Genomic DNA, 57,671 nt, shown 5'->3' on the forward strand with positions numbered 1-57,671 from the left:
CTGCTGCGCGCGGCCTGGACGGCGGAGGAGGAGCAAGCGAAATGACCTGCGACGAAGCAAGGATCCTGCTTCACGCGCTGCTCGACAACGAGCTCGATGCTGGCCACGCGCGCGAGGTCGAAGCCCATATCGCCAGCTGCCCGGACTGCGCGGCGGAGCTTGCCGCACAGCGCGAGATGCAGCGCGTGCTCGCCAATACCAGTCTGCGCTACACCGCGCCGGCAAGCCTGCGCACGCGGATCGAGGCCTCACTGCCCGAGCGGCAACGCCAGCCCAGCCGCCGCTCCGTGCTGCGTGGCTTTGCGATGGGCTCGGCGGTCTCCGCGCTCGCCGCAACCGGAATCGTCGCCATCGTGCTGCGCCAGGACGACCAGCAGCGCATCCTCTCGGAGGTCGTCTCCGCGCATCTGCGCTCGCTGCAGGCTGGCCACCTCACCGACGTGATCTCGACCGACCAGCACACCGTCAAGCCGTGGTTCAATGGCAAGCTCGATGTCGCCCCGCCCGTGATCGATCTCACCGCGCAGGGTTTTACCCTGGTCGGTGGCCGGCTCGACTATATCGACGCCCGCGCCATCGGCGCCGTCGTCTACAAGCGTCGCCAGCACGTGATCAACCTGTTCGTGGCGCAGACCGCGAGCACCGAGCATCGGCCGCCGAAGACCCAGACCATGCAGGGCTTCAACTGCCGCCGCTGGGGCGAGCGCGGTCTGAATTTCTGGGCCGTCAGTGACATCGGCGCCGACGAGCTCGCCGAGTTCGTCGACAAGTTCGAGACAGCGATGAAGGCGAATGTGTAGGGGTAGAACTAACGCACAACGTCATTGCGAGGAGCGCAGCGACGAAGCAATCCAGGCTGTCTCCGCCGAGATAGTTTGGATTGCTTCGCTTCGCTCGCAATGACGATTGCCGGGATAGCTCGGCCGAATTCAGGCCGACCTTCTCACCGCGTTGTCCACCAGCGTCTTGCCGAGCGACCAGATCGCGCCGGGGACCTTGTGGCTGCCGGCGATGACGTCGTCGAACGCCTTTTCGATCCAGCTGCAATCTTCCTCGGTGATGGTGAGCGGCGGCAGCAGCTTGATGGTGTGGCTGCCGTGACCGGCCACTTGCGTGAGGATCTTGTGATCCTTGAACAGCGGCACGGTGATGAGCTGGCAGAACAGGCCCTTGTTGGCTGTCTCCAGCACGTTCCAGGAGGCGCGCAGCCGCAGCGATTTCGGCGGGCCGAACTCGACGCCGATCATCAGGCCCTTGCCGCGCACTTCCTTCATCAGCTCGTAGCCGGGCACCATGCGCGTCAGCGCGAGGCGCAGCTCGGCGCCGCGCTTGGCGGCGGACTCGATCAGCTTCTCGGACTCCATCACGTCCAGCGTGGCGATGCCTGCGGCCATCGCGAGGTCGTTCTTGGAGAAGGTGGAGCCGTGCACGACGGCGCGGTCCATCTGGTTGAAGATCTTGTCGAAGATGGCCTTGCGCGTCAGCACCGCGCCGACCGGCACGTGGCCGCCAGATAGCGACTTCGACAGCAGCACCATGTCGGGCTCGACGTTCCAATGCTCGACCGCGAGGAAGCGGCCGGTGCGGCCCATGCCGGTCTGGATTTCGTCGGCGACGAACAGCGTGCCGTACTTCTTGCAGAGCGCGGCCGCGCCCGGCAGGAACTCGTCGGTGGGCATGTTGACGCCCTTGCCCTGGATCGGCTCGACCACGAACGCCGCGACCTCGCGCGAGGCCAGCGCCTTTTCCAGCGCGGCCAGATCGTTGAACGGGATCGAGGTGCAGCCCGGCAGCAGCGGCTCGAAGCCGGTGCGGAAGTTCGAATCACCCGTCAGCGACAGCGCGCCATAGGTCAGGCCGTGATAGCCGTGGGCGCAGTAGACGATGCCGGGGCGGCCGGTGGCGCCGCGCGCGAACTTGATCGCGGCTTCGACGCATTCGGCGCCGGAATTGGCGAAGAACGCCTTGTCCAGATAGGGGACATATTTCAGCAGCCGCTCGGCGAGCACACCGGCAAGCACGGAGACGTCGAACTGGACGAGGTTGGGCAGGTCGGCATCGAGCACGCTCTTGAGCGCGTCGCGCATGACCGGATGATTGCGCCCGATCGCAAACACGCCAAAGCCGGACAGCAGGTCGAGATAGCGCGCGCCGTCGCGATCGTAGAGATACTGCCCCTGCCCCTTCTGGAAGCCGACATCGTAGCCGATGGTCTTGAGAACCCGAACGAACTGCTCGTTCAGATACCGATTATGCAGGGTGCTGCGCTGGGCCTGACGGTCCGCGAAAAGCTCAGACATGTCTGGATTTGGGCTGTGCATCCGTTACATACTTCGGTTGAGGGCCGTCTCGTCAACTGAAAAGGGACCGTTACTGAAAACGGTCTGTGCGGCCTTTTGCCCTTTTTCGGACCATCTTCGCAAGCACAGCTTTAGCCCATGTTGCACTGCCAAGGAACTATCATGCGTTTAGCCCTTTACACCGGACTAATACTGGTTGGCGGTTACACCTGCCTGACCCCGGCGCTCGCCGCGGATCCCACCGGCGACTGGCGGGTTGCCGACGGCGTCGCCAACATTCGCGTCGCCCAATGCAATGGCAGCATGTGGGGCGCGGTTTCCTGGGAAAAGCAGCCCGGCGGCCGCGACGAGAACAATCCGGATGCCTCGAAAAAGACCAGGCCGACGCTGGGCATGGCGACGCTAATCGACATGAAGAAGAAGCCCGGCGCCGATCAATGGGAAGGGCAGGTCTACAACGCCAAGGACGGCCAGCTCTATAGCGCCACCATCACGCCGGCCGGCGCCGACCAGCTCGAAATCAAGGGCTGCGTGATGGGCTTCCTCTGCGGCGGCGAGACCTGGACCCGGGTTGGGCCGCCGATCCCCTTGAGCACCGCCAATGCCATGGCCAAGGGCGCGCCCAAGTCCACCGGCGCGGCGCCGAAGGCTCAGGGCACGATGGGCGCGACAGCGGCGCCTGCGCCGGCGGCGGCCCAAAAGAGCGCCACCGCCCCTGCAAAGCCGGGTCAGAAAGGTGCCGCCGATCCGGTCGGCGACATCTGCCTACTCCCTGACATTGCGGGGTTTGCCCATTAGGGCCGGCTGGAACAGCAGCACGGCGGCGAGCGTCGTCACCAGCGAGAGTGCCAGCAGCTTGCCCATGCTGGACGTGCCGGGATGGCTCGACAGCCACAGGCTGCCGAACGCGGTCGCCGTCGTCAGCGCGCTGAAAAAGATCGCGCGTGTCAGGCTGGTCTGGAGCAGATTTGTCCTGCCCGAGCGCCAGGCCACGACATAATAGATCTTGAAGGCGACGCCGACGCCGAGCAGCAGCGGGAACGCGACGATGTTGGCGAAGTTGAGCGGCAGGCCGATCAACACGCAGATCTCGAGCGTCACCGCGCCGGCGACCAAGAGCGGCACCAGCGTCATCAGCACGTCGACGAAGCGGCGCAGCGTGATCCACAGCAAGAGGCCGATCACCAGCAGCGCGTAGATGCCGGCGTGGATGAACGCCCGCACCACGGTGTCGCCGGATTTCAGGATCGAGACCGGCCCGCCGATCGCGGTCGGCTCGGCAACGAGCACCGCCGCTGCAAATCTGCGCAGCGTGTCGTTGTCGTTGGGATCGCCCTTGGGCAGCGCCTCGACGCGGATGATGCCGTCCTTGCTCTTCCAGGCACTGACGAGATCGGGCGGCAGTGAGCTCAGGGTGACGGGCCCGGCCTGCATCGCGTTCCTGAGCTGGTCAAACACGATCTTCATCGGCGTGACGAACACGTCCTGCGCCCTGTTGCGCGTGGCCTCGTCGCCGTTGGCGAGCTTTTCGAGCGCGTCTGCCAGACGGCGCGAGGCGATCGAGCCCGGCCCCTTCGCATCGCCCGCGGTCCGGCGCAGATTGTCGACCGAGGATTTCAGCGCCTCGACGTTTTCCTTGTCAGTCGGCGCCGCATCGATCTGATCAGGGTTGAGTGCGGGGTTCAGCACCTTGGCGCCCTGCGCGAGCAGCTTCAGCTTCGGCGGCTGATCCTCCGGCACGAAGCTGTTGAGCGACATCACCCGCAGCACCTCGGGCACCTTTTCGAGCTTCGCCTCGACCTGCTTTGCCTGCTCCTCAGACGTGGTCATCACGTTGATGGCATTGGCGCCGGTGTTGGGATCCTTGCGCAGGTCGAGGAAGGTCGCGATCGATTCGGCCCTCGGGTTGCGCAGGTTCATCGGGTTGAAGTCGAACTTCATGAAATAGAGTAGCGGCAGGCCGGCGAGCGCCAGCATCAGCGTGCCGCCCACGACCAGCACGCGGTGCTTCTCCAGAAAGTGATCGAGCGGCGCCAGGAAGGCGTAACCGACTGGCTCCTTCTCGCCGGGCGGATTCAGCAGCTTCAGCATGGCCGGCAGAACGGTGATCGAGGAAAGGAACGCCACCAGCATGCCGACGCCCGCGATCTGGCCCAGCTCCGCGATGCCCTTGTAGTCGGTCGGCATGAAGCAAAGGAAGCCGGCCGCGGTCGCCATCGCCGCGAGCGACAGCGGCACCGCCGAGCGCTTCGCCGCCAGCACCAGCGCGCCCGTGAGATCGTTGTGCTTGTAGCGCTCGGAGCGGTAGCGGACGCTGTACTGGATGCCGAAATCGACGCCGAGGCCGACGAAAAGCACCGCGAATGCGATCGACAGCAGATTGAACGATCCGACCATCATCAGGCCGGCCGCGGTCGTCAGCGCGAGGCCGACGAAGAGATTGACGAACACCGCGAAGATGATCTTCGACGAGTGCAGCGCAAGCCACAGGATCAGCAGCACGACGAGGACCGTGCCGACGCCGTTGACGACGGCGCCTTCCTGGACGGTCGCATATTCCTCGTTGGCGATCGGGACCGGACCGGTCAGCCGCACCCGCGCCTGGTATTTGGTCGCAAAATCCAGATCCACTGCGGCCTTGCGGATCGCGTCGGTGGCATCCTTGCCGGGCTCCAGCGCGTTGTAGTCGAGGATCGGCTTGAACTCGATGAAGGCGCGCCTGTCCGAATCCTTCAGCGGCTCGTCACTGACGAGCTCGCGCCAGGAGAAGCTCGCATTGCCCTTGTTGAGCACGGTCTCGACCGTCTGCGCGATCAGGTTGAACGGACGCTCGGTGTTATCGAGCTTGACCTGCCCGCGCTTGACGCCGGCGAGTCCCGTCTCCAGCGCGCCGGTCAGGCCGCGGATCGAGGGATCGCCAGCCATGATCTCGATCAGGGGCGCTGCAGATTCGAATTGGCTGGTGATCTTGCCGACCTCTTCGGTCGGCAGGAACAACAGTCCGTTCTTTTCGAAGAACTCGCCGCTGCCGAGCTGCTGCAGGGACTGGAAGTTGGTCTTGTCGTCCTTCAGCCTGGCATAGAGCGCGTCCGCCGCGGCGCTCGTCATCTCCGGGGTCCGGGCCTCGATCACAGCGAGGATCGTTTCGTTTTGATCGAACGCCTTGTCGAACTGCTGGTCACGCTTGCGCCAGTCGAGATTCTGAGAAATCAGCGAATTGATGTCGGTGTTGATGGCGAAGTGGCGCGCAGCGTAATAGCCCGCTCCCACCGACAGCAGGAGCCCGAGAACGACGACGAGGGAGGCAAACCGGGTGCAGGCCCTGACGATGGCAACGACTACGCTTTGCAGCACTTCTTTTCTTTCTGCGGTTAACAGCTTGCCGGAAACGCCCGCTGTTTATCGGAGTTCCCGGGCGAAACCTATTGCTGTTTTGAGAGGCTCTCGCCGCCAGAAGGTTCGAGGTAAACGGCGGCAGACCGTGGCAAAATCATGCGGGGCGGTCGGTATAGCCGGGGAGTTGAGGCGGGAACGTGACGAAGGGCTGGTCACTGATGTCGCTGGCTTGCATACACCCACGTCTCTACTATAATACCGTAAAATTAGCCCGGCGGGGAACCCAGGTCCATTCGACCTTCCCTTGCCGCCGATTTTTTGCCACAAAGTATTGCGCCTCCATGCGCCGGAGCCCCGACGGGGGTGGGCGGCTACCGCGTGCGCGGACCAATGGTGCGGATATTGCAACGCATTGGTCAGTATCGAGGTGCCGCCGGGACTTACGAAGCGGATTGGTGCAACTTGCGTGATGGGCGACCAATGGAAGTTTATCTGGCGCAACCGCGCGGCTTCTGCGCGGGCGTGGTGCGTGCGATCGAGATCGTGGAACGGGCGCTGGAGAAGTACGGCCCGCCCGTCTACGTGCGCCATGAGATCGTGCACAACAAATACGTCGTCGAGAGCCTGAAAAACAAAGGCGCCATCTTCGTCGAGGAGTTGTCCGAGGTGCCGCCGAAAGCGGTGACGGTCTTCAGCGCTCACGGCGTCGCCCGCAGCGTCGAGGAAGAGGCCGCCGCGCGCGACCTTCCCGTGCTCAATGCCACCTGCCCGCTGGTCACGAAAGTTCACAATCAGGGGAAGCGCTACATCACCAAAGGCCGCACGCTGATCCTGATCGGCCATGCCGGCCACCCCGAGGTCGAGGGCACGATGGGCCAGGTTCCCGCCCCCGTGCTGCTTGTCCAAAGCGTTCAAGAGGTTACGGCCCTGACGCTGCCGGCGGATACGCCAGTGGCCTACATCACCCAGACCACCCTGTCGGTCGACGACACCAAGGATATCATCGCGGCCCTTCAGACCCGCTTTACAGATATTCAAGGTCCGGATATCCGGGATATCTGCTATGCGACACAGAACCGCCAATCTGCGGTAAGGGACTTGAGCAAGCTGGTCGACGTGATCTTGGTGGTGGGCGCTGCCAATAGCTCGAATTCGAACCGGCTTCGCGAAATCGGCACCGAAGCCGGCGTTGCGAGTTATTTGATTGCCGACGGCAGCGAGCTCAATCCGGAGTGGTTGAAAAATGCCAGGACCGTCGGCATCACGGCCGGCGCTTCGGCGCCCGAGGTACTCGTGGATGACGTGATCGAAGCGATGCGGCGAATCGGACCGGTCAAGGTCCAGGTGTTGCCGGGCCGCGAGGAAAACATCGAATTCCGGCTTCCGGCCCAACTGGCTGCGAGCTGACCCACCCGAATTGAAAAGCCCAGAAAGAAACTTGTAATGGCCATCCCCTTCTTCAAGGAAATGCGTATCGGCGGCTATTTGCTCAAGCAGAAACTGCTTGGCCGCAAGCGCTATCCGCTCGTGCTGATGCTGGAGCCGCTGTTTCGCTGCAACCTCGCCTGCGTCGGCTGCGGCAAGATCGATTATCCGGATGCGATCCTCAACCGCCGCATGACCGCGCAGGAGTGCTGGGACGCGGCCGACGAGTGCGGCGCGCCGATGGTCGCCATTCCCGGCGGCGAGCCGCTGATCCACAAGGAGATCGGCGAGATCGTGCGCGGCCTCGTTGAGCGCAAGAAGTTCGTCTCGCTCTGCACCAACGCGCTGCTGCTCGAGAAGAAGCTCGATCTGTTCGAGCCCTCCCCGTATCTGTTCTTCTCCGTGCATCTCGACGGCCTGAAGGACCATCACGACAAGGCGGTGTCGCAGAAGGGCGTGTTCGACCGCGCCGTCTCCGCAATCAAGGCGGCCAAGGCGCGCGGCTTCACCGTCAACGTCAACGCCACCATCTTCGACGGCCATCCGGCCGAGGAGATCGCGAAGTTCCTCGACCTCACCGTCGAGCTCGGTGTCGGCGTCTCGATGTCGCCCGGCTACGCCTATGAGCGCGCGCCGGACCAGGAGCACTTCCTCAACCGCACCAAGACCAAGAAGCTGTTCCGCGACGTCTTTGCGATGGGCAAGGGCAAGAAGTGGAATTTCATGCATTCCGGCCTGTTCCTGGACTTCCTCGCCGGCAACCAGGAATACGAGTGCACGCCCTGGGGCATGCCCGCGCGCAACATCTTCGGCTGGCAGAAGCCCTGCTATCTGCTCGGTGAAGGCTACGCCAAGACCTTCAAAGAGCTGATGGACACCACCGACTGGGAGACCTACGGCACCGGCAAGTACGAGAAGTGCGCCGACTGTATGGCCCATTGCGGCTACGAGCCGACGGCGGCGACCGCGGCCCTCAACAACCCGCTGAAGGCGATGTGGGTGTCGCTGCGCGGCATCAGGACCTCTGGTCCCATGGCGCCGGAGATCGACATGTCCAAGCAGCGCCCGGCGCAGTACATCTTCTCGGCGGAAGTGCAGAAGCGCCTGTCGGAGATCCGCAAGGACGAGGCCGAGGCCGCGCAGGCAAAGGCCGCGCAGAAGGCTTCGACGGCGGCGTAAAGCGCCAATCATATCTACAACCGAGAAAGGCCCGATCGCCAACGCGACCGGGCCTTTGTCTTGTGCGCCGTCAGACGAGCGGCCCGTGTCCCGGACGCGCTGCAGCGCTCTTTGCGCTGCTGCGCAGAGCCGGGACCCAGCAGCCGCGTGCTGTATCGATGCATGGGCCCCGGCTCTGCAGCGCACCGCCGAAGAGGCGCTGCGCCGCGTCCGGGGCACGAGTCGCGAGTGTGTTGCCCGCTCTCTCCACGCCGTCATTGCGAGGAGCTCTTGCGACGAAGCAATCCCGACTGCCTCCGCGGAAAGATTCTGGATTGCTTCCGCCTTCGCCGAGGCTTCGGCGGACAAGTCGCTGCGCTCGCAATGACGGAGAGGGCGGCACCAGCTTGCTTTTGCCATGCGCTCTTGCTCGCAGACACGCGTCAACATTCTCGCGGCTTCTTTCGCCCGAGCTTTGCTGTTCGTTTCGCCCTGTGAAAGACCAGAGGGCGCAGGGAAGGCCGGGCGCCGGCGGCACCCGCGGTCCGCGTGCATGGAAAAACGCACACGGGTGGACTACAGGCGTTGCCGGTCGCCCGGCCTTCCCTGCGCGGATGGTTTTAACGGTGTCCTTCGTGCTCTCCTCGGGGAGCGATGCACTGTTGCCCCCGTCGCCTTGCGGATGACCGATGCGCGTGCCCGGTCTGGCCGCCGCATCACCGCTAGGCTTGACGCCAGCCTGCGGGCGTCAGGACCACACGACTTCTCCGTCCGCGGACGGTTTGACCTGATCGCCGAGAGCTAGCGTGTGCTCGCCCCCGACGACGACCAAAACCGCTGTGACCACGCCGTTCGTCCCGCGATGCGCATGACTCAACGGTCGCCCGTCCCTGTCATCGCCTTCCGCGCCGGCGCTGCCGCGTCCACCGCACCCCGACCCGCATCTCGTGACGATCGCGAAGCGCCCCTCTGGGAGGGCCGGGATAAGCGCTCTATGCCACAAATCCGAAATTCGGGAAAGTAGAATGTTTTTGTGGGGAGGGGTTGACGGGTTTGGGGTGCTTTGCCCGACGCCTCTCGCTGGCAACTGCACCCCCGTATGAACAGGTACAGACTACATGATGGAGAAGCGAGCGAATGGTCGCCCGTGACCCGGCGATGGACGCTGACTACGTGTGCCGACACCGCAACGAATTGCCGTGTCTCACTTCAGGGGTGCAGTCCAGCACTGTCACCGTAATTTAGAGAAGCCGCCACTTGAGCCACTCGAAAATAGCCCATGCGAGTAGCAAGAGCCCGATTGGGATACCAACAGTGGTGATCAACGAAGATTCGTGCGGAGAGAACGCCGACGGAATTGGAAGGACGGAGAACACAGCCCCAATCCACAAGGCAATGTAGAAAACGGTCCGGCCACACCAATCTATTAGCGCGCCGTGCTTCGCTCCTTCGAGGACGGAATGAGTTTCTTTCGACGTCATGGTCGATACTCTTCCACCGATAAAAACCACCAGAATTCTCGCACAAATCCGATGAGTATGGAATCGCGCAAGCTGGCGAGCTCTATGCTCGCCGTTCACGAGCTCGCGCGCCGAACTTGACCAGGCCCTTGATGTCCTCGAAGCGGCGATGCCGGCCTTGTGAGCGGAACGCAACGCGCATACTTCGCGACAGCGCGGTCCATCCAGGCGACGGACACGAAAGAAAAGGCCCGGTCGCGCGACCGGGCCTTTCTCTATTCTCAGCTTTCCGCCGCCGCTCAGGCCGCCTTCGACACCATTACCTCGCTCTCGATGAGCTCCGTGCCGATCAGATAGTCGCGGCAGCCGCGCAGCGAGCGCAAAGCGCGGTTGAAGTCGATGCCGGTCGAGACCAGCGCATGCAGCGTTGCCGGATTGCGCACGATGCCGCGCAGGACGGCCGCGAGGTCAATCTGGCCGTTCGGCTTGATCGCGGCACGGGCGAGCGCCGGCAGCGCGCGGTGGGCGGGATCGCTGATGACGCGGACCGCGGCAAAGGGCAGCCCGGCCTCGGCGGCGTAGGCGGCCGCGATGTGGCTTTCCATATCGACGGCCGAAGCGCCCGTCTCCGAGTGCAGCGCCGCCTTACAGGCGCGCTTGGTGACCACTTCCTCGGCACCGGCGAGGCTGCCACGCACCACGCGGCGACGGCCCGAGGTCAGGCGGTCGATCAATTCGTCGCCGAGCGAGAGCCCTGCGGCCCAACGGGTGTCGCCGTCGAGCACCTCGGTCGCCAGCACGACGTCGCCGGAGCGCAAGCTCGGGTCGAGCCCGCCGGCCACGCCGAACGAGATCACGCCGCGAATCGTCTCCGGATCCACCACCGTCAGCAGCGCCCGCAACTGGGTCGGGCTGCTGGACGAACAAATAACCGCCATTCCGGGCCCGGCTGCGATGCGGGCCTCCTGAACCAGTCCGGTCACGATCAGTATCGGCCGCGGGTCGATGGCATTACCCGCGGTAAGATAGTCCCCCGTCCCCAAAGTCACATTCCGACCCCTACCACCCTGCTGTTGGTGTTCCGCAAGTTCCGATACCGCGCCAACGCCCACAGCGGGAAGAACTTCGGGTAACCATGATATCGCAGATAGAATACACGCGGAAAGCCTGTGGCGGTGTACCGTTGCTCGTCCCACAGTCCTTTTTTGTTCTGTGTTGCAATCAGGTACTCCACCCCGCGGGCGACGGCCGGATGATCAACCTCGCCTGCCGCCATCAGGGCAAGCAAGGCCCATGCCGTTTGCGAGGCGGTCGAGGGGGCGGCCTCCCATCCCCGGTAGTCGAGGCGGTAGCTGACGGCGTCCTCGCCCCAGCCGCCGTCCTCGTTCTGGATCGAGGCCAGCCAGCCGGCAGCCTTCCGAATCATGGGGTCCTTGTGGTCGACCCCGGCCATGTTGAGGGCACAGAGCACCGACCAGGTTCCATAGATGAAATTCATGCCCCAGCGGCCGTACCAGGAGCCCTCGGGGTGCTGGGTCTTCCTGAGGTAGGCGACCCCGTCGGCCACGTGCTTGCTGGTCTTCTCGGTCTCGCCAAGCTGGGCCAGCATCGAGATGCAGCGCGCCGTGACGTCCTCGGTCGGCGGGTCGAGCAGCGCGCCATGGTCGGAGAACGGGATGTTGTTGAGATAGTATTCGAGATTGTTGACGTCGAAGGCAGCCCAGCCGCCATCGTCGCTCTGCATGCCCTCGATCCACTCCCGGCCGCGGTCGATCGCGGCGTCGTAGCCGGTCGCACCGTGCTCCCGGCGCATGCGGTCCATCGACATCACCACCACGGCGGTGTCGTCGAGATCGGGGTAATGCGCATTGTTGTACTGGAAGGCCCAGCCGCCCGGACGCACGTCGGGCCGCTTCACGGCCCAGTCGCCCTTCAGCTCTAGCTCCTGCTTCGGGATCAGCCAGTCGAGGCCCTGCTTGGCTGCCGGCACCGCCTTGTCGCCGCCGGCTTCCAGCAGCGCATGCGCCGTCAGCGTCGTGTCCCACACCGGCGAGACGCAGGGCTGGCAATAGGCTTCGTCGTCTTTGATCACGAGCAGCTTGTCGATGCCCCGGCGTGTGATCGCGCGCGGCGGGAAGTTTTCATCCTTGCCGAGCGCGTCGTACATCATGACGATGTTGGCCATGGGCGGGTAGATCGCGCCCATGCCGTCCTCGCCGTTGAGCCGCTCCTCGGTGAAGGCGAGCGCCGCATCGATGGCGCGCTTGCGCAAGGCCTTCGGGAACATCGGCTCGATCACGCGCAAGACGGCGTCGAGCGAGCGAAACAGCACGAACCAGGCCATGCTTTGGTGCGGCGCCTTCGCGGTCATGCCGATCGAGCGCGGATCCTGCAGGAATAATTCGTCGATGCCGACGCCCTTCGGATTCTTGGCGAGCGGCTTCAGCGCTGCGAGCACCATCAACGGCACCATCGTGGTGCGCGCCCAGTATGAGATCTTGTTGAGGTGGAACGGCGACCAGAATGGCAGCAGCACGATCTCGATCGGCAGCACCGGCACCGCGCGCCAGGTGACGACGCCGAACATCGCCAGCAGGAAACGGGTGAAGACGTTGCTGTGAATCGCGCCGCCGCGAGCGTGAATGGCCTCGCGCGCGCGCACCATGTGCGGGGCATCGACGGGATCACCAATCATCTTCAGCGCGAAATAGGCCTTCACGCTGGCGCTCATGTCGAACTCGCCGTCATGCACCAGCGGCCAGCCGCCATGGGCGCCCTGCACGCGGCGCAGATAATTGGCGATCTTGGCTTCGAGCACGGCATCGACCGGCTCTGCGAGATAGTGGCGCAACAGGACGTATTCGGCCGGAATCGTGCAGTCGGCCTCGAGCTCGAACACCCAGTGGCCGTCCGCCTGCTGGAAGTCGAGGACGCCCTGTGTCGCCGATGCAATGCTCGATTCCAGGATGCCCGATTGCAAGATCCCTGGTTGCAAGGTCCCTGGTTGAAGGGCTTCGCGGCTGGTCGCGTTCACGGAATCCATCTCGCTCGATTGCTCCGATAGTCGATTGAAATTGGCCGGGACGTCTGCCCGTCAGGGCCGCCTTTCAGGATCCTTTGGCGGCGAGAACCAGATCGGCGGCGCGATCACCGGATCGAACCGATCCCTCGATGGTTGCAGGCAATCCCGTAGCAGTCCAATCCCCCGCGAGGAACAGGTTTTTCAGCGCGGTGACCGGCCCCGGACGCAGGGCATTCTGCGCCGGCGTCGCCGCAAATGTGGCACGACGCTCGCGCACGATCTGCCAGGGGGGCAATTCGCCGGATACCCCGCCGGCCTTGCAGACGTCGTTCCAGATCGCCTGCGCGAGTTCCTCGCGCGGCATGTCGACCAGCCGGTCACCGTTGCTGATGGTGACGGACAGCCGGTTCGGGAACGCGAACAGCCATTCCACGACGCCGCCGATCACGCCCAGAATCGGCGCCGAACCCGGCGGCGGTGTGATCCGGAAATGCGCATTCACGATGGCGCGGTATTCGGTCGGCGTCTTCACGCCCGGCAGCAGGCTCGCAGCAGCACGCGGCGGCACCGCCATCACGACGACATCGCCCTCCCCGATCTGAACGACATCCTCGCCGCCGAAATTCAGCGCACTGGCCCTGCCGTCGGTGGTCGTGAAGGAGCGCAGCTCATGGCCGAGCTGCACGGTATGGCCACGGTCCTGCAGGAACTCCACGGCCGGCTCGATCAGAACGGCGCTGAGGCCGTCGCGCGCGATCAGGGGACGGCAGGCCTGTCCGCCGGCAAGCAGCGTCTCGCGCACGATGGCGCCGGCAAGGCCAGCCGAGCCCTCGGGCGGATCGACATTGAGCGCCGCGAGCAGCAGCGGCTGCACCAGACGCTGATAGAGCACGCCTTCGCAAGGAATGGATTTGCCGACCAACGTGTCTTCCGACGCCCAGATCAGCGGCGCCAGCTTCAGATAATCGGTGAGGCCCGTGTCGGGCACGCGGCGGCCTTCGTCGAGCACCCAGGTGGGCAGACGACCATTGCCGAGATCGATCTGCCAGCGCTGCCCGGTCTTGACGTCGACGAAGGGAAACTGCGCGGTTTCAGGACCGACGAGGCCCGCCTCGGTGCCGATCGAACGCGCATAGGCGCGCGCGTGGCTGTTGCCCGACAGCAGCAGATGGTTGCCGTTGTCGATGGTGAGATTGGTGGCGCCGTCGAAATAGGAACGGCAACGGCCGCCGGCCTGCTGCGTCGCCTCGTGCACGGCGACCTTGAAGCCGGCATTGGCGAGCCGCACGGCGGCGGAAAGGCCGGAAATCCCGGCGCCGATGATATGTGCTGTTTTTTGCATCAGATGAAAGCGTAGCGGAGCAGGATCAGGATACGTGTGACCTTTGACACACGCACCGGCTGGCGCGGCGCGTTGAAGCCGCGCGCAATCAGGAGATCCAGAATGGAATGATAGTATTTCGACATGATCCGCGGCGCGCGCACCGTGCGGCGCTTGTTGCGGTTCATGATCTCGTCCGACTTCTCGAAATGCGCCTTCGCACGCTGCGTCAGCGGCAGGCAGACCTTCGGCAGCGCGCGCTCGGCGATCACGCGGTTCGGATCGTCGGAGGTGATGCCGGCATGCAGCAGCGCCTCGCGCGGCAGATAGAGTCGGCCAAGGCCAGCGTCTTCGTCGATGTCGCGCAGGATATTGGTGAGCTGGAGCGCGCGGCCCAGATGATAGGCGAGCTGGATGCCGTCTTCCTCGGGCAGGCCGAACACCCGCACCGACAGCCGTCCCACCGCGCTGGCGACGCGATCGCAATACAGATCCAGCGTCGCCATGTCGGGCGCGCGGATGTCCTGCGGCACGTCCATCTCCATGCCGTCGACGATGGCGAGGAAATCCTCGCGCTTGAGGCCGAAGGTCTTCACCGAGCCGACATAGTCCTTCAGCCGCGGCGGCGGATTGCCCTGATAGAGCGCGTCGATGTCGTTGCGCCATTCCTGAAGCGCGGCGAGCCGCTCCGCGCGCGGACCGTCGGAATCGGCGATGTCGTCGACCTGGCGGCAGAAGCTGTAGATCTGGAACATCGCTTCGCGCTGGTCATGCGGCAGGATGCGCATCGCGGCGTAGAACGAGCTGCCGGATGCGGTCGAGCCATAATTGGCGCCGGGCGAGGTCGCCTCAAGCGTCATGTGCAGTCCCCGGTCTGGAAATGGCCTTGCGTCCGATTGCGCGGCGGCCGGCCTCGCCGATCATTCCGGCAAGGCTGAAGATGAGCAGTTCGAACTTGTTCAGGTGCACCCGCTCGCGCAGGGGATCGCGCACCTTCAAGAGGCGCACGATGCGATCGGCATAGGCCTGGATCACCGCGACGTCGACGCCGAGGCGGAAATCCCGGATCTCCGCAGCCAGCGACCTGCCCTCGTCGAGCAGCGCTTCGTTGCGCGACGCAAGCGCCTGCAGGCAGGCCAGCATCGCCGGCGGCGACTGCGAAAGCCGGAGCTGCTCGACGGAGGCACCGTGTGCTGCCAGCGCATCGCGCGGCAGATAGACGCGGTTGAGCTCGCGGAAATCCTTGCCGCAATCCTGAAGGTGATTGTTGATCTGCAAGCCTGCGCAGAGCGCATCCGATGCGGCCCAGGTCGAGGTGCTCTCGCCGTGGACATCGAGCATGAAGCGGCCGACCGGCATCGCCGAGTAACGGCAATAGTGGATGACCTCGTCCCAGTTCTCGTAACGCAGCTTGGTCACGTCCATGCGGAACGCGATGAGCACGTCGAGCGCATGGCGCGGCGCCATGCCGCGCTCGGCCATGGCACGGCGCAGGATGACGGCCTCAGCCTGGGTCTCGCCCTTGCCGAGCAGCTCCGCCTCGAGCAGGTCGAGATAAGCGAGCTTCTGGTCGGGCGGCAGGGTCGCGTGGTCGGCGATGTCGTCGGCGGTGCGGACGAAATTGTAATACGCCAGGATCAGGGCGCGATGACGCGGATGAATGATCCAGGACGCGACGGGAAAATTCTCGTCGCGGTCACCCTTACCGGATCGCAATTCGCTCGCAGAGGTCATCGAGGGCTGGTTTACAATCGTTTGGACAGGAAGGGCTTCTTCGCTCGCGCGGGCTCATGCCGGCGATCCGCCGCGGCCCCCATATAGGGGAATACGGCCGCAAAACCAATCCTGTCTCTCGATGGCTGCCCCTTGCGGATCGGGCCCGAAAAGGCGGCCCAAAGGTCGCCTTTTCTAGGCCAGTGGCCGAGCTTACTGGTTGTGGGTCTTCAGGACCTGGTCGCAGGCCTGCGAGATCTTGGCCCGGTTCTCCTTGAGGCAGGCCAGGATGGTGAAATCGCCCTGGTCGATGACCGGACGGCAGAACTTCTGCACGTCGCGCGTGCAGGCCTTCTGCTCGGCGTCCGTGCCACGGCCCTGCTGGGCGAACGCCGCCGTCGAAACAGAAGCCGACAGCAGGGTGAGAGCGACGAGAAGCTTACGCATTGTATTCCTTCATTCTGACGGCAGAATCGCACCGGACCCGGACTGCACAGGGCGGACGACCGGAACGGATTGTTCTGATGGCATGTCGCCGCGGGAGGTGCGGCCTCAGAGAAGGCACAAGCACTGGCAAATGCGGCCAAATTGGCGCCACGCCCACCAAATCAGGTCTTCCCTGCGCCTTCATTGGCAGATGTAAGAGATTGATACTACGTCATAATTCGGGAGCACTGCGTTTTACTGCATACCTGTTGCAGAGCTGCATCTGTCCGCCCCGCCTTTCCCGCTGGAAACACGCAGAAACAGGGCAAATCGACCGGTCCAGGACTGGCGAGAGGCGTCGTGAACCGCCATCTCTGGCGGCCGGGCTTTGAACCTGACACTGGCTCGGAGCACTAAACTTTCGATGTGGCGAGACGTTATCACGCGTAAGCGGGCGTCGTTCCAAAACGGGATATTTGAGATGAAATTCTTTGGGCGATCTGGACTGGCAATCAAGGCGGCCGGCATCGGAGCGGCGCTGCTCTTCTCGGTTTCGGCAGGCCACGCTCAGTCGTCCGGCCCCTTTGCCGGTTTCGACGGCGCGTGGACCGGCACCGGCACGGTGTCGCTGTCCGACGGCTCCACCGAGCGCATTCGCTGCAAGGCCGACTACAAGGTCGCCGGCAGCGGCCTCAATTTGAAGCAGGCTCTGCACTGCGCGTCCGACAGCTACAAGTTCGACCTCACCAGCGACGTGACGAGCCAGGGCGAGCGCATCTCCGGAAACTGGAGCGAGTCCAGCCGCAACATCTTCGGCAACCTCCAGGGCACCGCCGGCGGCGGCCAGATCGACGTGTTCGTCGAGGCCAACGGCTTCGCCGCCAATCTGTCACTGCGCACCAACGGCACCAAGCAGACGGTGCAGATCTCTTCCAAGGGCGAGATCCGCGGCGTCAACATCACCATGACGAGGAGCTGATTTCGTCCGGCTTCAATGGAATCATGGCCCCCGGTTCTCGCGAGCCGGGGGCTTTTTGCTGACATGAACTCACCCGGAACGGACTTGCCGAGATGGACCCGATACGCAGGCATCTGCTCAAGGCCGCCGGGCTCTTCGTGGCCTCTCGCGCCTTCGCCAATGATCAGCAGGGAGCGAACATGCAGCCTTCGTCCGTGAAGCCGCGTCACGTGCTCTGCTTCCTCGGCAGGAACGACAGCCTGCTGCGACCGCCGAAGGCGGTGGCCAAAACCATCGCCGATTTCGGCTTCGAGATCGACCGCAGCTATTCGCAGGCAAAACCCGATCCGCACATGGAGCGGTCGTTCGGGGTGTGCTGGGACCGCGTCTTTCCGAAGGCATGGTCCGCGGCGGACGAGGCGGCGGTCGCCAATCACAAGGCGGTGCTCTACGTGCTGAGCCCGCGGATGGATCAGGAGAAGACCGCTGCCGGTTCGGCCGCAGCGCTGCAGATCGTGGACGAGATGTTCGACGCGGGCGCGGTTGCCGCAAAGGGCGAAAGCGCCGGCGTCGCACACGGCGTCGCGCGCTGGCGCAGCCTCGCCGATCAGGCGCGCAACGGCGCGAAGACGGACCAAGGCCTTCGCATGACGCCCGCCGTCGCCAAGGCCTGTCGCCTCGCCTTCGCCAAGCGCCCGCTCGCCGGCGATCGCTACTTTGAGAGCGTCGGCTATCACCTCGTCGGCCTGCCGGAGGTCTATGTCGCGAAATCGCGCGGCAACGAATGGTCCGCGGTGATGCTGATGGAGGAGATCGCCAACGCCATGGCCGAGCGCGGGATCGATGCAACGCTGCGCGATCGCAAGCTCATGCTGTCGCACGAGCAGGACTACGCCGAGAGCGATTTCAAGTTCAATCCGTACGGGATCGTTCGGATCGACGCGTGAGCGGGACAACAGCGACCAGCAGCCCGAGCAGTCCGTAGGCGCCCGCCAGGACCAGGATCAGGCCGCTGTCGCCGGCAGTGTCGACGGCAGCGCCGGTGAGCGGGCCGCCCAACATTCCGCCGATGCCGCTGGCGAGCGTAAAGGCTGCGCTGCCCGCCAGCAGGGTCGGCCCGCCGAAACGATCGCCCAGTTCGGCAAGCGCGACGGTGGTGACGCCGTATGCGCACGCGCCCCAGACGAACAGAAGTATGAACAGCATGAGCAGTCCCTGCTGGACGGCAATGGCGAGCAGGACAGCGCCGGCTGCGGTCGCGGCTGCACACCCCAGGAGCACGAGCCGTCGCGGACACCGGTCTGCAAGCCAACCGATCGGAATTTGCAGAAACACGTTGCCGCCATTGAGCACGGCGAGGCCAATCGCCATCGCCTGCTCGGAATATCCGTTCCTCATCCCGAAGGCCGGCAGAAAGCTCAGCGTGGCATGATCGAACAGGGCAAAAGTCGCGACCGCCGCGAGAAGCACGGGCGCGCACGGAATGAAGCTCGTGATCGGCGTGCGCTCCTTGACGGAAAAGCTGGGCAGCCGCGTCGCGAAGATGGCCGTGATCAGCGCAGCGGCGAGCAGGGCCAATATGCCGACCGCGAATGGCCACCACCCCGAGGAGCCCGTGAGCGCAAGCGCGAAGGGCCCAAGCGAGAAACCGGCGGCCAGCACGGCCGCATAGAGTCCCATGACGCGGCCGCGATAGACCGGCACGGCGATCTCGTTCAACCACGCCTTGTTGACGATGTAGAAGCCGCCGATGGCGAGACCAAGCACGAACCGCGCCGGAAACCAGATCCATAGCGTGCGAAAGACCATCATCAGGGCGAGTGCTGCGGCCGCGATCAGGGCAAGCCCAACGGCAGCCTTGTAGGCACCCGCTCCCTGCACGAGACGCGGCACGCAAAGCGCGGAGCTCAAAAGCCCGATCGGCATCATCGCGGCATTGGTGCCGATCAAAAGGCCGCTGAATTGCTCGCTCTTGAGAACGAGAGCGAGCAGCGGCGACGACAGGCCGACCGCGACCGCGAACACGCCCACCGTTGCGGTCACGAGGGCGACCTTCGCCCAATCTGGCGCCTCGACGCTGTCGACGCCACCTCCAGACGCCGCCTCATGGGCCGGCTCAGCGCGCATGTCGCCCGTCCTCAGAGCTGAGGCTGTCGTTGAAGTTTCTCAACGTGCAATCGTTCGCACGCTTGTTTGTTGGAACGACAATATCAGCTGGAGCCGTTCACAGCTCTGGTTGAACAGGCCGGCACAGCAAAGGTTCGTTCAGCCGTGAAGAAAAGATCGGCAGTTCCGCGCGGACGCGGGTGGGCTCTCCCGGAATCGTGCGGATGCCGTGGTGAGGTCCGATGACGACTAGATCGCCGGCTTGTCGGTCCCTTGCAGCTTGGCCTGCAGATTGATCAGCCACATCGCAGTCGGCCGCAGGATGAAGAGGTCGGCGACCAGCGCCATCACCATCGAGAAGGCGCTGAGCCAGCCGAACAGCCGCAGCGACGGCAGGTCGGAGAACACGGTGACGACGAGGCCGCAGGCCAGCACCACCGTGGTCAGGATCAGCGCCGGCCCGACCAGTACGGTCGCCCGCTCCACCGCGAGCGCGGAGCCGACACCCGGCTTGCTCTCGAGCCGGAGGCGGTTGAGGAAGTGGATGGTGGCGCTGAGGCCGAGACCGAACGAGACCGTAAGCGCGACGACGCTGGCGAATTGCAGGCCCTCGCCCATCGCCCACAGCACCGTTCCCGACATCACCACCGGGAAGATGCCCGGCAGGATGCAAGCGAACATCACCACCCAGGAGCGGAACGCAAGGCCGATGAAGATCGCAACCAGCGCGAATTCGACGGTGAGCCCGCGGTTCAGCTTCTCGATCATGCTGGCCGAGTTGCGCGCGGCGATCGCGGCAAGGCCCGTCACCGCGACCTCGTAGCCCGGATGCTTCTTGCGGACGGCGTCGAGCTCGGCATCGAGCTTGTCGACGATCGGCAGAAGCTGGCTGGAATCCTTGTCCGGCACGCGGCCGGCGACCACCACCGCGTCCTGCTCGGCATCGATGAAGCGCCGCACCAGATGCTCGGGAATGACGCTGACATATTCCTTCAGCGTGGCGACGTCGGCGCTGCCGGCCTTTTCCGCAAGCCAGCGGCGCAGGGTCTCGACCGACCAGACATTGCCGACACCGGCCGCCTTCTCCACGGTCGCATGCACGTCCGCGATGGTCTGCAGCGTCTCCGGCGAATAGAGCGATTCACCCTTGGGGAACTGAATCAGCACATTGACCGGGTTGGCGCCGGTGAGCTTGGCATCGAGCCGGTTGCTGGCAGCGACCGCCTGGCGCTTGTCCGGCACCTGGTCGGCAAGCCGGTAGCGCGGCTCCAGATTGGCGTAGATGACGCCGAGGCCGCCGACGAACAGCACCGCGATCAGGCTGAACAGCCCGGGCCGGCCCACCATGCGCACCGCGATCCAATAGCAGAAATTGCGCAGCGCCTGGACGCCGGCATCCGCGCTCTGGAATTTGACCGCGAACGTCTTCTCGTTGCGCACGAGCAGCACGCCGAACACCGGCACCAGCGACAGCACCGCGACCAGCGCGATGATGGTGGCGGCGAGGCCCGCCTCGCCGAACTTGCGGATCAGGTCGGAGTTGGAGAACTGCAGCGCGATGAAGGAAATGCCGGCGGTGCCGTGCGTCAGCACGCAGGCCGGGCCCACCACCAGCACCGCGTTCTTGAACGCGGTGAACTTGTCCTGGCCCGCGATCAGCCGGTCGCGCGCGGCGAAGGTGAGCTGCATCGAGTCCGAGAAGCTGATGACCATGATGAGCGGCGTCATCACGTTCAGGAACATGTTGAGATTGAAATTGGCCCAGCCGAGCGCGCCGAGCGCCAAGAGGATCGCGATCATCGGCGGAAACGCCGCGGCGACCATGAACGAGATCTTGCGGAAGAAGATGATGGCGATGATGCAGCCGGCGAGGATGCCGAGGATGTTGTAGGTCAGCCCGTCGCGCTCGACGGCGTTGCGGATCTCGAGCTGCATCACCGGCACGCCCGAGAGCTGCACGTTGAGACCGGTGTCACTGAGATCCTCCTTCATCAGCGCGCGGATGTCGCCGACGGTCTTGGTCAGCTTGCTGGACGCCACCACCTCCGGATCGAGCGACAGCACGACGAGCGCCAGCGTGCCGTCTTCCGACAACAGCTTGCCGCGGATGATCTCGTTGTTTTTGACGGTCTCGATGAACTTGTCGTAGTCGGCGCCTTCGGGCAGCTCGGCCGGGAACAGCGCCGCCGGCAGCTTGCCCGGCGCCGGCGCCTGGCGTGCCGAGAACAGCGAGACCAGCCCGCGCGTGCCTTCGACCAGCTGCAGGTCGGTGATGAAGTCGCGCAGCTTCTCCAGATTGTTCCGGGCCAGCAGGTTCTTGCCCTCGACCACGACGAGGACGTCGAATTCCTCGGCCGGGAACTTTTTCGTCACCTCTTCATATTGGTGGAATTCGCGACTGTCGGAGCGAAACAGCTGCGACAGCGAATCATCGATCTTGATCCGGTGGATGCCGAACACGGCGCCGACGATCAGGACGAGCAGGACGATGCAGGAGACGATCGGCGCCCGGACGGCGATCAGCCCGATGCGCTCCAGCCCGAAGGCGATCGAGGACGTAGGTCCCTGCTCGACCTTGTCGACATGAACCTCATTCTCGCTGTGCTTTTCGAGCATGCCTTATCCAGTTCCTAAATCGGCTCGGTCTGAGAGCTTATTGCGCCCCGCGAACGGCTTGAAAACGCCATACCAATGGGAGGCTTGCCCTTTGAAAATGCGCGGAAAATCGCCGCCCGGGGTTTAGCAGGTCAATCACCCTTCTCGCAAGCAGGCGAAGTGTGGGCAAATCGATCAAGATGCGGCGATTTCGGGGCCTAACCACAGGTCATCCCGGCGAAGATGTGCCAATTCGACGCGGCGCGCGGTCTGCGCTCTCGTCCTTCAGCGCCACACCGGTGACCTGCCGGTCAAGCCCCTCACGGACGAGCCAGGCGATCTTGAAGGCGGCCTCGTCGTAACTCAACCCAGCGTAGTGGATATTCGACACGCAATTTCGCTCGGCGTCGGTGCGGCCGGGCTTCGGCGCAAAGGTCAGATAGGCGCCGAGGCTATCGGGCGCCGACAGGCCCGGCCGCTCACCGATCAGCATCAGGGCCATGCGCGCGCCGAGAATGGCGCCGATCTCGTCGCCGAGCGCGACGCGCGCGCCTGAGGCGACGACGACATGGCCGACCGCGACGTCGTCCTCTTCCGCGAGCAGCGGCAGCAGGCGCCCCACCAGCCCCACCGCATGGGCGTGCACCGCCGCCGCGGACAGGCCGTCGCCGATCACGAGCGCAAGCCGGCACGGCGCCGAGGCCGCTCGTGCCAAGACCTCGGCTGAGCCGGGGTCGAGTCGTCGTCCCAGATCCGGCCGCCGCAGATAGTCTTTGCGGTCGACCGCCTGGCTCCTCACCTCCGTGACGGCAAGGCCCAGCGCGCCGAGATCGGCGGCCAGACGCGGCGCATCGAAGGCGGCATGCACGGCATCGCGGGCGCGGGCGTGATCGAGCGTGAAATCGAGCAGCGCCTTGGTCGGCACGCTCGCGCCGCTGCGGCCGAGTGCCACGCGCGCGGGCGTGAACGCCCGCAGATCGAGGGTCGGACGGCGCGGCAGGGCCGGATCAGACATGTCGCATCATTCGGCGGGAACGGCGGCCTCGCGCAGCCGGATCGAATAGTTCGAGGCGTTCTGCCTGCCGCTGGAGGCCGCGCGCGCAAAGGTGATGAGGTGGTGCGCGATCAGGGTGCATCCGATCAGGCCCTCGACGTCGCCGCGCTTGATACGCCCCAGCGCGAACTTCCAGAACACGCGCTTGTAGTCGCCGAGCACGCCGACCTTCCAGAAGATGTTGCGCAGCATGACGAGGCCACGCCTGATGTTGGCCCAGGTCTTCATCTCATCCGGGGTCGGCACCTTGAGGCGGTGAACATAAACGTGGTCGCATTGATACTGGAAGCGCGCGTAGACCTTCTCGGGCGCATACGCGACCGCCATGGCGTGCTTCCAGGACGCGACGACGTCATCATAGGGCAGCAGGAAGTCGACGTTGGAATCGCGGCCGTCGTCCTCGATCAGGCGCCCCTCGCGCTCCAGCCGGTCCCACAGCGGCGTCTTCGGCAGCGCCTGAAGCAGGTTGATCGTCAGCAGCGGAATCCGGGACTCCTCGACGAAGCCAAGCAGCGCCTCGGACGTATTCGGCTTGTCGGTGTCGAGCCCCATGATGATGCCGGAGACGACCTCCATGCCGTAGGAGTTGATGGTGCGCACGCCCTCCAGGATCGGGACCATCATGTTGTGGTCCTTCTGCATCGCCTTCAGCGCGTCGGGATCGGGCGTCTCGATGCCGCAGAAGATGGTGATGAAATAGGCCTCGCGCATCTTCTCGAGGATTTCGGGCCGCTTGGCGATGTTGAGCGTCGCCTCGCAGGCGAGCCGTACCACGTAGCCGGTCCGCTTCTGCCATTCGATCAGATGCGGCAGCAGGTCCATCGCCGCCTTGCGATTGCCGATGAAATTGTCGTCGACGAAATAGACCGTGTCGGTCATGCCGCATTCGCGCAGGCGGTCGAGCTCGGCGATGATCTGCTCCGGCGACTTGAGGCGCGGGTTGCGGCCATAGAGACCAGGGATATCGCAGAACTCGCACTGATAGGGACAGCCGCTGGAATACTGGATGCTGCCGAGGAAGTATTTCTTCACGTCGGCAAGCTCGTAGGCCGGGATCGGAAACTCCGTCATCGGCACGCGGTCTTTGGTGGTCAGCACCACCTGGGCCTCGGGACGCGAGGCGTCGCGCGACAGGATCTCGATCAGCTGGTTGGTGGCATCGCCGAGCTCACCGACATGGAGATAGTCGAAGGACGGATAATAGTCGGGGCAGGCGCTGACGGAGGGACCGCCGAGCGCGACCGGCAAATTGAATTCATGAGCGCGGCGGCAAATGTCGTTCATCTGCTGGCGCTGGATGTGCATGCCGCTGACGAAGACCGCTTCCGCCCACTCGAACTCTTCCCTGGTCGTGCGACGCACGTTCTCGTCGACGAATTTGACCTGCCAATCCGGCGGCAGATAGGCCGAGATCAGCAACAACCCCTGCGGCGGCATGAAGGCACGGACACCATCGGTCAGGGGATAGGAATGCTCGAATGTCCCGAACGACGAGGTGTAGCGCGGAAACACACAGAGAATCCGCCGGGACGTTCCGTTACTTTCAGCTCGCATCTAAGCTCCCCCGCCACGACTGATGGTGCGGAAATTGCCAGCCAGACACATAGCGTAACGCTGCCGCCGGAATTTCTCAATATTGTGGCACAAGCATAATTCGGAGAGGGACCAATGGTTTCCTGAAGGCCTTAGGGAGCTTCCAGCCTCAGGCGATCAGCCGCGAGGCAAAATCGGGCAGCAGGCCTGCATCGCCGGCAAGACGGAAATCGGCGCCCGTAATCCCTGCCTGCGCCAGCCAGTCGTCGAATTCCGGCGCGCGGCGCAGACCGAAGACGTCACGGACATAGAGCGCGTCGTGAAAAGACGTCGACTGGTAGTTCAACATGACGTCGTCGGCGCCGGGCACGCCCATGATGAAGGTGACGCCGGCGGCGGCGAGCAGCGTCAGCAGATTGTCCATGTCGTCCTGGTCCGCCTCGGCATGGTTGGTGTAGCAGATGTCGATCCCGAGCGGCAGGCCGAGCAATTTGCCGCAGAAATGATCCTCCAGTCCGGCCCGGATGATTTCCTTGCCGTCATAGAGATATTCCGGGCCGATGAAGCCGACCACGCTGTTGACCAGCAGCGGCGCAAAGGCGCGGGCGACCGCATAGGCGCGCGCCTCGCAGGTCTGCTGGTCGACGCCGTGATGGGCGCCCGCCGACAGCGCCGAGCCCTGGCCGGTCTCGAAATACATCACGTTCTGCCCGACCGTGCCGCGCCCCTGCGACAACCCGGCCTGCTGCGCCTCCTTCAGAAGCGCAAGGTCGACTCCAAAACTGCGGTTGGCGGCCTCGGTGCCGGCGACCGACTGGAAGACGAGGTCGACCGGCACGCCCTGCCCGATCAGCGCCAGCGTCGTCGTGACATGGGTCAGCACGCAAGCCTGCGTCGGGATCTTCAGCCGCGTGATGATCTCGTCGAGCAGCCGCAGCAATTGCGCGATGACGGCCGGATCGTCGCTCGCGGGATTAATTCCGATGCAGGCATCCCCGGCGCCCAGCAGGATGCCGTCGAGGATCGAGGCGGTGATGCCCCTGGCATCGTCAAAGGGATGGTTGGGCTGCAGCCGCGTGCTCATCCGCCCTTTCAGGCCGATGGTGTTGCGGAAGGCGGTGGTGACCTCGCATTTCCGCGCCGCCAGAATCAGATCCTGATTGCGCATCAGCTTCGACACTGCAGCTGCCATCTCCGGCGTGATGCCGCCCGCCAGCTTGCGCAGGACATCCGGCGTCGCCGCATCCGACAGCAGCCAGTCGCGGAAGCCGCCGACCGTCAGGGACGCCACCGGCGCGAAGGCCTTCGCGTCATGGCTGTCGATGACGAGGCGCGTGACCTCGTCGGCCTCGTAGGGGATGACGGCTTCCTGCAGGAATTGGCCGAGCGGGACGTCGGCGAGCGCCATCCGCGCCGCGATCATTTGCTCGGCGGTGTCGGCGGCGATCCCGGCCAGCCGGTCGCCGGAGCGCGGTGGCGTCGCCCTGGCAAGGAGGTCGCGCAGGTCCGCGAAGGTGTGGGTCGTGGCGTCGATGGTATGGCGGTAGACCAAGGGTCGCTCCGGGGTGCGTCGGCCGGTGGCCGACCTAAGACTATCCTGAAACTCTACCTTCGGATCAAGACGCTGAAATAACTTGCCTTTCCTACGACCAAGGACGGAGGCAGCCAACGGCCGTGTTAACGCCGCATCCATTTTCGTTCTGCATAGTTTTGCATCAATTCTACACGATCCCGTTCACCGGCCGCTGCAGGCCATTCCGGGCCCCCGAAAACCATGACATCAGACGAATCTGGGAATGCCGCCAAGCTGGCCGGCCGTTTCACGCTTGCCACCAAGCTTTATGCGATCTTCGCGCTGTTCGCGCTGCTGACGGCGGCGATCGCGATGCTGTCCGACTACAACAGCCGCCGCGGCGCCGACCTGACCAGCGCGATCGAGACGGCGAACGCCGCCGCGCTGAACGTCGAGCGCGTCAACTCGCTGGTCTATGCGGTCGTGATGGAATCGCGCGGCGTCTACATGTCGACCGAGCCCGCCGTGGTGAAGAAATATGGCGAGGGCCTGCTCAAGTTCAACGCCCAGATCCTCGATGTCGTGAAGCGCTGGGAGACCATCGTCAAAGCCGACGATGCCGAGCAGTTCGCCACCTTCAAGAAGCGCATCGAGCAGTTCGTCGAGTTTCGCAAGGAGCTGGTGCGCCGCGGCGTCGAGATCAATGCGGCGGCCGGCCGCGAATGGGGCGACAACGACGCCAACCGGACCGTGCGTTCGGCGCTGAACAAGGATCTCGAGGCGCTGTCCAAGGTCTATGCCGAGCGCGCCAAGCAGATCGCGCAGCAGACCGAGACCAATCGCGAATTGTCCTTCGTGCTGACCTGCCTCGGCGGCGTGGCGCTGGCCCTGGTCGTGATCGGCATCGTCATCATCGCCCGCTCGGTCGCCCGGCCGCTCGCCGCGATCACCGCGACCATCAAGCAGGTCGCCGACGGCACCGAGAATGTCGTGGTGCCGCACTCCGACCGCGCCGACGAGATCGGCGCGCTGGCGCGCGCGATCCAGGTCTTCCAGGAGGCCATGGGCCGCAACCGCAACCTCGCCTCGCAGGTCTCGCAGGGCTCTGCGGCGCGCGAGGAGCGTGCGCGCCACATCGAACGATCCGTCGAGGAGTTCCGCGGCGCGATCGGCGCCATCATGCGCGGCCTCAGCGACAACGCCTCGGTCATGCGCGAGACCGCGCAGACCATCACGCGCGTCACCGCGGATGCCTCTAGCCGCGCCGGCACGGCGGCCAACGCCACCGAGCAGGCCTCGCACAACGTCACGGCGGTGGCGGGCGCGGCCGAGGAGCTGTCGGCCTCGGTCGTGGAGATCGGCCGCCAGGTGCGGCAGAGCGCCGGCGCGGTCGAGCAGACCGGCCAGCGCACCGAGAAGTCGATCTCCGAGATCGAGAGCCTCGCCGCGGCCACGCAGCGCATCGACGGCGTGCTCAATCTGATTCAGGCGATCGCCGAGCAGACCAATCTGCTGGCGCTCAACGCGACCATCGAGGCCGCCCGCGCAGGCGACGCCGGCCGCGGCTTTGCCGTGGTCGCTCATGAAGTGAAAGCGCTCGCCGGCCAGACCGCCAAGGCCACCGCCGAGATCAGCGAGAACGTCGCGATGATCCAGGCCTCGACCCGCAACGCGGTCGACGCCGTGCGCGAGATCGGCGGCGCGGTACGCGAGATCAACGAGGTCACCTCCGCAATCGCCGGCGCCATCGGCCAGCAGGACGCCGCCACGCGCGAGATCTCGTCCAACGCGCAAAGCGCCGCGCAGGGCAACGAGACGCTGGTCGCCAACATCACCTCGCTGCGAGACGCCATCGGCGAGACCGATACCGCCGCATCCTCGGTGTTGACGGCGGCGGGCAGCCTGACCGAGACCGCAGAGACGCTGTCGCGCGAGGTTGAGACGTTCTTCCAGAACTTGCGCGCGGGGTCGGCGGACGGCCGCATCGCCAAGGCGGGATAACGGCGCGTCCACCGCTGCAGCGCCTTCGGTGGGGTCGCTCCGACAAAAAACTGAAAAACAACCCCATGCACAGTAGCCGGGGGCAGCTGAATCAATGGCTTAGCTGCCGGCGCGAAATCATTCTGATTTTACGAAATAGATTTGACTCGTCGGGCAAGACACCGGCATGATGTCATCATGGCGATGGCGGTCTGCTCGGGATCCTAGTCGCCCCACCCGGGGGCGTCCCGTTCGCCGCGCGCTCAGGCGCGCCGGACGTAACCATTGAAGCTGAGGAAAGCACCTATGGCGCCAGTTATCAGCGCTACCACGACGGTAGCGGCCCGGCCGCTGTAGACGGTCGAACCGATCGCCACCGCGACCTGCGGCAAGACGATACGCATGATGCCGCCGAGGGTCATCAGCCAGCCCATTACTGTGATGATCGAGCGCCAGTCCGCCTGCCATCTATTGTGCAGATTGATGATCGCGAGGCCCGCAAGCAACGACAGCAAGCCGGACAGATAGAACAGGATGCCCGTGTGGAGCGCCTCCACGATCATGCTTTGGTACATGCCGAGGTTGATCAGTATGCCGAGCGCGATCGCGACAAATGTTGGCCCCATCAGCCTGGCGAGAAATAGCGAGCGGTCCATTGTGCGTCTCCGCCGCGCGAGCTGCCCGTCCAAGGGACAATTCGATCATCGGGCAGGCGCGCTATGCGGCAATTCATTGTTGCCGAGTATCGGCTGGCCTGGTGCTCGGTCCAGTGGCGGATGCGGCTTTGCGAGGCCCATCGTACCAGGCGGCGTCTCGTTGCTCGCCGTCCTTGTGTCGACCCGATCAAGCGTCGTGACGAACGCCGCGAGTATTGCGACGATCACCGCAGCAGCGAAAAGGACGACTGAGGTGCGGTGGCTATTCCACTCGTTACTCATGAGGGGCCTCCACAACTAACAGAAACGTAATACGACTGGGATGGTTCCCAGCGCCGCTACCGCCGGGTGCCGCCGTTATCCCCGTCCGCCCCCCTTGTGAGCGGACATGGACAGCCATGCTGAGCTTGTCTCGCTTCGCCACGCCGAGCGTTCGCGACAGCTCACAGCATTTAACAACGCCTAACGAGCCATTGGCGAGCTTCCAGGCCATGTTGCAGGGACAGACGAAGGACTGTCCTGCCCCGCAGGCACCGATCGCCCGAAGCCAGGAGGCCATCCCATGCCGGTATCATCCAATTCGTCATCCGATTCCGGGATCATCATTGACAGAGATCGGCGCGCGCTTCTGAGCACCGCCGTGCTTGGAATTGCAGCAGCGATTTCCGCGAGCGTGTTTCCCGCGCACCAAGCATCGGCTGCCGGCGCGAGCGCAATTCGCCCCTTCCGGATCGATGTCCCCGAGGCCGATCTCGTCGAGCTTCGACGTCGTGTGCTGGCGACACGATGGCCTGACCGCGAGACGGTTTCCGATCAGTCGCAGGGGATCCCCTTGGCGAAGCTCCAGCCGCTGATGCACTATTGGGGGACGGCGTACGACTGGCGGAAGATCGAAGCCAGGATGAACGGGCTTCCGCAATTCATCACCGCTATCGACGGGATCGACATTCATTTCATTCACGTGCGCTCCAGGCACCCCAATGCGCTCCCTGTCATCATCACCCACGGCTGGCCGGGATCGGTTTTCGAGCAGCTCAAGGTGATCAATCCGCTCACGGATCCAACGGCCCATGGCGGGCGGCCTGAAGACGCGTTCGACGTGGTGATCCCCTCGATGCCTGGCTACGGATTCTCAGGCAAGCCGCTCGATACCGGCTGGGGTCCTGAGCACACCGCGCGCATCTGGGCAGAACTCATGAAGCGACTTGGTTACACCCATTACGTCGCCCAGGGCGGCGACTGGGGTTCGCCCGTCTCCAGCGCGATGGCGCGGCTGGCGCCGGCAGGCCTGCTCGGCATTCACATCAATTTGCCGGCGATCGTGCCGCCCGAAATCGCCGCGATCCTCGCCGCCGGCGGGTCTGCCCCGGCGGGGCTGTCCGAGAAGGAACGCACGGCGTTTGACGCATTCAGCGCGGCGGCCAGGATGGGCAACCGATCGTATGCGGTGATGATGGGAACAAGGCCGCAGACGATCGGCTACGGCTTGACGGATTCTCCCGTGGGACTGGCGGCCTGGATGCTCGGTCATCCAGGCTTCTCGCATTGGAATTACGATGGCACCGACCCCGAGAAGTCCCGCGACGAGGTACTGGACGACATCACGCTCTACTGGCTGACAAACAGCGCGGTTTCATCGGCGCGACTTTACTGGGAATACAGCGGGCGCAGTCCCGCTCTCGCCGCCCCCGAGAAGACCGCGGAGATCTCGCTCCCGGTGGCCATCACTGTCTTTCCCGGCGAGAGCTATCAAGCCCCGGAGACGTGGGCCCGGCGCGCCTATCGCAACCTCACCTACTTCCATGAGGTCGACAAAGGCGGTCATTTTGCGGCCTGGGAGCAGCCCGAGCTTTTTTCCGCGGAGCTACGCGCCGCGTTCAAACCGCTTCGGCCCGCAATCTGACGCACTCGGCGGCTCAACATGTGGATCAACGCATGACGAAACCGCCGTCCACCGAGATGGACTGGCCGGTCACATAGCTCGCAGCATCGCTGCATAGCCACAGAACTGCATTCGCGATTTCCTCGGGACGTCCGACCCGCCCCATCGGGATGCTTTTTTCCATGGCCTTGAGCGCATCGCCTTGCCCGTCGGCCACCATCCGGTCCACCATCGGCGTCCATATCAATCCCGGGCAAATGGCATTGACGCGGATACCACGCGTTCCATATTCGAGCGCCGCGCTCTTGGTGAACCCAAGGATACCATGCTTGGCGGCGTGATAGATCCCGCGTTCCGCACCACCGACAAGGCCGCCGAGAGACGAGCAATTGACGATGGCGCCGCTGCCCTGCTTGCGAATCTGCTGCAATTCGAACTTCATGCAGCTCCATATGCCCTGCAGATTGATCCCCATGACACGGTCATAATCCTCGCGAGTGGTGTCGGCTGTCTCCGCGAGCACATTCTGGACGCCGGCGTTGTTGTAGGCGGCATCGAGTCGACCGAAAGTCTCGACCGTCCTTGAGACCATGGCTTCGACCTCGGCATCATCGGCCACATTGCAACGAATGCCGATCGCCTTGTGACCTCGAGCATTGAGTTCGTCGGCGGCAGCGCGCGCCGCATTCTCATTCCAGTCCGCGAGCGCGACAGACGCCCCCGATTCCGCAAAAGCTTTCGCGGCCGCGAGGCCGAGACCGGAAGCTGCGCCGGTCACCAAGGCGACCTTGCCTTCGAATGAAATGTTCATGTCGATCTCCTTTTGGACTCGTCGGGCTGCCGATCGGGAGCCTGCAAAAGCCGCTCCCGACAGACAGCACCCTGCTCCGCGGTCACACCGTCAGCAGCGTCTTGATCGCGCGGCGCTGGTCCATCGCCTTGTAGCCTTCGGCGACCTGATCGATCGGCAGCGTGAGATCGAACACCCTGCCCGGCTGTATGCGTCCATTGAGGACGCGGTCCATGAGATCGGGCAAGAACCGCCGCACCGGGGCAGGACCGCCCATCATGCGCCGCTGGCCGAAGAACAGGGCCTGGCCGTCGAAAGTCACACCATGGGGAACACCGACATATCCGATACTGCCCCCGGGACGCGCGCATTCGAGGGCCTGCGACATCGCTTCCTGCGTACCGACGCATTCGAGCACCGAATCGGCGCCGACGCCCCGGGTCAGGTCCTTGACGCGCGCGATGCCTTCTGCGCCGCGTTCCATGACGATATCGGTCGCGCCGAACGCTTTGGCCAGATCCTGCCGCGTCTTGTGGCGGCTCATGGCGATGATGCGCGAGGCGCCCATCTCTTTCGCCGCAAGCACGCCCATGAGGCCGACCGCGCCGTCACCGACCACCGCGACCACGGAGCCCTGCTTCACATTCGCAGCGTCGGCCGCGTACCAGCCGGTTCCGAGCACGTCGGAGGTCGCGAGCAGATGCGGGATGAGATCGCTGCCCGGCACCTCCCTGGTCGCGACGAGCGTGCCATCCGCAAGGGGGACACGGGCGTAAGGCGCCTGCGCGCCCGACATGAACTCGCGCTGTTCGCACGACGATTGAAAGCCGAACTTGCAATGCGGGCAAGTATTGTCCGACAGGCAGAACGAGCCGACGACGAACTGGCCGGGCCTGACGGTCCGCACCGCACTGCCGATCTCGACCACCACGCCGCAATATTCGTGACCCATATGCGCGGGGCCGTCACTCGGCTGCAGGCCGCGATATGGCCAGAGATCGGAGCCGCAGATGCACGTCGCCGACAGCTTGATGATGGCGTCGGTCGGGTGGACGATTTTGGGATCGTCGACGGTTTCGTAACGGACATCGCCGGGTCCGTAGAGGATTGTCGCTTTCATTGCTTTCTTCCTTCGAGTCACAAAGCCGGACTCCGCCGACACACAAGCGGCGCATCGCGTCGAGACACCAAGCAACAGCGCGAAGACCGCGATCCACGCGGCTGCGGGGTACGAAGCCCCAGCCCGCGCGTTTACGACAACATCTAGGGTCCCAGGCGGCGGCCGATTAGCCGATATAATTTGCTTGCATTAATCGATACGGGCCATGAATAGTGGCGGCCATGGCGAGCCAGGATTTCAACGATTTGCTGGCTTTCGTGGCCGTCGCCCGCGAGCGCAGCTTCACGAAGGCCGCCGCGAAACTGGGCGTGGTGCAATCGACGCTCAGCCATACGATCAAGCGCCTGGAATCGCAGATGGGGCTGCGGCTGCTCACGCGCACGACCCGAAGCGTCGGCCTGACCGAGGCGGGCGAGCGCCTTCAAAAATCAGTTGCGCCGCGCATCGAAGAGATCGAGCGCGATATCGCCGCGCTGATGTCGCTGCGTGACAAGCCGTCGGGCACGATCCGGATCACGCTCTCGGACCATGCGCTGGACACGGTCGTCTGGCCGAAGCTGTCGCCCGTCTTGGAAAAATACCCCGACCTCAAGGTCGAGTTCAGCCTCGACACCGCCTTCCGCAACATCGTCGAAGACGGTTTCGATGCGGGCATCCGCCTCGGCGAAAGCGTCGAGAAGGACATGATCGCAGTACGCATCGGTCCGGACTGGCGGCTCGTCGCGGTCGCCTCGCCTGCCTATCTGAAGGAGCATCCGAAACCAAGACATCCGCAAGACCTCCTCAAGCACGTCTGCATCAAGCGGCGCGCGGCCGCCGGCGGCCATTACGTGTGGGAGTTCGCCAGGAACGGTCCCGACCTGCGGGTACGCGTCGAGGGACAACTGACCTTCAACGATTCCCGGGCGATGATCGACGCCGCCATCAAAGGTTTCGGCATCGCCTATGTCCCCGAGGACATGGTGACACGGCACGTCCGTTCCGGTGAGCTCGTCATCGTGCTCGACGACTGGTCGCCGAAATTCGACGGCTACTATATCTATTATCCGACCTCGCGGCAGAACTCGGCTGCATTCAAGGTGATCGTCGACGCACTTCGCCATCACGAAGCGCGAGGAAGACGCGGCTAGTTTGCCGCGCCGCCGCACTTGAAAATAGCGCTAAGCCGCACATCAACGAATCAAGCGCTGGTGCTCTATCCCATCACCCCGCCGCGCTTGATCAGCTCCTTGCCGACAGCGGCCAGATGCACCTGGTCCGGGCCGTCGCCGATGCGGATGAAGCGGGCGTAGACATAGGCACGCGCCAGGAACGTATCCTGCGAGACGCCGGCGGCGCCGTGGATCTGGATGGCGCGGTCGATGACGCGGGCGGCCATGCTGGGCACCACGATCTTGGCCGCGGCGATCAGGTCGCGCGCGGCCTTGTTGCCTTCGCGGTCCATCTTGTCGGCAGCTTGCAGCGTCAGGAGCCGCGCCTGCGCGATCTCGCAGAACGAGTTTGCGATGTCCTCCCGCACCGAGCCCTGCTCGGCGATCGGCCTGCCGAAGGCCACGCGGGAGACTGATCGCTGGCACATCAATTCGAGCGCACGCTGGGCGCAGCCGATCAGCCGCATGCAATGGTGGATGCGGCCGGGGCCGAGCCGCCCCTGCGCGATCTCGAAGCCGCGGCCCTCGCCGAGCAGGATGTTCTCCACGGGCACGCGGACGTTCTCGTAGACGATCTCGGGATGACCGCTAGGGGCGTCGTCATAGCCATAGGTGAGCATATCGCGGACGATGCGCACGCCCGGCGTGTTCCTGGGCACCAGGATCATGGATTGCTGGCGGTGGCGGTCGGGATCGTCGGGCGCGGTCTTGCCCATCACGATCAGGATCTCGCAATCCTCGTTCATCGCACCCGATGTGAACCATTTGCGGCCGTTGATGACGTAGTCATCCCCGTCGCGCTTGATGGCGCACTGGATGTTGGTGGCGTCGCTGGAGGCGACCTGCGGCTCGGTCATCGAGAAGCCCGAGCGGATGCGCCCCTCCAGCAGCGGCTTCAGCCAGCGCTCCTGCTGTGCAGGCGTGCCGTAATTCGCGAGCACCTCCATGTTGCCGACATCGGGCGCCGAGCAGTTGAAGATTTCGGGCGCCCAGAGGATGCGGCCCATGATCTCCTTCACCGGAGCATAGTCGAGATTGGAGAGGCCGGGGCCGTGCTCGCCGGAGAGAAACAGGTTCCAGAGCCCCTGCTCCCGCGCCAGCCGCTTCAGCTCCTGCAGCACGGCCGGCGTCTTGTAGCGCGCGGCCTCCGGCTTGACCTGCTCGTAATAGAGCTCCTCGACCGGCTCGACATGTGTCCGCATGAACTGCCGGATGCGGTCCTGCAGCTCCAGCGAGCGGGCGGAGTGTTGGAAGTTCATTTTCAATCCTCCGCTCGCCGACGCTCGCGTCGGTCCCGTAGGGTGGGCAAAGCATCCGCCGTAGCTCGAAGAGCGAAGGCGGAAGCCTGCCCACGTTCCTGTTTCCGTATTGAGCAGGTCGTGGGCACGGCGCAAGTGCGCCTTTGCCCACCCTACGATTCCGAGATCGCGGAGAGAGCCCTGCCCTCACGTCCCCTTCAAGAGTTCGCTCGCGACCACCCAGTCGTTGCCGTCGAACTGCAGCATATAGCCATCCTTGATCGGGCGGAAATCCTGCGGGGTGGTGTTCAGCGTGATGCCGGGCATCAGCAGCGACAGCGGCACGCTCTTCAGGTTCGCCGCCTGCGCCATGATGTTCTCGCGCGTCAGATTGTCCTTGCACTGCTTCAGCAGCACCACCAGCGCCTCGGCGACGGTGTAGCCGTAGAGGCCGGCGACGTTGTTGACGTCGGCATTGGGCAGGCGCTTCTTCATGAAATCGATATAGGCCGTCATCGCCGGGTCGTTCTTCGGCGCTTCGACGAACGGCTTGAGCGCGCCGAGCGAGAGCACGCCTTTGCCGGCCTCGAGTCCGGCCGGCACCATCACCGTCGCCTTGTTGGCGCAGCCGCTAGCGAGGAAGCGCGTCGGCTGCCAGCCGACCTCGTGGGCCTTGCGGATCGCCTGCGCGCAGGCGCGCGGCGTCACCGAATAGATCATGAAGACGTCGGCCTTGGTATTCGCCAGGGTCAGCACCTGGGAATCGACGGTGGGGTCGGCGACCTCGAAGCTCGAGGCCATCGCGATCGCCTTGTCGGCGTCAGCGCCGAGCGCCTCCTTGACGCCGCGCAAGTATTCCTTGCCGGCATCGTCGTTCTGATAGAGCACGGCGAAGCGCGCATTCGGGTTCTTGGCGCGGGCATAGGCGACGTCGATCGCAGCCTCGCTGGTGTAGTTCGGCGCCCAGGGCAGCGCCATCGACCAGGGCATGTTGGCCGGATCGTTCCACTTCGAGGCCGAGCTGATCAGGAACAGCTGCGGTACCTTGTTGCTGTTGAGATATTTTGCGATCGCCGAGCTTGGCGCCGTGCCCATGGTGGCGAAGATGAAGGCGACGCCGTCACCTTCGACCAGCCGCCGCGCCGCCTCCATGGTCTTGGGCGGCGAGAACGCGTCGTCCAGCGAGATCAAATTGAGCTTGCGGCCGGCAACCCCGCCCTTCTCGTTGACCTCGTCGAAATAGGCCGCGATGACCCTGCCCGTGATGCTGAGGGGCGAAGCCGGCCCGCTATAGGGCATGGTGTTGCCGATCTTGATCTCGGTGTCGCTGACGCCGGGACCGTAGGATTTTTGCGCGGAGACGGATGTGGACGGGCAGGCGGCAGCGAGCGCTGCGGCCAGGGCCAAGGCGGCTTTCATGGTTTCTCCCCAGTGCTCATCGTCCGCGCGAGGCGGCCGCGCGGCGTGCTGCTTTTTGCCAGCGCGTCAGATCAGCGGAGTTCCGCAAGATGGTCTTGCGTCGAGTTGCTGATGGCTTAGCCGCGCCGCTTCAGGCTGAAGCCCAGGCTGATCCAGCCCGCTCCCGCCATGATCAAATCGATGCCGAGGAACAGACCGAGGATGTAGACGCTGTTCACCGGCCAGCGTGCGACGATCAGCAGGCCAAGCAGCAGCGTGATGACGGCCGACAGCGCCACCCAGACCCACGGGCTCTCGCGCTTCATGCTGAAGGCGAGAAACAGCCTGACGGCGCCCGAGGCGATCAGCGAGGCGCCGAGAAACAACGTCAGCAGGACCGCCGCGAACAGCGGATTCTCGAAGGTCAGGAAGCCCGCGATCACGTAGAGCACGCCGAGCAGGGCCCAGATCAGGAACTTGCCCCAGCTCTTCATCTGGAACGCGCCGATGATCTCGGTGACGCCCGCGACGATCATCATGGCGCCGACCACGATGACGCTCGCCACCGTCGCCATCACCATGCTGCCGAGTGCAATGAACCCGGCGATGAGATAGACGACGCCGAGCGCGACGATCCAGCCCCATTTGGCATGCAGCGCCGCGATGCCGGAGCCGAGACTTGGGTGATGTGACGTGTCCGAAGCACTGGTCATGACGGCCACTCCTGCTTGCGTAGCCCGGGGGCACGCGCCAGAATAGCACGCACCGTGCCGGGACGACAGCCAGCAGAACACCCGTACCGGCAGTAACATTGACGCAAATCAAGATCGGCTGCGGCGCATCAGCCGCGGGACCGCTCCATCTCGAGCTCGGCCTTGAGGTTGTCGAGATCGCGGTAGATCGACGCAACCGCCAGCACGCGGCCGTCCTTGCGGTACTTCAACAGGCAATCCTTGCCTCCGATGCTGCCGTCGATCGCGATCTCGTCAAAGCTCTCGGCGTGGCCGACATAGTTGATCGGCACGTCGTAGTGCTGCGACCAGAAGAACGGCACCGCGTCGAAGCGCTCGCGCTTGCCGAGCATGTTGCGCGCCGCGGTCTGGCCCTGGCGTTCGGCAACGACCCAATGTTCGACGCGGATGGTTTGCCGGGAATGCGGATCGGGCCAGCGCGCGATGTCGCCGGCCGCGAAAATGCCGGCGACACTGGTTTCGAGATATTCGCTCACGCTGACACCGCGATCCGCCGCAAGGCCGGCGTGCTCGGCCAGCGCAAGGCGCGGCTTGACGCCGATGCCGACCACGACGAGGTCGGCTTCGATGACAGCTCCGCTCTTTAGCGTGGCGCGGGTGCCGTCGAGTTTTTCGACCGTGTCCTTGAGGTGAAAGATCACGCCGTTCTCTTCATGGAGCGACCGGACGAAGTCGCCCATCTCGGAGCCAAGCACCTTCTGCATCGGCCGCTCTTCCGGCGCGACCACGTGCACCTCGATCTTGCGCGCCCGCAGGGACGCCGCGACTTCGAGGCCGATGAAACTGGCGCCGATGACCAGAGCGCGCCTGGCACTCCCCGCTGCCTTGATGATGGCGCGGCTGTCGGCGACGGAGCGCAAGGTGTGGACATGCGGCTGGTCGGCGCCCGGGATCTGCAGTTTGACCGGCTCGGCGCCGGTCGCGAGCAGCAGCCGGTCGAAGGGTAGCTTGTCGCCATTGCCGAGCGTAACGTTGCGCGTCTTCGCATCGATGGCGGAGACGCCGGTGTTGAGCCTGAGATCGATGCCCGCGTCCTGATAATAGTCCTCGCCCCGCAGCGGCAACCAGTCCTCCGGTGCGCTGCCCGCGAGATAATCCTTCGAGAGATTGGGCCGGTCGACCGGCATCGCGCCGTCATCGCTGAGCATGGTGATGGCGCCGGCAAAGCCCTCGCGCCGGAGCGTCTCGGCGGCCGCGAAGCCGGCTGCACCGCCGCCGACGATGACGAATTTCTCGGGCGTCGGCGCGTTGCGATGAGCGATCGACGGCTTCGGCGCCTCGCGCTTGCGCCGAACGATGATGTTGTCCCGATCGCGCGCGACCTCCCACACCGCCAGCGCGTTCAGCGCCGGCGGGCGGGTGGCTTCGCCCGTGCGCAAGGAGAAGCAGGCATGATGCCAGGGACAGCGGATGGTGTCGCCCACCACCAGGCCCTCGGCGAGCGGCCCGTGGTAATGGCTGCAGGCCGGCTCGATCGCAAAAATCTCGCTGCCGGCCTGCACCAGCAGGACGTCTTCCTCGCCGACATGACCGAGCAGTTTGCCATCCCTGAACGCGGTCAGCGACACGCCTTTGCTCAGGTCGGGTCCGCTCGGCTTGTTGTTCTCGGTCATGGCGCCGTCTCCTTGAGCAGCCGCGGGTCAATCGTCCGAATTGGCGAGCCCCAACAGTTCCTGGCGCGTCAGCGCATTGTCGCGGAACACGCCGAGCATGCGGCTGGTGACGAGATCGGTCCCGGGCTTGTGCGCGCCGCGCGTGGTCATGCAGTGATGCGTCGCCTTGATGATGACGCCGACGCCTTCAGGCTTGAGCACGTCGTTGATGGTGTTGGCGATCTGTGCGGTCATCTTCTCCTGGATCTGGAGGCGCTTGGCGTAGATGTCCACCACGCGCGCAAGCTTGCTGATGCCGACGACACGGCCCTGCGGGATATAGGCGACCCAGGCGCGGCCGACGATCGGCGCCATGTGGTGCTCGCAATGGCTCTCGAAGCGAACGCCGCGCAGGACGATCATCTCGTCATAGCCTTCGATCTCCTCGAAGGTCTTTTGCAGGATTTCCGTCGGGTCCTGCGCATAGCCGGAAAAATACTCCTCAAAGGCACGTGCGACCCGGTCCGGCGTCTCACGCAGACCATCGCGCGCGGGATCGTCGCCGGCCCAGCGGATCATGGTGCGGATCGCCTGCTCGACCTCGAGCCTGTCAGGCCGTTCGACCGGCGCCTGCGCCACCGCAACACGTTCCAGCTTGCGCACTTGTGACTTCATCGAGATCCTCCCCTGCAACGAGCCGCATACAGAAGCGGCTCCTCAGCTTGGACGGCTGCAATCGCAAAAGGTTCCCAGGATCAGGAAAAATCGGAGGGACGGCAGACAAGCCAGCCGGCCGGACGAGAAACGAGCTTTATGAGGCCGCTTTCCGGACCTCGACCACCGCCTGCGCCCATTCGGCCGGCCGCTCCTGCGGCAGATTATGGCCGGCATCGGTGAAGACGCGCCGCTCGAATGGACCCTCGAACTTGCTGGCGTGATGGGCGGTGCCGGGATTGACGCCGTCGCTGTCGCCGTCGATCGCAATCGTCGGGACGCGGATCGGCGGCTGGTCTGCGAGCTTCGCCTCGATCGCGACATAAGCAGGATCGCCCGCGACCAGCGCATAGCGGTGGCGGTAGGAGTGGATCACGACGTCGACGAAGTCAGGATTGTCGAACGACACCGCGCTCTGCTCGAACGTCGTGTCGTCGAACGCCCATTTCGGCGACCACATCGCCCAGAGCTGGCGGGCAAAGCCGCGCCGGTTGCGCTCCAGCGCACGGCGGCCGCGCTCATTGTGAAAGAGATATTGATACCAGAGCGCGGCTTCCTCCGGCGGCGAGGCCGGCTCCATGGAACGGGCGATGTTCTGGATGTTGTAGGAATTGCCGGAGACGAGGGCGATCACGCGCTCCGGATAGAGCGCCGAGATCACGCAGGCCGCGCGCCCGCCCCAGTCGTAGCCGCCGACGACGGCGCGCTCGATACGAAGCGCGTCCATGAAGGCCAGCAGATCGGCGCCGAGCGCCGCCTGCTCGCCGGAGCGCGGCGTATCCGGGAAGCGAAACCGCGTCGGTCCGTAGCCGCGCAGCCAGGGCACCAGCACGCGCGCGCCGGCCTCGGCAATGATCGGCGCGGTCTCGGCATAGGCGTTCACGTCATAGGGAAAGCCGTGGCCCAGGATGCAGGGCCAGCCGTCAGGTGCGCCGTATTCGCGATAGGCAATGTCGAGGACGTCCGTGGTGATCGTTTTTTGTTGCATGGTTGCTTCACGGCGTTGGGGATTTCGTAGCCCGGATGGAGCGCAGCGCAATCCGGGAACGCCAGCATCCGCGAATGCAGGATGTCGCTGCGCTCCATCCGGGCTACAACAGGTCTACCGCTGCGGCCCGGACAGCGAGATGTCGCGCTCGGCGCGGAAGACGTTGCTGTAGAGATTGGCGATCCATTGCCGGCCGATCTCGGTCTTATTGAGGTAACCGATCTCGGTCTGGATGTGCGGTGCGACGCTGTTCCAATAGAATTGTGGATAGCGGTTCACGATGTCGGCCGGTGAATCGTAGCCGAGCTGGCGATTGATGCCGACCTCCTCGAATTCGTAATAGAGCGCGTTGGCCTTGCGCAGATAATTGGGATCGCCGAGCTGGCCGATGAAATCGGCGGCGCGCAGGATCGAGGCATCGACGTCATACTCGTGGCCTTCCTGGGCCGGAAAGCGCGTTCCCTCGATAGCGCGGGCGATGCGTTCAGGATCGAGACCCGGAATGTGCTGCAGCCGCCGCAAGACATAGAGCTTCGAGCGGTCGACGTGATACATCATCAAGCTGGCGTCCGACGCACCGCGCGGCAACGAGATCTTGGTGTCGGCGGCATCGATGACGAAGCCGTCGATGTCATCCTCCTCAAACAGGCCGCGGACATAGCCGATATCGTGGGCGAGGCAGGCGATCAGGACATGGACGTAGTCCTCGGCCGTCAGGTGAGTATGGAGATTTCGGCCACTGAGGATCGAATGGCCCGCCAGCGTCACCAGCATCGTATGTTCGATATTGTGGTAAAGTGCATCGCTGTTACCGATGCATTCCATCGCGGTGCGGGTTGCGCTCTCGACCATGCTTGCAGCGGTCTCGCCGTACCGACGCCGCATAAACGTACCCAGCAGCTTCTCCAGGGATTCAGCCGCCAGTCTCGGCAACGTCATCATGGATGCAGCCCCGCGTGCCGGTGGTGTCCCATGTCAGCTCCCGAAGTCTCGTTCTTGTCCTCGACGCAACGACCCAGCATAGACCATCTTGGGCCGAGTGACCAAACCCCCGGGAACGCGATTACGGAAATATGTTACCGTTGTGCTATGCAAGATCGCGGTTGCGGCGAAGGCGCGGCACGCCCGCGTGGCGAGCCCGGCCGACGAGGCGCGTTTATTCCACCATCACCACGTCCACGGCGACGCCGAGTTTCTGCTTGGGTGAGCCGACGATGATGCCGTCGACCGGCGAGACGTCGGAAAAGTCGCGTCCGACCGCAAGCACGATATGGTCGTTGGCAATCAAGAGATCGTTGGTCGGGTCGAAATCGACCCAGCCAAGCTCCGCCCCGCACCACAGCGACACCCAGGCATGGGTGGCATCGGCGCCTTGCAGGCGGGCCTGCCCCGGCGGCGGAATGGTGCGCAAGTAGCCGCTGACATAGGCCGCTGGCAGACCGAGCCCGCGCAGCCCTGCGATCATCACATGGGCAAAATCCTGGCAGACGCCGTGTCGCTTGTCGAAGACCTCGTTCAGCGGCGTCGAGATCACCGTCGCCTTGGGGTCGTAGCGAAACTCGGTGCGAATGCGATGCATGAGATCGACTGCGCCCTCGAGGATGCCCGCGCCCGGCGCAAAGCTCATCCCCGCATAGGTGCTGACCGGACGCAGCACCGGCACCAGCGGGCTGGCGAAGACATATCCGACCGGCGAGGACGGCCCGAGGCTGGTCGCCTCGAAGGCGATGTCGCGGATGCTCTCCCAGCTCGGACTGTCGGCATCGCGCGCCGGCGGCTTACGTGACACGGAGACACGCGAGCGCGAGTCGATCCGCAAATTGCGATGCGCCGCTTCGATCACGATGCTTTCGGTCAGCGTGCCAAAAAAGTCGCGCCGGACGTTGCGCTCGGCGGGGCGCGGGCGGATCTCGACCTTGTGCGAGATCAGCTCCTGGCCGCCACCGCTCTTCGGCTCCAGACGCAGCGTGCAGCGGGCGAAGCTGACCGGATTCTCGTACTCGTAGGTGGTGACGTGACGGATGTCGAAGATCACGCCAGCCCCGTCAGCTTTTCCGGCCGGGCGGCATTGGGGCCGTGCGGGAAGTAGTGCTGACCGATCGCATCGGCGAGGCTGAGCAGGTCCTGCTCCAGCGCGAACAGTGTCTTGACCTCGAGCTTCTCGGCCTCCGCGGTCGCCAGCATCGCCTGCATCGCCACCGCAAGGCGCTGCGGCTTCTCGATCAGGCCGTGCTCCTTCAGGCTGGGCAGCGCGGCGATGTGCTCGTTCAGCGTCGTCACCTGGAACGCCACCGAACGCGGATTGTAGCCGTCGAGCACGGCAAGATCGCGCACCGGCGCCAGGATCGGCGCCAGCAGATAGCGCGAGCGATAGGTGATCTGGCAATCCACCAGCGTCAGCAGGATGTCGAGATCCTCGTCGCCGGCCTCGTCATAGGCGAATTGGCGGGTGAAGCGCGTGGTGTTGATGGCGCGCTCGGTGCGGCGGCCGATGTCGAGAAAGCGCCAGCCGGCGGCGCGGTTCATGTTCTCCTGCGCCAACCCTGCGAGGCTGGCGAGCTCCTGCAAGGTCAGCTCGGCCGCACTCAGCACGCCGTCGTCGCCTTCGACCTGGTAGGCCAGGCGCTCGGCCATCTCGGTGATGACCTGCCAGGCATCGGGCGACAGCCGCTCGCGCAAGGAGGTCGCCGTGCGCTGCGCCGCGCGCACCAGCGACAGCGCCGAGCCGAAACGTTCCGCGCTCTGCAACGCTTCGGCGGTGATCCGCCCGGGCGCGGCGCGCGAAGTCTGCGAGATCGCGCCCCAGGCCACCAGCAGGCGCTGGATGCGTTCGCCCGATTGCAGCGAGGCCGCGGTGCCCTTGTTGGGCCCGCTCGGCGAGCCCAAAGCGCGCACCAGCCGCAGCGTCGCCTCGGCGCGTTCGAGATAGCGGCCGAGCCAGAACAGATTGTCGGCGGCGCGGCTCGGCAGCACGCCGGCGATGCGGCGGATGCGGACCTTGTCGGTCGCCGGCAGCAGCGTCGCGGTCGAGACCTGCTTGTCGGAGACCACCCAGACATCGGCGGCGCGCGCACCGTCGCCCATCGACACCGCGCGCGCATCCGGCTGCTCGGCGATCCGGCAGAAACCGCCGGGCATGATGGCCCAGCCGTCGCGCGTGGCGGCTGCGAACACGCGCAGCACGAAGGGACGCGGCGTGATCTGGCCCTGCTCCCAGACCGGCATGGTCGACAGCCGCACCACCTCCTGGCCGACATAATCCATGCCGCGCGCGGCGATGGCGCCGATCAGGCGCTGGCGGTCGCTCGCATCCAGCTCGCTCGCGAGCACCGGCCCCGCGCTGTCGAAACCGGGCACGCCGCGCCGATAGGCGCCTTCGATCGCGACCTCGTCGAGCCGCGCCAGCACCTCCTCGCGCGCGCTGCGCTGGCCGCACCACCAGGTCGCGATGTGCGGCATCTTCAGCTCTTCGCCAAGCAGGCGGCGGCTCAGCGCCGGCAGGAAGCCGAGCAGCGCCCGCGCCTCCAGCACGCCCGAGCCCGGCATGTTGGCGACGACGACGCCGTCCTTGCGCAGCACGTCGATCAGGCCGGGCACACCGAGATGCGAGGAGGCATCGAGCTCGAGCGGATCGAGCGAATTGGAATCGACCCGGCGGAGCAGCACGTCGAGGCGCTTCAGCCCGGCGACCGTGCGGATGTGGATGCGGTTGTCGCTGACGGCGAGATCGTCGCCCTCGACCAAGAGGAAGCCGAGATAGCGCGCCAGCGTCGCGTGCTCGAAATAGGTCTCGCTGAAGCTGCCCGGGGTGAGCACGCCGATCCTGGGCTCGTCGCGGTCGGCACGCGCGCGCAGGCTGTCGCGGAACGCCTCGAAGAATGGCGCGACGCGCGGCACGTTCATCGACTTGTAGAGGTCGGAGAAGGCGCGCGAGAGCACGAGGCGATTCTCCAGCGCGTAGCCCGCGCCCGACGGCGCCTGGGTGCGGTCGCCGAGCACCCACCAGCGGCCATCGGGTCCGCGGCCGACATCGGCGGCATAGATCGACAGGTAGCGCCCGCCCGGCGGCGGCACGCCGCAGACGGGACGCAGATATTCGGGACTACCGGCGATCGCGGCCGCGGGCAGCGCGCCTTCCGCAACGAGGCGGCCCTCGCCATAGATGTCGCGCAGCACCAGCTCGAGCAGCTCGGCACGCTGGGTGATGCCGGCGCACAGCTGCTGCCAGTCGGCCTCGTCGATCAGGAGCGGCAGATGGCTGATCGACCACGGCCGGTCGGCGCTGTCGCCGGGCGCACGGTAGGTGACGCCGGCCTCGCGCAGATGGCGGTCGGCCATGCCGAAGCGACGCTCGATCTCGTCGGGCGCGAGCGCGCCGAAGGCATCGAAGAATCGGCTCCAGACCGCGCGCGGGGCGCCGTCGGGCCCCAGGAACTCGTCGGGAATCCCGGGCAGGCGGCGATAGTCGCGGACCCATTGGGCAAGGCGACGCTGGCCTTCACGCTGGCCTTGCGCCTTACCCGCCTTGTCCTGCTCGGCTGCGCCCTCGCTCATGCGCCTCTCCCTGCCCCACCATCATACTCATTGCAGGAGCGGGGTCCGCAAGTCGAGGGTCAGCGGAAACTCATTTGTGCGTTCCTCGGGGGGTGGCTGGACCGGCCCCGGCGTATGGCCGTGGTCCTGGAAGCGCGCCAGCCGCCGCGCCTCGGCCTCATAGGTGTTGACCGGCTTGGTGTCGTAGCTGCGGCCGCCGGGATGGGCGACGTGGTAGACGCAGCCACCGAGGGAGCGGCCATTCCAGGTATCAATGAGATCAAAGGTCAGGGGCGCATGGACCGGGATGGTCGGGTGCAGGCCGGAGGCCGGCTGCCAGGCCTTGAAGCGGACGCCGGCCACGGCCTCGGCCGAGCGGCCGGTCGCGGTCATCGGCAGGCGGCGGCCGTTGCAGGTGACAATGTGGCGGCCCTCGACAAAACCCTCCGCCTTGACCTGAAGCCGCTCGACCGATGAATCGACATAGCGCACGGTGCCGCCGGCCGAGCCCTCCTCGCCCAGCACGTGCCAGGGCTCCAGCGCCTGGCGTAGCTCCAGCGTCACGCCGCCATGATGGACGCGGCCGAAAGCGGGGAAGCGGAATTCGAGCTGGGCCAGATACCATTCCGGCTCGAACGGATAGCCTGATTGCTTCAGCTCAGTGAGAACGTCGAGAAAATCCTCCCAGATGAAATGCGGCAGCATGAAGCGGTCGTGCAGCGCCGTGCCCCAGCGCACGAACTTGCCGGCCTGCGGCTCGCGCCAGAACTTTGCGATCAACGCGCGGATCAAGAGCTGCTGCGCCAGCGACATGCGCGGATCGGGCGGCATCTCGAGCGCGCGGAATTCGACGAGGCCGAGCCGGCCGGTCGAGCCTTCCGGGGAATAGAGCTTGTCGATGCAGATCTCGGCGCGGTGGGTATTGCCGGTGATGTCGACGAGCAGATGCCGGAACAGCCGGTCGACCAGCCACAGCGGCGTCTGGTAGCCCGGCGGCGGCACGTGCGAGAGCGCGATTTCGAGCTCGTAGATGCTGTCGTGGCGGGCTTCGTCGATGCGCGGCGCCTGGCTGGTCGGGCCGATGAACAGGCCGGAGAAGAAGTAGGACAGCGACGGATGCCGCTGCCAGTACAAGACCAGACTCTTGAGCAGGTCGGGCCGGCGCAGGAACGGCGAGTCCTGCGGCGAGGAGCCGCCGACAACGACGTGGTTGCCGCCGCCGGTGCCGGTGTGGCGGCCGTCGACCAGGAAGCGGTTGGCGCCGAGGCGAACTTTCCCGGCGTCCTCATAGAGGCCGGCGGTGATGTCGACCGCCTCGCGCCAGCTCTTCGCCGGCTGGATGTTGATCTCGATGACACCGGGATCCGGCGTCACCTTGATGACCTCGATGCGCGGATCGAATGGCGGCGGATAGCCCTCGACATGGACGGGGAACTGCATCTCCTCGGCCGTGGCTTCGAGCGCCGCGATCAGCTCGAGATAGTCTTCGATGCGCTCGACCGGCGGCATGAAGGCGCAGAGAACGCCATCGCGGATCTCGACCGACATCGCGGTGCGGACCGGGACCGACGTGTTGAGCTGCTCCGGCGCGATCCGCGGCGGCGACTGCGAGCGCGCCGCAAGCGTGAACACCGGGAGCTTGCCCCGCGGCTCCATCGGGTCCTGCTCGACGATGTACGGATATTGGTTCGGCGGGACGTGGCCCAGCGAGCCGATCGGCAAGCGCAGGCCGAGCGGGGAATCGCCGGGCATCAGGAACAGGTGATTGCGCCGCAGAGCCCAACGCTCGCTGCGCCAGCGCGGCGGCGCGTTCCAGCGCTGCACCGGCAGCACGAAGCCGCGCGGCGTGTTGAGGCCCTCGTCGAACACCCGCGCCATCCGCGCGCGCGCTTCCGGATCGGACAATTTGGAGTCGGAGGGATCGACGTTGACGGGGAGCTCGGCTTCCTTCTGGAGCCAGTAGGCGGTGTCCTCGTAAGCCGGGATGATGTAGCCGGGATCGAGCCCGAGCCGCGCCACCGTGCCCTCCATGAAGGCCTCGGCATCCTTCGTCTCGGCGCGCCGCGGATTCCCGATCCTGGCGATGAGGTCGGCGTTCTTCCAGATCGGCACCCCGTCCTTGCGCCAGTACAGGCCAAACGCCCAGCGCGGCAGGCTCTCGCCCGGATACCATTTGCCCTGGCCATAATGCAGCAGGCCGCCGGACGCGAAGCGCGTGCGCAGGCGGCGGATCAAATCGTCGCCCAGCGCGCGCTTGGTCGGGCCGACGGCCTCCGTATTCCACTCCGCAGCTTCGAGATCGTCGACCGAGACGAAGGTGGGCTCGCCGCCCATGGTGAGCCGCACGTCCTGCGCGGCGAGATCGCCGTCGACCTGCTCGCCGAGATCGTTGAGCCGCGCCCAGGATTCGTCGGAGAACGGCTTGGTGATGCGCGGCGCCTCGCGGATGCGGCGGACGCTCATATCGAAGGCGAACTCGACCTCGGCAAAGCCGGCGCTGCCGGAAATCGGCGCAGCTGAACGATAATGCGGCGTGGCGGCGACCGGGATGTGGCCCTCGCCCGCGAGCATGCCGGAGGTCGCATCGAAACCGATCCAGCCGGCGCCGGGCAGATAAACCTCGGCCCAGGCGTGCAGGTCGGTGAAGTCGTTCTCCACTTCCGGCGGTCCCTCGATCGGATCGATGTCGGGACGGATCTGGATGAGGTAGCCGGAGACGAAACGCGCGGCGAGGCCGAGATGACGGAAGGTCTGGATCAGGAGCCAGGCCGAGTCGCGGCATGACCCGGCACCCGAGGCGAGCGTCTCCTCCGGTGTCTGCACGCCGGGCTCCATGCGGATGATGTAGCGGATCTTCTTCTGAAGCTCGCGATTGAGCTCAACCAGGAAGTTGACGGTGTTCGGAGCGTCCTGCGGGATCGTATCGAGATATTTCGCAAACAGGCGATCGGGCTTGATGGTCTCCAGATAAGGCGCCAGTTCGGTCTTCAGGCCGTTCGGATAGTCGAACGGAAAACTGTCGGCATAGGGTTCGACGAAGAAGTCGAACGGGTTGACCACGGTCATCTGCGCCGTGAAGTCGACCTCGATCTTCAATTCGGTCGTCTTCTCCGGGAAGACGTAGCGGGCGAGCCAGTTGCCCTGCGGATCCTGCTGCCAGTTCACGAAATGGTTGGATGGCGTGACCTTGAGCGAATAGCTCATGATCGGCGTGCGCGTATGCGGCGCCGGCCGCAGGCGAATGGTCTGCGGGCCGACATCGATCGGGCGATCGTATTTGTAGTGCGTGACGTGGTGTAATGCGACGTAGATCGACACGGGGTGCGATGCTCCAGCAGCATTTTTGAGCAGAACACCTGAGGTGGACGCGATCAAGCACTAACAACGGGCAGCGAGTGCCTAGGTAAGGTGCGGGGCGGTTGCTTCTTCCTTCTCCCCTTGTGGGAGAAGGTGGCGCGAAGCGCCGGATGAGGGGTCTCTCTCAACCCGCAAAACCGGTCGTGAGGATAGAGACCCCTCACCCGGCTTCGCTTTCAGCGAAGCCACCCTCTCCCACAAGGGGAGAGGGTAAGACAGTCTCGTAGGGTGGGCAACGGCGCGCGCTTGCGCGCCGTGCCCACGGCTTCCGTTGCGTGGGCACGGCGCAAGTGCGCCTTTGCCCACCCTACGATTCCGAGCCAACCGATAAAGCTCACCCGCGGCCATCGCGCCATGTGCGCAGCCCTACGCCGCCGACGTCAGCCGCTGCAGGAACTGCGTCACTTCGCGCCTGAGCGTCTCGACTTCGCCGTGGACGCGTTCAGAGGCGCTGTTGACGCGGGCAGCGACGCGGCCGGTGTCGGCGGCGGCTTCGCTGATGCCTGACACGTTGGAGGACACCTGCGAGGTACCGACTGATGCTTCCTGGACGTTGCGGGCGATCTCGCGGGTCGCGGAGCCCTGCTGCTCGATCGAGGCGGCGATGCTGGCGGTGATGCCGTCGATCTCCGCGATGGTCTGCGCGATCGCCTCGACGGCCGCGACCGAATTGGTGGTCGATTGCTGCATCTCGCCGACCTTGGTGCTGATCTCCTCGGTCGCCTTGGCGGTCTGGTTGGCGAGGCTCTTGACCTCGGAGGCCACGACGGCGAAGCCGCGGCCGGCCTCGCCTGCCCGCGCCGCCTCGATCGTGGCGTTGAGCGCCAGCAGGTTGGTCTGCTCGGCAATTTCGCTGATCAGCTTGACGACATCGCCGATCCGCAGCGCCGCATCCGCGAGGCTACGAATCTCGCTGCCGGCACGATTGGCTTCGTCGACGGCGCGCCCGGTGCTCGTGGTCGAGCCGGCCACCTGGCGGCTGATCTCGGCGATCGAGGATGCGAGCTGTTCCGCGGCGCTCGCCACCGTCGCAACGTTGCTCGAGGCCTGATCGGACGCACTGCGCATGCCGGAGGTCTGGCGGTTCGTCGTCTCCGCCGCTGCCGCCATCTGGCCGGCATCGGCTTCGAGGTCGGTCGCGGCGCTCATCAGGCTGCCTGCGACCTCGTCGAGATGCGTGCCGAACTGCTTTGCAAGGCCGGCGATCTCGACCACGCGGCGGCCGAGGCCGTCGGTGCCGGCATTGATGACGGTTGCCGAGCGGCGGAACGAGCCGGGCAATCCGCGCGCGAGGATCTTGCGGAAATACTTGCCGCGGCTGGCATAGTCCATCGATGCCGAAGCCTCGCGCACGAAGGCATCAGTGATGTCGAGCATGTCGTTGACCGACTTCTGGATGGCGCCGATCCGCCCCGCTTGCCGCTCGCTCAGGATCCGCGCTTCGAGATCGCCGCGCGCCGCCTTGCGGCAGACATCGGCGACCTCATCGACTGCCACCGCCGTGCGGTGCTGACACCAGACGGCGTAGCCGAGCAGCAGGATCGCCGCCCCGAGCGGCGCTGCGCTGACGATTCCGGTCCAGCCGAGCAGCGAGGCGACGAACGCGATGGTGGCGAGAAGGCACGCGACTGCGGTCGCTCCCTGCGCCTTAGAGAGAGAGCACAAATTCATCGTAACCGACACCGTTTTGCTTGAGCAGACCGACCATCATTTCGAAGCTCGCACGCATGCCGTCCTTGGCATTGGCGTGGCGCGCCTCTTCCGCGCAGAGCGCTTTGTAGATCGGCTTGATGCGCTCGACCGGCGCCGGATCGGGCCTGCGTCGATTGGAGTGATAGCCGATGATGTTGCCGTGATCGTCGAGCGTCGGGGTGACATGGGCGAACACCCAATAATGGCTGCCATCTCCCGCGAGATTGACGACGTAGGCGAAGATTTCCTGCTTGGCCTGGAGCGTATCCCACAGCAGCTTGAAGACGCAGCGTGGCATATCGGGATGGCGGATCCGGCTGTGGGGCGCGCCCATCAGCTGCTTCCAGGGGTATTTCGCCATGCGGAGAAAGACGTCATTGGCGTAGGTGATGCGGCCTTTGAGATCGGTCTTCGATACAATCAGCTGCTCCTCACCGAGGAGATTTTCCACCCCAGTAGGACGTATCGCTTGCATCGGTTCGATCCTCAAAAGGCCGGCCCCACCACGCTGTGGAGCGCATCATCCGCCTGTCTAGGACAACATTGTTAATCAGGTGTAAGCCGCAGATCCCCGGCGAGAGGAGCGTGCCTCCGTATCATTACGTAGCGAACGATCGGTGCATTTCGCGCGACCACACGCGCTGCCCATCGCCCGCGCGTTACCCCCAATGACACGCAATTGCATCTGTGCTGCGCGACGCGCGATTACATCGTCGCGCCGAGCACCCAGGGCGCGAACTCGGCGCCGCCAAAATCGAAGCTCTCGCTCTTGGTCGGCTGGCCGGAGGCGGTCTTCAGAATGAGCTCGAAGATGCGCTGGCCGCATTGCTCCACGCTCTCCTCGCCTTCGAGGATGGTGCCGCAATTGACGTCCATGTCCTCTTCCATGCGCTTGTACATGGGCGTGTTGGTGGCGAGCTTGATCGAGGGCGCCGGCTTGCAGCCGAACACGCTGCCGCGTCCCGTGGTGAAGCAGACGAGATTGGCACCGCCCGCGACCTGCCCGGTTGCCGCAACAGGGTCGTAGCCGGGCGTGTCCATGAAGACAAAACCCTTCTTGGTGATGGGCTCGGCGTAACGCAGTACCTCGACGAGATTGGTGGTGCCGGCCTTCGCCATCGCACCGAGCGATTTTTCAAGAATGGTGGTGAGGCCGCCGGCCTTGTTGCCGGGGCTCGGATTGGCGTTCATCTCGGCGCCTTCGCGCTCGGTGTATTCGTCCCACCAGCGCATCAGGTCGACCAGCTTCTCGCCGACCTCGCGGCTGACGGCGCGGCGCGTCAAGAGATGCTCGGCGCCGTAGGTCTCCGGCGTCTCCGACAGGATCACGGTGCCGCCGTGACGCACGATGAGATCGCTGGCCGCACCGAGCGCGGGATTGGCGGACACGCCGGAATAGCCGTCGGAGCCGCCGCATTGCAGGGCGACGGTGAGCTCGCTCGCCGGCACCGTCTCGCGCTTGACCTTGTTGGCGTCAGCCAGCGCCTCGCGCACGAAGGCGATGCCCGCCTCCACCGTCTTGCGGGTACCGCCGACCTCCTGGATGTCCATCGCGCGCAGGCGTCCCGCGAGCTTCTGCTCCTCCATCAGGCCGCCAATCTGGTTCACCTCGCAGCCGAGGCCGAGCACGATGACGTGAGAGAAATTGACGTGGCGCGCATAGCCGCCAAGCGTGCGGCGGAGCAACGCCAAGGGCTCGTTCTGCGTCATGCCGCAGCCGGTTTTGTGGGTCAGCGCGACCACGCCGTCGACATTGGGGAAATCGGCCAGCGGATTGTCGCCGGTGAAGGGATTCTTCTTGAAGACGTCGGCGACGAGGCTTGCGACATGGGCACTGCAATTCACCGAGGTGAGGATGCCGATATAGTTGCGCGTGGCGACGCGGCCGTCCGGACGGCGGATGCCCTCGAAGGTCGCCGGCAGGTCGAAATTCGGCGTCGGCTTGACGTCGGCGCAATAGGCATAGTCTTTTGAGAAGTCGCCCATGCCGATATTCTGCACGTGCACGTGCTGGCCCGGCGCGATCGGAATGGTCGCAAAGCCGATGATCTGGCCGTAGCGGATGACAGGCTCACCCACAGCGATCGGCTTGATCGCGACCTTGTGGCCGGAGGGAATGCGCTCGACCGTGGTCACGCCGTCAGCAACGACAGTGCCGGGCGGCAGGCTGGCGCGCGCGATCAGCACGCCATCATCGGGATGCAGGCGGATGACGGGGCTGATGGTCATGGCAGGTCTCCTTGAGCGAATAGTGAGTAGCGAGTGGCGAATGGAAAAAGGGGAGCAGCACTATTCGCTACCCCCATTCGCCATTCGCGATGTCTTAGGCCTTCCCGCCCGAATCCTTGCGGGTGGCATTGACCTGCATCTTGGCGTAGGTGGTCATCAGGCCGACCTCGTTCGACAGCGTCACCAGCTTGAAGCCCATGTTGATGGCGCGCGCTGCGCCTTCGGCGCCGCTGCAATGGATGCCCGGGTTGAGGCCGCGCTTGCCGCATTCCTTGATGATCTTCTCGTAGATCGCCAGGATCTCGGGCTCGCTGCGGTCGAGCTTGGGCTCGAGGCCGTAGGAGAAGCCGAGGTCGGACGGGCCGATATAGACGCCGTCGATGCCTTCGACGTCGAGGATCGCTTCCATGTTCTCGACCGCGGTCTTGGTCTCCATCATCGGCAGCAGGATGGTGTCGGCATTCGCGGTCTTCTGATACGAGCCCGCGGTGCCGTACATGCCGGCGCGGATCGGGCCGTTGGAGCGCACGCCCTGCGGCGGATATTTGGAATAGGAGACCAGGTTCCTGGCTTCCTGCGGCGTGTTGACCATCGGGCAGATCACGCCATAGGCGCCGCCGTCGAGCACCTTGCCGATGATGCCGGGCTCGTTCCAGGGCACACGGACCATCGGGGTCACGGGGTGCTTGTCCATGGCCTGGAAGCACTGCACCATCGAGAGATAGTCCTGCACGCCATGCTGCATGTCGACGGTGACGCTGTCGAAGCCGCATTGCGCGATCATCTCGGCCGAGAAGCCGGAGGGTATAGCGAGCCACGCATTGACCACGGCCTTGCCCGATTTCCAGATTTCCTTGACCTTGTTCGCCACGTTGCCTTCCTTCTTTGTTGTTTGAACCTTCGTCACCATGACGAGCGCCGCGACAGCACGACCCGCTGTTAGCGCGAACCGGAGCGCCGCGCTACGCTCGCAATGACGCAACGCCTATGCGCTCGCGCGCTGGATACCGACTTCGCTGACACTGACCTCGCGGGCGGCGCCCACTATTGCCGCCTGGGGTGTCATCCGGCAAGGGATCGGGCCGCTCTGTCACGATTTTCCGCCCCGGATCGCCCGGAATCGGCGCCCCCCGATCCCCCGCATCGGCTCGGCGGCGTGCATGGGCAGTTTAGCCCCTGGCATCGACACGGCCAGCGTCGCCCACCTTCGAATCGACGTCAAACCATCGCCGACGCCCAGGTTCCGGCCATCACGTGCTCACTCCTCGGCACTTGCCTCCTCGCTTGCGCCAAGCTCTGCAAGACTCTGTTCGAGCGCGCCGAGCATCTCCTGCAATTCGGCGAGCTTGCGTGCGCCGAACCGTCGCGTGATCTCGGCATAGATCGCTTCCGACGTCGGCGCCACCGAGGCCATCAGCTTCACGCCCTCTTTCGAGATCGAGACCATGCTGCGGCGCTGGTCCGCCTTCGCCGTCTTTCGTTCGATCAGATTGCGCGCCTCGAGATCGCGCAGGATGCGCGACAGGCTCGGGCCGAGCAGGAACGCCGTGCGCGCGAGTTCCGTGACCTCGACCGTTTCGATCGCCGCCAGTGCACGCAGGATGCGCCATTGCTGCTCGGTCAAGCCGTGCTCGCGCAGCGAGGGACGAAACTGCCGCATCACCGCTTCGCGGGCTCGCAACAGCGACATCGGCAGAGAGCGGGAGAAATCGCGCATCGGCACCTGCCGTGCGGCAGGCGCGCTTCCGTTGGCTGGATCAGCCGGTCTCTTCACCATGATGCCCTTTCAAACCGCAAAACGTTTGCAGTGCAGCAAGCCGAAATTGTGTTTGACGCATTCACTTAACATGTTAAGTATCTCCCGGCACCTCAGTTTGTAAGATCACAAATGGCGCTTTCCAACGACGATATCCAAGCTTGCGCACGGCGTCTGCATCAGGCGGAGAAGACCCGCGTGCAGATCCGGCAGCTGTCGCAGGATTTCCCCGGCATCACCATCACCGATGCCTACGCGATTCAGAAAGCCTGGGTCGACGTCAAGATCGCCGAGGGCCGCATCGTCAAGGGCCACAAGATCGGCCTGACCTCGAAGGCGATGCAGAACGCGCTCAATATCGACGAGCCCGATTCCGGCGTGCTGCTCGACGACATGTTCTTCGCCGATGGCGGGATCGTTCCGACCGAGCGCTTCATCGCCACGCGCGTCGAGGCCGAGCTCGCCTTCGTCATGAGCAAGCGGCTCGCAGGGCCGGACTGCACGCTGTTCGACGTCCTCAACGCCACCGACTTCGTGGTGCCGGCATTGGAGATTCTGGATACGCGGATCGAGCGCGTCGATCCCCAGACCAAAGCGACGCGAAAGATTTTCGACACCGTCGCCGACAATGCGGCGAATGCCGGCATCGTGCTCGGCGGACGGCCGATCCGCCCGCTCGACGCAGACCTGCGCTGGATCGGCTCGCTGTGCTTTCGAAACGGCCAGCTCGAAGAGACCGGCCTTGCCGCCGGCGTGCTCAATCATCCGGCGACCGCCGTCGCCTGGCTCGCCAACAAGATCGCGCCGCTCGGCCTTGCGCTGGAGCCTGGACAGGTCGTGCTTGCCGGCTCCTTCATCCGCCCGATCGAGACCCGCAAGGGCGACACAATTCAGGCCGATTATGGCGCCTACGGATCGGTCAGCTGCTACTTCGCTTAAGGCGCATAAGAATACAGGGAGTGAAACCGCGATGCCGCATTTCACGATTGAATATTCGGCCAATCTCGATGGCCGCCTCGATATCGCGGCGGTGTGCGAGATCGTGCGCAAGGCGGCGATCGAGACTGGCATCTTCCCGCTCGGCGGCATCCGCGTCCGCGCCATCAGGTGCGAGCACTATGCGATCGCCGATGACAGGCAAGACTACGGCTTTCTCGACATGGTGCTGCGCATCGGCGAAGGCCGCGACCTTCCCACGCGCCAGAAAGCCGGCGAGCACGTCTTCCAGGCACTCTCCCGCCATCTCGATCCCGTCTTCGCTGCCAGCAAATTCGCTTTGTCGTTCGACATGCAGATCAACGACAAGGACACCAGCTGGAAGCGCAACAACATCCACGACGCCCTGAAAGTGGAAGCCGCCCATGGATAAGCCCAGCCCGAAAGCCGATGTATTCCAGGCCAACCGCGACCGCGTCGCACCGCTGCTGAAGAAGCTGCGTGCCGACGGCATCGGTCACATGATCGACGGCAAGGCCGTTGCCTCGATCTCCGGCGAGACGTTCGAGACGAAGTCACCGGTCGACGGCACAACGCTCGCAAGTGTCGCGCGCGGTACTGCCGAGGACATCGACCGCGCCGCAATGGCCGCTTCGCTTGCCTTCAAGTCCTGGCGCGACATGGGCCCGGCGATGCGGAAGAAGCTGCTGCATCGCGTGGCCGACGCGATCGAGGACAACGCCGACGACATCGCGGTGCTCGAATGCATCGACACCGGCCAGGCCTATCGCTTCATGGCCAAGGCCGCGATCCGCGCCGCCGAGAATTTCCGCTTCTTCGCCGACAAATGCGCGGAGGCGCGCGACGGCCTCAACACGCCGAGCGATGAGCACTGGAATATCTCGACCCGCGTGCCGATCGGCCCGGTCGGCGTGATCACGCCGTGGAATACGCCGTTCATGCTCTCGACCTGGAAGATCGCCCCTGCCCTCGCTGCCGGCTGCACCGTCGTGCACAAGCCGGCCGAATGGTCGCCGGTCACTGCGGACATGCTCAGCAAGCTCGTCAAGCAGGCCGGCGTTCCCGACGGCGTGCTCAACACAGTCCACGGCTTCGGTGAGGAGGCCGGCAAGGCGCTGACCGAGCATCCCGCGATCAAGGCGATCGGCTTCGTCGGCGAGAGCGCGACGGGCTCGGCGATCATGGTGCAGGGTGCGCCGACCTTGAAGCGCGTGCATTTCGAGCTCGGCGGCAAGAACCCCGTGATCGTGTTCGACGATGCCGATCTCGACCGCGCGCTCGATGCCGTCGTCTTCATGATCTACTCGCTCAACGGCGAACGCTGCACGTCATCGAGCCGCCTCCTGGTTCAGGCCGGCATTGCCGACAAGTTCACCGAGAAGCTCACCGCGCGCGTGAAGGCGCTGAAGGTCGGCCATCCCCTCGATCCCGCCACCGAGATCGGACCGCTGATCCACGAGCGGCATCTGGCAAAAGTGTGCTCCTATTTCGACGTCGCGCGCCAGGACGGCGCTGTGATCGCCGTCGGCGGCAAGGCCCATGACGGCCCGGGCGGCGGACATTATGTCGAGCCTACCTTGGTCACCGGCGCACACGGCAAGATGCGCGTGGCGCAGGAGGAGGTGTTCGGCCCGTTCCTCACGGTGCTGCCCTTCAAGGACGAAGCCGAAGCCGTCGAGATCGCCAACGACATCCGCTACGGCCTGACCGGCTATGTCTGGACCAACGATGTCGGCCGCGCACTACGTGTCGCCGACGCGCTGGAGGCCGGCATGATCTGGCTCAACTCGGAAAATGTCCGCCATTTGCCGACGCCGTTCGGCGGCATGAAAGCCTCCGGCATCGGCCGCGACGGCGGCGATTACTCGTTCGATTTCTACATGGAAACCAAGCACGTCTCGCTGGCGCGGGGCACGCACAAGATTCAGAAACTGGGAATTTAACGCTTCGTCGTTCCGGAGCGCGAAGCGAATCCGGAGCCTCGAGATTCTCAGGTGCGCAATTGCGCACCATAGTTCGGCTCTTCGAGCCGCCCGGAATGACGACCGAGCCGAGGGGAAACGCAAATGCCCGTACCGCAACACATCTTCGAGCCGCCGTTCAACATCATCCGCTCCAGCCACGTCGTGCTTGACGTCACCGACTTGAAGCTGAGCCGCGAGTTCTACGAGACCATTGTCGGCCTGCATGTCGAGGACGCCGACGACAAGGTCGTGTACTTGCGCGCAGCGGAAGAGCATCAGCACCACTCTTTAGTGCTGCGGAAGGCTGCAGTCCCGGCGTGCGCGCGGCTCGGTTTCAAGGTCGGCAACGATGGGGATCTCGACAAGGCCGCTGCTTTCCTTTCGGAGAACGGCCTCGCCTACGCCTTCGTCGACCAGCCGTTCCAGGGCCGGACCCTGCAGTTCACCGACCCCTTCGGCTTCCAGATCGAGCTCTATGCGTCGATGGACCGGCGGCCGCATCTGCTGCGCCGCTATGATCTCTACCGGGGCTGCCACCCGCAGCGGCTCGATCATTTCAACGTCTTCGCCGCCGAGGTGCAGGACACCGTGGAGTTCTACGCCCGGCTCGGCTTCCGCCTCACTGAATATGCCGAGGAGGATGGACCGAACGGCCGCATCGCCGCGGCCTGGATGCATCGCAAGGGCAATGTCCACGACTTCGCCATCACCAACGGCAAGGGCCCTCGCCTGCACCATTTCGCCTACTGGACGCCGACGGCGATGAACATCATCCATCTCTGCGACGTCATGGCGTCCCAAGGCTTCGTCAAGAACATCGAGCGCGGTCCCGGACGCCACGGCATCTCGAACGCATTCTTCCTCTATGTGCGCGATCCCGACGGACACCGGCTCGAGCTCTACACCAGCGACTATTTCACCGGGGATCACGACCACGAGCCGCTGCGCTGGTCGCTGCGCGATCCGCGCCGCCAGACGCTGTGGGGCGCACCCGCCCCGCGC

Annotated in this window: 45 protein-coding genes (2 of these 45 running past the window's edge); 14 read left to right on the forward strand and 31 right to left on the reverse strand. The window is 64.9% G+C overall.

Annotation, left to right across the window (positions count from 1 at the left end):
• Together GGD62_RS19075 and GGD62_RS19080 are read left to right on the forward strand one after the other, a co-directional pair.
• Positions 1 to 45: the final stretch of a sigma-70 family RNA polymerase sigma factor gene (locus tag GGD62_RS19075; RefSeq protein ID WP_026201540.1), read on the forward strand. The gene continues 507 nt to the left of window position 1, outside the view; only the last 45 of its 552 coding nucleotides appear in the window; its start codon lies beyond the left edge, outside the window; it ends in the stop codon at positions 43 to 45.
• Positions 42 to 800 carry an anti-sigma factor gene (locus GGD62_RS19080; protein ID WP_183709517.1) on the forward strand — a complete coding sequence of 253 codons (759 nt, stop codon included), beginning with the start codon at positions 42 to 44 and terminating at the stop codon, positions 798 to 800. The genes GGD62_RS19075 and GGD62_RS19080 overlap by 4 nt, the downstream gene beginning before the upstream one ends.
• Positions 801 to 929: 129 nt before the next feature.
• Here the strand turns inward: GGD62_RS19080 and hpnO are convergent, their stop codons facing one another.
• Entirely contained in the window at positions 930 to 2,321 is a 1,392-nt protein-coding gene (hpnO, locus tag GGD62_RS19085; protein ID WP_018315705.1) for an aminobacteriohopanetriol synthase HpnO, read from the reverse strand.
• A 141-nt stretch (positions 2,322 to 2,462) separates the two neighbouring features.
• On the opposite strand from hpnO, the gene GGD62_RS19090 reads away from it, so the two are divergent.
• On the forward strand, positions 2,463 to 3,098 hold the full coding sequence (locus tag GGD62_RS19090) for a DUF2147 domain-containing protein (RefSeq protein ID WP_183709519.1): 636 nt from the start codon (positions 2,463 to 2,465) through the stop codon (positions 3,096 to 3,098).
• Here the strand turns inward: GGD62_RS19090 and GGD62_RS19095 are convergent.
• Positions 3,066 to 5,654: an MMPL family transporter gene (locus GGD62_RS19095; RefSeq protein ID WP_183709521.1), complete on the reverse strand. Its 2,589-nt coding sequence runs from the start codon at positions 5,652 to 5,654 to the stop codon at positions 3,066 to 3,068. The two genes, GGD62_RS19090 and GGD62_RS19095, sit on opposite strands and share 33 nt — an antisense overlap.
• A 462-nt stretch (positions 5,655 to 6,116) precedes the next feature.
• Here GGD62_RS19095 and ispH point away from each other — a divergent pair, with 462 nt between their 5' ends.
• Positions 6,117 to 7,043, forward strand: a complete 927-nt coding sequence (gene ispH / locus GGD62_RS19100; RefSeq protein WP_018315702.1) for a 4-hydroxy-3-methylbut-2-enyl diphosphate reductase — start codon at positions 6,117 to 6,119, stop codon at positions 7,041 to 7,043.
• A gap of 36 nt (positions 7,044 to 7,079) precedes the next feature.
• On the forward strand, positions 7,080 to 8,240 hold the full coding sequence (hpnH, locus tag GGD62_RS19105; RefSeq protein ID WP_018315701.1) for an adenosyl-hopene transferase HpnH: 1,161 nt from the start codon (positions 7,080 to 7,082) through the stop codon (positions 8,238 to 8,240).
• A 1,738-nt stretch (positions 8,241 to 9,978) separates the two neighbouring features.
• Here the strand turns inward: hpnH and GGD62_RS19110 are convergent.
• From GGD62_RS19110 to GGD62_RS19135, 6 genes are all read right to left on the reverse strand, one after another.
• Entirely contained in the window at positions 9,979 to 10,728 is a 750-nt protein-coding gene (locus GGD62_RS19110) for a phosphorylase (RefSeq protein ID WP_179733960.1), read from the reverse strand.
• A complete protein-coding gene (gene shc / locus GGD62_RS19115; protein WP_183709523.1) occupies positions 10,725 to 12,722 on the reverse strand; it encodes a squalene--hopene cyclase in 1,998 nt (665 codons plus the stop codon). Before shc ends, GGD62_RS19110 begins: the two co-directional genes overlap by 4 nt.
• Before the next feature lie 64 nt (positions 12,723 to 12,786).
• A complete protein-coding gene (hpnE, locus tag GGD62_RS19120; RefSeq protein ID WP_183709526.1) occupies positions 12,787 to 14,043 on the reverse strand; it encodes a hydroxysqualene dehydroxylase HpnE in 1,257 nt (418 codons plus the stop codon).
• Positions 14,043 to 14,882: a presqualene diphosphate synthase HpnD gene (hpnD, locus tag GGD62_RS19125; protein ID WP_183230993.1), complete on the reverse strand. Its 840-nt coding sequence runs from the start codon at positions 14,880 to 14,882 to the stop codon at positions 14,043 to 14,045. The genes hpnE and hpnD overlap by 1 nt, the downstream gene beginning before the upstream one ends.
• Positions 14,872 to 15,756 (reverse strand): squalene synthase HpnC, encoded by an 885-nt coding sequence (gene hpnC, locus GGD62_RS19130; protein ID WP_183709529.1) that lies wholly within the window; start codon positions 15,754 to 15,756, stop codon positions 14,872 to 14,874. The genes hpnD and hpnC overlap by 11 nt, the downstream gene beginning before the upstream one ends.
• A gap of 192 nt (positions 15,757 to 15,948) precedes the next feature.
• Positions 15,949 to 16,182: a hypothetical protein gene (locus tag GGD62_RS19135; protein ID WP_018315694.1), complete on the reverse strand. Its 234-nt coding sequence runs from the start codon at positions 16,180 to 16,182 to the stop codon at positions 15,949 to 15,951.
• Positions 16,183 to 16,642: 460 nt separating this feature from the next.
• Here GGD62_RS19135 and GGD62_RS19140 point away from each other — a divergent pair, with 460 nt between their 5' ends.
• Together GGD62_RS19140 and GGD62_RS19145 are read left to right on the forward strand one after the other, a co-directional pair.
• A complete protein-coding gene (locus tag GGD62_RS19140; protein WP_018315692.1) occupies positions 16,643 to 17,140 on the forward strand; it encodes a hypothetical protein in 498 nt (165 codons plus the stop codon).
• Between the two features lie 92 nt (positions 17,141 to 17,232).
• A complete protein-coding gene (locus tag GGD62_RS19145; protein WP_018315691.1) occupies positions 17,233 to 18,066 on the forward strand; it encodes a hypothetical protein in 834 nt (277 codons plus the stop codon).
• Here the strand turns inward: GGD62_RS19145 and GGD62_RS19150 are convergent.
• The 5 genes from GGD62_RS19150 to GGD62_RS19170 all read right to left on the reverse strand — a co-directional run bounded on the left by GGD62_RS19150 (position 18,032) and on the right by GGD62_RS19170 (position 25,959).
• Positions 18,032 to 19,246, reverse strand: a complete 1,215-nt coding sequence (locus GGD62_RS19150; RefSeq protein WP_183709531.1) for an MFS transporter — start codon at positions 19,244 to 19,246, stop codon at positions 18,032 to 18,034. The two genes, GGD62_RS19145 and GGD62_RS19150, sit on opposite strands and share 35 nt — an antisense overlap.
• A gap of 228 nt (positions 19,247 to 19,474) precedes the next feature.
• The gene (locus GGD62_RS19155) at positions 19,475 to 21,841 is read right to left on the reverse strand and encodes an RND family transporter (RefSeq protein WP_183709534.1); all 2,367 of its coding nucleotides are present in this window, start codon (positions 21,839 to 21,841) and stop codon (positions 19,475 to 19,477) included.
• Between the two features lie 208 nt (positions 21,842 to 22,049).
• Positions 22,050 to 22,835, reverse strand: a complete 786-nt coding sequence (gene eutC, locus GGD62_RS19160; RefSeq protein ID WP_183709536.1) for an ethanolamine ammonia-lyase subunit EutC — start codon at positions 22,833 to 22,835, stop codon at positions 22,050 to 22,052.
• Positions 22,836 to 22,841: 6 nt separating this feature from the next.
• Complete coding sequence (locus GGD62_RS19165; protein WP_183709539.1) at positions 22,842 to 24,428, reverse strand: B12-binding domain-containing radical SAM protein; 1,587 nt, start codon at positions 24,426 to 24,428, stop codon at positions 22,842 to 22,844.
• 148 nt (positions 24,429 to 24,576) lie between these two features.
• A complete protein-coding gene (locus GGD62_RS19170) occupies positions 24,577 to 25,959 on the reverse strand; it encodes an ethanolamine ammonia-lyase subunit EutB (protein WP_092256795.1) in 1,383 nt (460 codons plus the stop codon).
• Between the two features lie 222 nt (positions 25,960 to 26,181).
• On the opposite strand from GGD62_RS19170, the gene GGD62_RS19175 reads away from it, so the two are divergent.
• On the forward strand, positions 26,182 to 27,921 hold the full coding sequence (locus GGD62_RS19175) for a methyl-accepting chemotaxis protein (protein WP_183709541.1): 1,740 nt from the start codon (positions 26,182 to 26,184) through the stop codon (positions 27,919 to 27,921).
• Between the two features lie 242 nt (positions 27,922 to 28,163).
• On the opposite strand, the gene GGD62_RS19180 is transcribed toward GGD62_RS19175, so the two are convergent.
• Positions 28,164 to 28,556 (reverse strand): hypothetical protein, encoded by a 393-nt coding sequence (locus tag GGD62_RS19180; RefSeq protein WP_018315684.1) that lies wholly within the window; start codon positions 28,554 to 28,556, stop codon positions 28,164 to 28,166.
• 562 nt (positions 28,557 to 29,118) lie between these two features.
• Between GGD62_RS19180 and GGD62_RS19185 the strand changes: the two genes are divergently transcribed.
• The gene (locus tag GGD62_RS19185) at positions 29,119 to 30,459 is read left to right on the forward strand and encodes an epoxide hydrolase family protein (RefSeq protein WP_183709543.1); all 1,341 of its coding nucleotides are present in this window, start codon (positions 29,119 to 29,121) and stop codon (positions 30,457 to 30,459) included.
• Between the two features lie 25 nt (positions 30,460 to 30,484).
• Here the strand turns inward: GGD62_RS19185 and GGD62_RS19190 are convergent, their stop codons facing one another.
• Both GGD62_RS19190 and GGD62_RS19195 read right to left on the reverse strand, forming a co-directional pair.
• Positions 30,485 to 31,249 (reverse strand): SDR family NAD(P)-dependent oxidoreductase, encoded by a 765-nt coding sequence (locus GGD62_RS19190; protein ID WP_018315682.1) that lies wholly within the window; start codon positions 31,247 to 31,249, stop codon positions 30,485 to 30,487.
• Positions 31,250 to 31,331: 82 nt separating this feature from the next.
• A complete protein-coding gene (locus GGD62_RS19195; protein ID WP_183709545.1) occupies positions 31,332 to 32,348 on the reverse strand; it encodes a zinc-dependent alcohol dehydrogenase family protein in 1,017 nt (338 codons plus the stop codon).
• 221 nt (positions 32,349 to 32,569) lie between these two features.
• On the opposite strand from GGD62_RS19195, the gene GGD62_RS19200 reads away from it, so the two are divergent.
• Positions 32,570 to 33,478 (forward strand): LysR family transcriptional regulator, encoded by a 909-nt coding sequence (locus GGD62_RS19200; protein WP_179733929.1) that lies wholly within the window; start codon positions 32,570 to 32,572, stop codon positions 33,476 to 33,478.
• A 65-nt stretch (positions 33,479 to 33,543) separates the two neighbouring features.
• Here GGD62_RS19200 and GGD62_RS19205 read toward each other — a convergent pair whose 3' ends face one another.
• The 15 genes from GGD62_RS19205 to hpaR form a co-directional block, all read right to left on the reverse strand.
• Positions 33,544 to 34,758, reverse strand: a complete 1,215-nt coding sequence (locus tag GGD62_RS19205) for an acyl-CoA dehydrogenase family protein (protein ID WP_183709547.1) — start codon at positions 34,756 to 34,758, stop codon at positions 33,544 to 33,546.
• A 186-nt stretch (positions 34,759 to 34,944) separates the two neighbouring features.
• Positions 34,945 to 36,156, reverse strand: coding sequence for an ABC transporter substrate-binding protein (locus tag GGD62_RS19210; RefSeq protein ID WP_183709549.1), 1,212 nt, complete (start codon positions 36,154 to 36,156; stop codon positions 34,945 to 34,947).
• A gap of 116 nt (positions 36,157 to 36,272) precedes the next feature.
• On the reverse strand, positions 36,273 to 36,848 hold the full coding sequence (locus GGD62_RS19215) for an HdeD family acid-resistance protein (RefSeq protein WP_026201537.1): 576 nt from the start codon (positions 36,846 to 36,848) through the stop codon (positions 36,273 to 36,275).
• Positions 36,849 to 36,976: 128 nt separating this feature from the next.
• Positions 36,977 to 38,500, reverse strand: a complete 1,524-nt coding sequence (locus GGD62_RS19220) for an FAD-dependent oxidoreductase (protein ID WP_183709551.1) — start codon at positions 38,498 to 38,500, stop codon at positions 36,977 to 36,979.
• Between the two features lie 27 nt (positions 38,501 to 38,527).
• Positions 38,528 to 39,154: a GTP cyclohydrolase I FolE gene (gene folE / locus GGD62_RS19225; RefSeq protein ID WP_018315675.1), complete on the reverse strand. Its 627-nt coding sequence runs from the start codon at positions 39,152 to 39,154 to the stop codon at positions 38,528 to 38,530.
• A gap of 136 nt (positions 39,155 to 39,290) precedes the next feature.
• Positions 39,291 to 40,181, reverse strand: coding sequence for an alpha/beta fold hydrolase (locus GGD62_RS19230; RefSeq protein ID WP_183709561.1), 891 nt, complete (start codon positions 40,179 to 40,181; stop codon positions 39,291 to 39,293).
• A gap of 114 nt (positions 40,182 to 40,295) precedes the next feature.
• Complete coding sequence (locus tag GGD62_RS19235; protein WP_018315673.1) at positions 40,296 to 41,123, reverse strand: hypothetical protein; 828 nt, start codon at positions 41,121 to 41,123, stop codon at positions 40,296 to 40,298.
• 214 nt (positions 41,124 to 41,337) lie between these two features.
• The gene (locus GGD62_RS19240) at positions 41,338 to 42,216 is read right to left on the reverse strand and encodes a transglutaminase family protein (protein WP_183709563.1); all 879 of its coding nucleotides are present in this window, start codon (positions 42,214 to 42,216) and stop codon (positions 41,338 to 41,340) included.
• The gene (locus GGD62_RS19245; protein ID WP_183709565.1) at positions 42,213 to 44,735 is read right to left on the reverse strand and encodes a circularly permuted type 2 ATP-grasp protein; all 2,523 of its coding nucleotides are present in this window, start codon (positions 44,733 to 44,735) and stop codon (positions 42,213 to 42,215) included. Before GGD62_RS19245 ends, GGD62_RS19240 begins: the two co-directional genes overlap by 4 nt.
• Positions 44,736 to 44,762: 27 nt before the next feature.
• The gene (locus GGD62_RS19250) at positions 44,763 to 48,032 is read right to left on the reverse strand and encodes a DUF2126 domain-containing protein (RefSeq protein ID WP_183709567.1); all 3,270 of its coding nucleotides are present in this window, start codon (positions 48,030 to 48,032) and stop codon (positions 44,763 to 44,765) included.
• 405 nt (positions 48,033 to 48,437) lie between these two features.
• Positions 48,438 to 49,742, reverse strand: a complete 1,305-nt coding sequence (locus GGD62_RS19255) for a methyl-accepting chemotaxis protein (protein ID WP_183709569.1) — start codon at positions 49,740 to 49,742, stop codon at positions 48,438 to 48,440.
• On the reverse strand, positions 49,720 to 50,238 hold the full coding sequence (locus GGD62_RS19260; RefSeq protein WP_183709571.1) for a PAS domain-containing protein: 519 nt from the start codon (positions 50,236 to 50,238) through the stop codon (positions 49,720 to 49,722). Before GGD62_RS19260 ends, GGD62_RS19255 begins: the two co-directional genes overlap by 23 nt.
• Positions 50,239 to 50,468: 230 nt before the next feature.
• Positions 50,469 to 51,992: a UxaA family hydrolase gene (locus GGD62_RS19265; RefSeq protein ID WP_092256842.1), complete on the reverse strand. Its 1,524-nt coding sequence runs from the start codon at positions 51,990 to 51,992 to the stop codon at positions 50,469 to 50,471.
• A 94-nt stretch (positions 51,993 to 52,086) separates the two neighbouring features.
• Positions 52,087 to 52,863, reverse strand: a complete 777-nt coding sequence (locus tag GGD62_RS19270) for an HpcH/HpaI aldolase/citrate lyase family protein (protein WP_008549964.1) — start codon at positions 52,861 to 52,863, stop codon at positions 52,087 to 52,089.
• A gap of 387 nt (positions 52,864 to 53,250) precedes the next feature.
• On the reverse strand, positions 53,251 to 53,769 hold the full coding sequence (gene hpaR, locus GGD62_RS19275; protein WP_018315666.1) for a homoprotocatechuate degradation operon regulator HpaR: 519 nt from the start codon (positions 53,767 to 53,769) through the stop codon (positions 53,251 to 53,253).
• A 111-nt stretch (positions 53,770 to 53,880) separates the two neighbouring features.
• Here hpaR and hpaH point away from each other — a divergent pair, with 111 nt between their 5' ends.
• The 4 genes from hpaH to hpaD all read left to right on the forward strand — a co-directional run.
• Positions 53,881 to 54,687 carry a 2-oxo-hept-4-ene-1,7-dioate hydratase gene (gene hpaH, locus GGD62_RS19280; protein WP_183237333.1) on the forward strand — a complete coding sequence of 269 codons (807 nt, stop codon included), beginning with the start codon at positions 53,881 to 53,883 and terminating at the stop codon, positions 54,685 to 54,687.
• Positions 54,688 to 54,718: 31 nt separating this feature from the next.
• Entirely contained in the window at positions 54,719 to 55,117 is a 399-nt protein-coding gene (locus GGD62_RS19285; protein ID WP_183709573.1) for a 5-carboxymethyl-2-hydroxymuconate Delta-isomerase, read from the forward strand.
• Positions 55,110 to 56,648, forward strand: coding sequence for a 5-carboxymethyl-2-hydroxymuconate semialdehyde dehydrogenase (hpaE, locus tag GGD62_RS19290; RefSeq protein ID WP_183709575.1), 1,539 nt, complete (start codon positions 55,110 to 55,112; stop codon positions 56,646 to 56,648). Before GGD62_RS19285 ends, hpaE begins: the two co-directional genes overlap by 8 nt.
• Positions 56,649 to 56,771: 123 nt before the next feature.
• Positions 56,772 to 57,671, forward strand: the 5' portion of a protein-coding gene (gene hpaD, locus GGD62_RS19295; protein ID WP_183237331.1) for a 3,4-dihydroxyphenylacetate 2,3-dioxygenase. 84 nt of this gene lie beyond the right edge of the window; only the first 900 of its 984 coding nucleotides appear in the window; its start codon is at positions 56,772 to 56,774; its stop codon lies beyond the right edge, outside the window.

The sequence above is a fragment of the Bradyrhizobium sp. ERR14 genome (genome assembly GCF_014198235.1).
In the GTDB taxonomy this organism is placed as follows: domain Bacteria; phylum Pseudomonadota; class Alphaproteobacteria; order Rhizobiales; family Xanthobacteraceae; genus Bradyrhizobium.

What these genes read in the sequence shown, in the direction of transcription:
- GGD62_RS19080 (WP_183709517.1), top strand. Translation starts at nt 42, where the DNA reads ATGACCTGCGACGAAGCAAGGATCCTGCTTCACGCGCTGCTCGACAAC.
- hpnO (WP_018315705.1), bottom strand. Translation starts at nt 2,321, where the DNA reads ATGCACAGCCCAAATCCAGACATGTCTGAGCTTTTCGCGGACCGTCAG.
- GGD62_RS19090 (WP_183709519.1), top strand. Translation starts at nt 2,463, where the DNA reads ATGCGTTTAGCCCTTTACACCGGACTAATACTGGTTGGCGGTTACACC.
- ispH (WP_018315702.1), top strand. Translation starts at nt 6,117, where the DNA reads ATGGAAGTTTATCTGGCGCAACCGCGCGGCTTCTGCGCGGGCGTGGTG.
- hpnH (WP_018315701.1), top strand. Translation starts at nt 7,080, where the DNA reads ATGGCCATCCCCTTCTTCAAGGAAATGCGTATCGGCGGCTATTTGCTC.
- shc (WP_183709523.1), bottom strand. Translation starts at nt 12,722, where the DNA reads ATGGATTCCGTGAACGCGACCAGCCGCGAAGCCCTTCAACCAGGGACC.
- hpnE (WP_183709526.1), bottom strand. Translation starts at nt 14,043, where the DNA reads ATGCAAAAAACAGCACATATCATCGGCGCCGGGATTTCCGGCCTTTCC.
- hpnD (WP_183230993.1), bottom strand. Translation starts at nt 14,882, where the DNA reads ATGACGCTTGAGGCGACCTCGCCCGGCGCCAATTATGGCTCGACCGCA.
- hpnC (WP_183709529.1), bottom strand. Translation starts at nt 15,756, where the DNA reads ATGACCTCTGCGAGCGAATTGCGATCCGGTAAGGGTGACCGCGACGAG.
- GGD62_RS19135 (WP_018315694.1), bottom strand. Translation starts at nt 16,182, where the DNA reads ATGCGTAAGCTTCTCGTCGCTCTCACCCTGCTGTCGGCTTCTGTTTCG.
- GGD62_RS19140 (WP_018315692.1), top strand. Translation starts at nt 16,643, where the DNA reads ATGAAATTCTTTGGGCGATCTGGACTGGCAATCAAGGCGGCCGGCATC.
- GGD62_RS19145 (WP_018315691.1), top strand. Translation starts at nt 17,233, where the DNA reads ATGGACCCGATACGCAGGCATCTGCTCAAGGCCGCCGGGCTCTTCGTG.
- GGD62_RS19150 (WP_183709531.1), bottom strand. Translation starts at nt 19,246, where the DNA reads ATGCGCGCTGAGCCGGCCCATGAGGCGGCGTCTGGAGGTGGCGTCGAC.
- GGD62_RS19155 (WP_183709534.1), bottom strand. Translation starts at nt 21,841, where the DNA reads ATGCTCGAAAAGCACAGCGAGAATGAGGTTCATGTCGACAAGGTCGAG.
- eutC (WP_183709536.1), bottom strand. Translation starts at nt 22,835, where the DNA reads ATGTCTGATCCGGCCCTGCCGCGCCGTCCGACCCTCGATCTGCGGGCG.
- GGD62_RS19165 (WP_183709539.1), bottom strand. Translation starts at nt 24,428, where the DNA reads ATGCGAGCTGAAAGTAACGGAACGTCCCGGCGGATTCTCTGTGTGTTT.
- GGD62_RS19175 (WP_183709541.1), top strand. Translation starts at nt 26,182, where the DNA reads ATGACATCAGACGAATCTGGGAATGCCGCCAAGCTGGCCGGCCGTTTC.
- GGD62_RS19180 (WP_018315684.1), bottom strand. Translation starts at nt 28,556, where the DNA reads ATGGACCGCTCGCTATTTCTCGCCAGGCTGATGGGGCCAACATTTGTC.
- GGD62_RS19185 (WP_183709543.1), top strand. Translation starts at nt 29,119, where the DNA reads ATGCCGGTATCATCCAATTCGTCATCCGATTCCGGGATCATCATTGAC.
- GGD62_RS19190 (WP_018315682.1), bottom strand. Translation starts at nt 31,249, where the DNA reads ATGAACATTTCATTCGAAGGCAAGGTCGCCTTGGTGACCGGCGCAGCT.
- GGD62_RS19195 (WP_183709545.1), bottom strand. Translation starts at nt 32,348, where the DNA reads ATGAAAGCGACAATCCTCTACGGACCCGGCGATGTCCGTTACGAAACC.
- GGD62_RS19200 (WP_179733929.1), top strand. Translation starts at nt 32,570, where the DNA reads ATGGCGAGCCAGGATTTCAACGATTTGCTGGCTTTCGTGGCCGTCGCC.
- GGD62_RS19205 (WP_183709547.1), bottom strand. Translation starts at nt 34,758, where the DNA reads ATGAACTTCCAACACTCCGCCCGCTCGCTGGAGCTGCAGGACCGCATC.
- GGD62_RS19210 (WP_183709549.1), bottom strand. Translation starts at nt 36,156, where the DNA reads ATGAAAGCCGCCTTGGCCCTGGCCGCAGCGCTCGCTGCCGCCTGCCCG.
- GGD62_RS19215 (WP_026201537.1), bottom strand. Translation starts at nt 36,848, where the DNA reads ATGACCAGTGCTTCGGACACGTCACATCACCCAAGTCTCGGCTCCGGC.
- GGD62_RS19220 (WP_183709551.1), bottom strand. Translation starts at nt 38,500, where the DNA reads ATGACCGAGAACAACAAGCCGAGCGGACCCGACCTGAGCAAAGGCGTG.
- folE (WP_018315675.1), bottom strand. Translation starts at nt 39,154, where the DNA reads ATGAAGTCACAAGTGCGCAAGCTGGAACGTGTTGCGGTGGCGCAGGCG.
- GGD62_RS19230 (WP_183709561.1), bottom strand. Translation starts at nt 40,181, where the DNA reads ATGCAACAAAAAACGATCACCACGGACGTCCTCGACATTGCCTATCGC.
- GGD62_RS19235 (WP_018315673.1), bottom strand. Translation starts at nt 41,123, where the DNA reads ATGATGACGTTGCCGAGACTGGCGGCTGAATCCCTGGAGAAGCTGCTG.
- GGD62_RS19245 (WP_183709565.1), bottom strand. Translation starts at nt 44,735, where the DNA reads ATGAGCGAGGGCGCAGCCGAGCAGGACAAGGCGGGTAAGGCGCAAGGC.
- GGD62_RS19255 (WP_183709569.1), bottom strand. Translation starts at nt 49,742, where the DNA reads ATGAATTTGTGCTCTCTCTCTAAGGCGCAGGGAGCGACCGCAGTCGCG.
- GGD62_RS19260 (WP_183709571.1), bottom strand. Translation starts at nt 50,238, where the DNA reads ATGCAAGCGATACGTCCTACTGGGGTGGAAAATCTCCTCGGTGAGGAG.
- GGD62_RS19265 (WP_092256842.1), bottom strand. Translation starts at nt 51,992, where the DNA reads ATGACCATCAGCCCCGTCATCCGCCTGCATCCCGATGATGGCGTGCTG.
- hpaR (WP_018315666.1), bottom strand. Translation starts at nt 53,769, where the DNA reads ATGGTGAAGAGACCGGCTGATCCAGCCAACGGAAGCGCGCCTGCCGCA.
- hpaH (WP_183237333.1), top strand. Translation starts at nt 53,881, where the DNA reads ATGGCGCTTTCCAACGACGATATCCAAGCTTGCGCACGGCGTCTGCAT.
- GGD62_RS19285 (WP_183709573.1), top strand. Translation starts at nt 54,719, where the DNA reads ATGCCGCATTTCACGATTGAATATTCGGCCAATCTCGATGGCCGCCTC.
- hpaE (WP_183709575.1), top strand. Translation starts at nt 55,110, where the DNA reads ATGGATAAGCCCAGCCCGAAAGCCGATGTATTCCAGGCCAACCGCGAC.